This window comes from Mesorhizobium sp. WSM4976 (assembly GCF_029625685.1).
Classification (GTDB): Bacteria; Pseudomonadota; Alphaproteobacteria; order Rhizobiales; family Rhizobiaceae; genus Mesorhizobium.
The window spans coordinates 58109-115375 of the sequence record NZ_JARTVT010000023.1 but is presented as its reverse complement, the minus strand read 5'-3'; the positions used below and the strand labels follow the sequence as shown (position 1 = coordinate 115375).

Below are 57267 nucleotides of genomic sequence, written 5' to 3'. Positions count from 1 at the left end.
GACCGCGCGCGCCATCCATGCGCTGTCGTCGCGCAAGACTGGTCCGTTCGTCACGCTGAGCGCGGCCACCATCACGCCCGAGCGCATGGAGATCGAGCTGTTCGGCACCGAATCGAACGGTACGGAACGCAAGGTCGGCGCGCTGGAGGAGGCGCATCGCGGCATCCTTTATATCGACGAAGTCGCCGACATGCCGCGCGAAACGCAAAACAAGATCCTGCGCGTGTTGGTCGAGCAGCAATTCGAGCGGGTAGGCGGCACCAAGCGCGTCAAGGTCGATGTCCGCATCATCTCGTCCACCTCGCAAAACCTCGAGGCGATGATCGCAGACGGTCGCTTCCGCGAGGACCTCTATCACCGACTGGCGGTGGTTCCGGTCATTGTGCCGGGGCTGGCCGAGCGGCGCGAGGACATTCCCTATCTCGTAGACAATTTCATGAAGCAGATCGCGCGCCAGGCCGGCATCAAGCCGCGCCGCATCGGCGACGACGCGCTGGCCGTGCTGCAGGCGCATAACTGGCCGGGCAACGTTCGCCAGCTGCGCAACAATGTCGAACGGCTGATGATTCTGGCGCGCGGCGAAGAGGCCGATGCGCCGATCACCGCCGACCTTCTGCCCTCCGAGATCGGCGACGTGATGCCACGCACACCCAACCAGTCGGACCAGCACATCATGGCGCTGCCGTTGCGCGAGGCACGCGAGCAGTTCGAGAAGGACTATCTGATCGCCCAGATCAACCGCTTCGGCGGCAACATCTCGAAGACGGCCGAGTTCATCGGCATGGAAAGGTCGGCCCTGCATCGCAAGCTGAAGTCGCTGGGGGTGTAGGACCGGCGTGGCTCAGCCGATTGTCTGTTACGACAGCGGCGGAATCGCCTAAGAAGTCCGGACGTTTTTCCCTGAGGATGCCCATGCCGCGCATTGCCTATGTCAACGGGCGCTATGTCGTCCACGCCCAAGCCAGCGTGCACATTGAGGATCGCGGCTACCAGTTCGCCGACGGCGTCTATGAGGTCTGCGAGGTGGCCCGTGGCCATATCGTCGACATGCAGCGCCACCTTGCGCGGCTCAAGCGCTCGCTGAAGGAACTGTCGATCGCCTGGCCGGTCTCGGAAGGCGTCCTGCCGATGCTGCTGCGCGAGGTGGTCAACCGCAATGGCGTGGTCAACGGCCTCGTCTATGTGCAGGTGACACGCGGCGTCGCCAGCCGTGACTTCGTTTTTCCGCCGACGGGGACGAAATCTTCCCTGGTCATAACCGCCAGGAAAGCCGATCCGGCGGCAAATGCGAAGCGGGTGGAGACCGGCATCAAGGTCATCACCGTGCCCGAGAATCGCTGGGACCGGGTCGACATCAAGAGCACGGGCCTTTTGCCCAATGTGCTTGCCAAACAGAAGGCCAAGGAAGCCGGCGCCCAGGAAGCCTGGTTCGTCGACGCGGATGGCAATGTCAAGGAAGGTGGTTCGTCCAACGCCTGGATCGTCACCCGGGACGGCGTTCTGGTGACCCGGCCGGCCGAGCACGGCATCCTGCGTGGCATCACCCGCACCACGCTCTTCGACGTCGCCGCCAAGCTCGGCCTCAAGATCGAGGAGCGCGGTTTTTCGGTCACTGAGGCCAAGGCGGCCAGGGAGGCGTTCATCAGTTCGGCGACCACAATCGCCATGCCGGTAATCGAAATCGACGGCGCGCCGATAGCAAACGGCCACCCTGGTTCTATGACACTTTCGTTGCGGCAGGCTTTTTTTGACGTTGCGGAAAAAAGTCCAGCCTGATAACCGCAAAGGTGGAATGAACCTCAACTATCTCGTTCTGCTTGTCGTTTAAACGGCAAGAGGGGGTTTGCGCGCTTGACAGGTGCCGCGTAATTTGGCGCACTGGCCCGCAGACCGAAGGGGATCGGCGAAAGACAAAAACAATGGCGGAACGATCGCAAAACCTTCAGGACCTGTTCCTGAATTCAGTTCGCAAGAGCAAAAATCCACTTACTATCTTCCTCATCAACGGCGTGAAGCTGACCGGCGTCGTCACTTCGTTCGACAATTTTTGTGTGTTGTTGCGGCGTGACGGGCACTCCCAGCTCGTCTACAAGCACGCCATTTCCACGATCATGCCGAGCCAGCCGGTTCAGATGTTCGATGGCGAGGAAAGCCAGGGCGTCTGATTGGCACGTGATAAGGACGCGGACCGCAGCGTTCGCGGAAAACAAGGACATCAACTCGGGCCGGAAGCCAAGGATCCGACTCGGGCTGTAGTCATTGTGCCGGTGCTTACCCGCCAGCCGCGCGGCGACGAGGAAACCAGCCGTCCACGTCTGACCCGCTCGGCGGATGCCCGCCATGACGAGGCGGTCGGGCTTGCCAGTGCCATCGATCTCAACCCGGTCCACACCGCGGTGGTGACGGTCGCCGATCCGCGGCCGGCGACGCTGCTCGGCAGCGGCAAGGTGGCCGAGTTCGCCGACATCGTGAAGGAGCGCAAGGCGGAGTTGGTCATTGTCGACCATCCGCTGACGCCGGTGCAGCAGCGCAACCTCGAAAAAGAACTGAATGCCAAGGTGCTCGACCGCACCGGGCTCATTCTTGAGATCTTCGGCGAGCGGGCGCGCACCAAGGAAGGCACGCTGCAGGTCGAGCTTGCGCATCTCAATTACCAGAAGGGCCGACTGGTGCGCAGTTGGACCCACCTGGAGCGGCAGCGCGGCGGCGCCGGCTTCCTCGGCGGTCCCGGCGAAACCCAGATCGAATCCGACCGCCGCATCCTGCAGGACAAGATCACCAAGCTGAAGCACGAGCTTGAAACGGTGCGGCGCACGCGCGACCTCCACCGGGCCAAGCGCAAGAAGGTGCCTTTCCCGGTCGTGGCAATCGTCGGCTACACCAATGCCGGCAAGTCGACGCTGTTCAACCGGCTGACCGGGGCAGGGGTGCTGGCAGAGGACATGCTGTTCGCGACGCTCGATCCCACCTTGCGGCGCGTGCGGCTGCCGCACGGCACGCCGATCATCCTGTCGGATACGGTCGGCTTCATCTCCGACCTGCCAACTCATCTTGTGGCCGCCTTTCGGGCGACGCTGGAAGAGGTGGTCGAGGCCGATCTGGTGCTGCATCTGCGCGACATCTCCGATCCGGACACGGCGGCCCAGGCTGAGGATGTCGAACGCATCCTTGCCGATCTCGGCGTCGACGCCGCCGACACCAACCGCGTGATCGAGGTCTGGAACAAGATCGACCTGCTCGACGAAGGCAATCGCGAGCGGCTGCTTGCGGAGGGCGCGAGCGGCAAGTCTCCACCGATCGCGATTTCGGCAGTGACCGGCGAGGGGCTCGACACGCTGAAGGCGCTCATCGAGACGCGCGTGTCGGGCGAACTGGAAACGATGACGGTGACGTTGAGCCCGGCCCAGCTCGGCCAGGTCGACTGGCTCTACCGCAACGGCGACATCGTTTCGCGCACCGACAATGAGGACGGCAGCGTCACCCTCTCGCTCACGGCCACGCACAGCGCCCGGCAGGAGATCGAAAGCCGCCTGCATCGCAAGAACGGCGGCTAACCGGCTGATTACTTGGCGCCCTTGGCCTGCTGCCAGAGTGCTTCCATCTCTTCGAGCGTCGCCTTCTCCAGCGAACTGTCCGAAGCCGCCAAGGCCTGCTCGACATAGTGGAAGCGCGAGCGGAACTTTTCATTGGTGCCGCTGAGTGCTGCTTCCGAGTCGAGCTTGAGGTGGCGGCCGAGATTGACGAGGGCAAACAGCATGTCGCCGAACTCGTCCTTGATCGGTCCGGTATCGCCCCCGGCAAGCGCCTCGCGCAATTCACCGATCTCCTCCTCGATTTTGTCGAGGATGGGGGCTGCCTCGCTCCAGTCGAAGCCGACGCGCGCGGCTTTCTCCTGCAGCTTCAGCGCGCGCGTCAGGGCAGGGAGCGCGACCGGCACGCTGTCGAGATAGCCTTTGCCGTGATCTTCCGGATCGAGCCCACGCGCGACGCGGGCACTGCGCTTTTCAGCCTTCTCCTCAGCTTTGATCTTTTCCCACATGCCCTTGGCCATGCCGGCGCTGCGCGCCTTCTCGTCGCCGAAGACGTGCGGATGGCGGCGGATCATCTTGGTGGTGATGGCCTCGACGACATCGCCGAAAGCGAACTCGCCGATTTCCTCGGCCATCTGCGCATGGTAGACGACCTGCAAAAGCAGGTCGCCCAGCTCCTCGCGCAAATCGTCGAAATCGCCACGCGCGATCGCGTCAGCCACTTCATAGGCCTCCTCGATCGTGTAGGGCGCGATGGTCGAAAAGTTCTGCTCGACATCCCACGGACAGCCGGTCTTGGGCACGCGCAGCGCCGCCATGATCTCGATCAGCCGGGAAATGTCTTTCGAGGGTTTCATAGCCTCAAGCCTAGCGCTCAGCCCACAATCCGGCCATCTCAGCGGCTCGCCGGCGTGACTTGTCCACAGCTGTCGCAGGCCTTCAGTCGAGCACCGAGACGATCGCCTTGGCAAGACTGTCCAATCCGTCTTCAGGCAGACCGGCAACGTTGATGCGGCTGTCACCGACCATGTAGACGGCGTGCTCGGTGCGCAGGCGTTCGACCTGCGCCTCGGTCAGCCCGAGGCGGGAAAACATGCCGCGATGGCTGGCGACGAAATCGAAGCGGTCGGAGTTGGACTGCCGGCGCAATGCTTCGGCGAAGGCGACGCGGAGCCTCAGCATGCGCAGCCGCATCTCCTCGAGTTCCGTCTCCCAGTCCTTTCTGAGGTTGGCATCCTCCAGCACCATCCGCACGGCGGCCGCGCCATGATCCGGTGGCATCGAATAGAGCGCGCGCGCGGCTGCCAGCATCTGGCTCATCGCCACCTCGGCCTGGGCGCCGTCCTTGGCCATGATCATCGCGGCGCCCACGCGGTCGCGGTAGACGGCAAAGTTCTTCGAGCAGCTTGAAGCGACGACCATCTCCGGCACCTTGCCGGCCAGCAGACGCAGACCGGCGGCGTCGGCGTCGAGGCCCTCGCCAAACCCCTGATAGGCGATGTCGACGAAAGGCAGCAGGCCGCGCTCCAGGAGAACGTCCGAGACCTTCGCCCATTGATCGAGATCGAGATTGGCGCCGGTCGGGTTGTGGCAGCAGCCATGCAGCAGCACGACGTCGCCGCTACTGGCCGCCCTGAGCGTTGCCAGCATCTCGTCGAAGCGCACAGCGCCCGAAGCAGCGTCGAAATAGGGATAATCGCGAACTTGCAGACCGGCGGCACGCATCACCGGCAGATGGTTCGGCCAGGTCGGATCGGACAGCCAGACCGTCGCGCCGGGCCGCGTGCGCTGCAGAAGCTCGGCCACCAGCCTGAGCGCGCCGGATCCCCCCGGGGCCTGAGCTGCGCGGATGCGCGAATGGTCGGCCTTCTCGCCAAAGGCGAGCTTTATCATGGCGGCATTGAAGCCGGTGTCGCCGGCAAGGCCGAGATAGGTCTTGGTGTCCTGGCTGGCCAGCAGCCGCTTCTCTGCCTCGCGCACGGCGCGCATCACCGGCGTCTTGCCGTCGATGTCCTTGTAGACGCCGACGCCGAGGTCGACTTTGCCCGGACGTGGATCGTTGCGATAGAGGCCGATCAGGGCAAGGATCTTGTCGGCGGGCGCGGGCTGCAGTGGCGGCGGATTGATACGCAAATCGATCCCGCCACGCCAGCGGTTTCCTCAGCGCCCCGGCGATGCATAAAGAAAATGCCGGGCAAGGGATTAAATTCCCTACATGCTCCGTAAACAGGGCATGAAACGGTCGATGGCACGCTTCGATACCGTCGGGCAGCTGGGGTCGCTGCGGCGTTACGCGCGCTCGCTGACGCGCGACGGCACTGATGCTGAGGATCTCGTTCATGACGCGCTGGTGCGCGCCTATGAGCGGCGCGCGACCTTTCGCTCGGACGGCAATTTGCGCGCCTGGCTGCTGGCGATCGTGCACAACATGTTCATCGACCGCATGCGCTCGCGCCGTTCCGAGGCAGCGCGCATCGAACAGGCCGGCATTGTCGCCGACCAGAGCGTGCCTGCCTCGCAGGATCATTCCGTGCGCCTGTCGCAGGTCCGGGAGGCGTTTCTTTCGCTCCCCGAGGAACAGCGCTCGGCGCTCCATCTCGTCGCCATCGAGGGGCTTTCCTATCAGCAGGCCGCCGAGGTCATCGGCGTGCCGCTCGGCACGCTGATGTCGCGCATCGGCCGTGCGCGCGCCGCGCTGCGCGAGATGGAGGAGCGCGCGCCGCAGAAAGCCAGGCCCCATCTCAGGATCGTGGGAGACGATCAATGACCGTTATTGTCGACCCCGTAACCGACGCCGATCTCGACGCCTATGTCGACGATCAACTGGATGTCGCCCGCCGCATCGAGGTCGAGGCGCACCTCGCCGCGCGCCCGGAAGCGGCGGCGCGTGTGATGTCGGACCTGAGGACGCGCGACGAACTGCGCGTCGCGCTTGCCGGACCCGTCGGCACGGCGCGTCCGGCCACGACCGAAGCAGCGCGGCGGCTGGAAAGGGCGCTTGCCAGGGGGCGTATGCTTGCCGTGCTGCAGCGCGCCGCAGCCGCGGCCGTGCTGGTCGCCGCGGGCTGGCTGGCCAACGGCATTTTCGGACCGATCGCGGTGACCAAGGTGGTCGCCTCGACACAGCCGCCGGCCTATGTCGAGGACGCGGTCAGGGCGCACCGGACGACCTTGACGCGCGAGACGATGTCGTCACAGCGGGAAGCGCCCGGCTATGATGCCGACGAGATCCGCGCCGCCACCGCAATCGTCATGCCGTCGCTGCCCGACGACTGGAAGATCCGCGACGTCCAGGTCTATCCATCGCAATTCGGGCCGAGCGTTGAGATGGCGGTCCAGACCAGAGACCTCGGCCTCGTCTCGTTGTTCGCGATCAGACCGGGCACGTTCGACGTCGTGAAGCCGACGGTCGCGCCCGCAGACGACATCTCAACCGCCTATTTCCAGATCGGCGAGGTCGCCTATGCGGTGGTCGGGCGCGGCGACGCCGGCAGCCTCGACCGTGCCGCCGAAAAACTAGCCAGAACCCTCTACTGAGAACCAAGGAGAACCTGATGAACAGCCCCAATTTGGGATACCGAATGGGCACGGGCGTCCAGGCCGGAGCCGTCTATGACGAGGGCCTGCGCAAGCACATGCTGCGCGTCTACAACTATATGGGCCTCGGCCTCGTCGTCACCGGCCTCGTCGCCTTCTTCGTGGCCTCAACGCCGGCGCTCTACGTGCCAATCTTCTCCAGCCCGCTGAAATGGGTGGTGATGCTGGCGCCGCTCGCCTTCGTCATGCTCTTCTCGTTCAAGATGCAGACCATGTCGGCCGCGAGCGCGCAGACGATGTTCTGGGCCTTCTGCGCCGTCATGGGCCTGTCGCTCGCCTCGGTGTTCCTGGTCTTCACCTCGACGAGCATCGCGCGCACCTTCTTCATCGCCGCAACGATGTTCGGCGCCACCAGCCTTTACGGCTACACGACCAGGCGCGACCTGACGCAGTTCTCGTCCTTCCTGATCATGGGCCTGATCGGCGTGGTGATCGCCAGCCTGGTCAATCTGTTCCTCGGCTCGACCGCGCTGCAATTCGCCATCTCGGTGATCGGCATCGCCGTCTTCGTCGGCCTCACTGCCTGGGATACGCAGACCATCAAGGAGCAGTATGCGGAGAATTTCGATGCCGAATCGCAGCAGAAGCTCGCCGTCTTCGGCGCCTTCTCGCTCTATCTGAACTTCATCAACATCTTCCAGCTGCTGCTGAATTTCACCGGCGAGCGCGAATAGTCCGGGCCGTGGCAGGCAACACTGCTGACCTCGGCGTGGCCGGAGGGAAACCTCCGGCCATTTTTGTCGACTGCGCCCAAAGCGTCCACGACCAAGGTGGGATCTGCCTGCCGTGCTTGAGTTCACGCGCGCCCTTTTGCTAGCCTGCCGGTCAAACCAGCCAGCCAAGAGGACACAATGGAACAGGTGACGCTCCACGCTGACGGGATCTCGGCGACCATCGTCGGGCAGGGAGCCGAGCTGGTCTCGCTGCGCGATGGCGACGGCACCGAGCTTCTGTGGCAGGCGGGCGCCGCCTGGCGGCGCCATTCGCCGGTCCTGTTCCCGACCGTCGGCCGGCTGAAGGGCGATCAGCTGCGCCATCGCGGCCAAACTTATCCGATGACGCAGCATGGCTTTGCCCGCGACCGGCGCTTTGCCTGGGAGGAGCAGAGACCCACCTCCTGCAAATTGGTCCTGTCGGATGACGCCGAAACCCGGACGCACTACCCCTTCGCCTTTCGCCTCGCCATCGGCTACGAGCTGAAGCCGCGGCAGCTCGGCGTGACCTTCGAGATCACCAACACCGGCGACGAGTTGCTGCCGGCCTCGATCGGCGCGCATCCGGCGTTCAACTGGCCGCTGCTGCCGGAACTGGCCAAGGAAGCCTATCGGCTGACCTTCGCCAAGGATGAAGCTGCGCCGATCCGCCGGCTGAAGGATGGCCTGCTGCTGCCGGACCCGCTACCGACGCCCATCGAGGGAAAGACGCTGCCGCTGTCCGAAAGATTGTTCGTCGACGACGCCGTCATCCTCGACAAGCCGGCCAGCACCAGCGTGCGCTACACCGCCGGCCGCGGCCCGGCGATCGAGATGTCGTGGCAAGGCTTCAACGAGCTGGGCATCTGGTCCAAGCCGGGCGGCGCGCCGTTCCTGTGCATCGAGCCCTGGCACGGTATTGCCAGTCCCGCCGATTTCGATGGCGAGTTCGCCGACAAGCCTGGTGTCATGCTGATTGAGCCGGGCGCCCGGCGCGTCCTGAGCTACCGGATCGGCCTCAGCCGGGACGCCTGAACCGTGGCGTACGCCATCAAGGCCGAGATCGAGGACCCGCAGGCGGAAACCTTGGTCTTCGCCGCCCAGAAAACCATGTATGGCGGCAAGCACATCGCTGAAGGCGATATCGTATTCCTGTTCGCCAGTGAGAATGAAGGCGGGCAGGGGCTGTTCGCGCGTGGCATCGTGACCTCTTCGAAGGCCATCCCGAGACGTCCCGATCTCGAACGGCAGACACCGCGTGTCAGCATCACCATCCGGCGCACGGCCTTGGCGACGAAGCGTCTGAGCCGCGATGAGCTCAAGCGCTTCAAGGATTGGAACGACGGCCGGCCCGAGACCGAGCTCAACTTCAAATTCTACCGCCAGGCGACGAACAAGATCGTCGGCATCTCGGACGGGGCGGCCGCGTTTCTCGAAGAGTTCTTCCAGCACCCGTGACCGCTGAAAGACCGCAAAAAGGAAAGCCCGGCGCGGGGTCGGGCCAATCCAAACCGGGACTATCGATTGGTCAGTTGCCGAACTTGTAGCTCAACCTCGCCATGACGACGTCGGCCCTGGCCTTGACCTTGTACGTCTCCGGATTGTTTCCGAGCGAACCGTTGTCGAACACGTTAGGTCCGGTGCTGATCTTGGAGCCGAGATCGATATGCGTGTAGTCGACGCCCAGGCTTAGCTTGTCGGTGAGGGCATAATCGATGCCTGCGCCTATGGCATAGCCGTTGTGCCAGTCGTTCTGCTCGTAAGTGACGAGAGCGTCACTGTCGCGCGCCTTGAAGCCGACCTCGCCGCCGGCATAGCCGCCCTTGGCATAGATCAGAACGCGATCAAAGGCATAGCCGATCCGGCCTACCACTGTTGCATAATGCTGGATTCGACCGGTCTCGGTATCGCTGTCCGGGAAATACGGGCTGACGATCGTCTTTCTTATTCCCGTCGCAGTCCACGAGGCTTCGCCGCCCAGCACGAATTGGTTCCACTGATACTGAGCGCCGACATGTACACCACCGGCTATGTTGGTATCGCTGAAATCGAAACCCTCGGTTCCAGCAGGAACCAGATCTGTAAAGAAGCCGCCACTCGGCTGCTGTACATCCGTCGCCTTGATGTGGCCATTGGCGACTCCGATATGCGCGCCGGCATAGAAGCCGCTCCAATCATAGGCCGAGCCGGCGATCGGGCGAGCCATATCTGCGGCCGAAGCGGCGGTCGCGCTGAGCCCAGCCAGCGCGGCAGTTGCAATAAGTCTCTTCACTGAATTCCTCCGATCCACCCAAATCCCATCGGAGCTCCAACATAAACGAATATTTTGAAATAAGGTGTGATGATTTAGCCGCACTATCAATAAATCAACAAGGTGCACGAAGGCGGCAAGAAAAACAGTAATCGCTAATATAATCCCGATAATGAAGTCCCTGACAAACGGAAATAGACGGCTGCCGAGCTTCTACATTTGCCGGACTACAGCGCCTATCGCGTTGACGACAAGTCGGGCGGCGACCAGGGCAGACAGGCCGTCAATGTCGGCGGGAGGATAGAACTCGACAAGGTCGAATCCAGCGAGCCTGGCCCGCCTGCCAAGCCCGGCAATCAGGTCGATCGTTTGTGTGTAGCTGAGGCCGCCAGGCGTGCGCGCAGCCACGCCCGGCATGGTGCCAGGATCGAGCCCGTCGCAGTCCAGAGTGACGACGACCTGTGCGCCTTCGGGAATATGCCGCAGAGCGATCTCCACGCCTTGAGCGTGGACCTCGCGCGCGGTGACGAAGCGGCTGCCATAGCCCCGCGCCGCTTCGATTTCGGCGGGACGCGCGCTGCCGACGCTGCGCAGGCCGACCTGCACCATGCCTGCCACATGCGGCATCTCGCTTGCTCGCCGCATCGGGCTCGAATAGCCGTAGCGTTCGCCGTGCACCTCGTCACGCCAGTCGATATGGGCGTCGATCTGCAGGATCCAGATTGGTCCGCGGTCGGCAAAGCCGGCAAGGAATGGAACGATGACGGAATCGTCACCGCCAAGCATGATCGGTACGGCCGGGAGGGACAGAACTTCGCGCGTCCTTGCCTCGATCCGGGCCCGGTTGCCGGCATTGTCATGCATGATGGTCATGATGTCGCCGGTATAGGTGCAGCAGCACGGTCCGCCATTGAACAACGGACCACCGAGATCGAAATCCCAATGCTCGACCAGCGGGGCATCGCCCTGGCTGACGGTGCGGATGGCGTTGGCGGCCTCGGCATAGCCGCTGCTGTCCTTGCCACGATAGGTGCTTCCATGACCTGCTCCGAAGATCACGGCCCGCGGCATGCGCCCGTCGGAGAGGTGACTGGGGAAGCCGAGAAAGGTAGGCAAGGCGGTCATTTCCGGATGCTTTCATTGTTGCGGCCAGCTTTGGGATTGCGGCACAGCGCCACCCGAACGTAAGTCGCATAAGATATATTATGGAACTTAGGCGCTGGGCGCCGACCCGAGAATTGCAGCGGATTTCGCCATTGGCGACAAACTCTGTGGACTGGGCAGCACTCGCGACTTCGCGAATTCAGGCTACCAGCCAAAGCCATGAATGGCGAGATGCGGCACCAACTGAGCAGCTGTCGCTATCGTTCTGACTCGTAAGGAATTTCGATGATCATGCCGTCATAGGCCGGCACCACGTGCTCCGGCGTCTCGGCCATCACCACGGCGTAGTCCAGCGGCACGTGCATATGCGTCAGCACGGCCTTGTTCGGAGCCAGTTTCTCGATCCAGCCCAGAGCCTGACCGAGCGACAGATGGCTGGGATGGGTCTTGTACTGCAGCGCGTCGAGCACCAGCATGTCGAGGCTCAGCAACCGCTCGGCAGTGGCGGGCGGGAAGTCGCTGATATCCGGGCAGTAGGCAAGCCCGCCGATGCGGAAGCCCAGCGAAATGATGTCGCCATGGATCTGCGGCAGCGGCTCAAAGGTGAGGGCGCCCCCCTCGCCTTCGATCACCACCGGTCTCGCATGGTCGACGATATGGGGCTTGACGATCGGCGGATACGAGCTGCCGGCCGGCGTCTCGAAGCAATAGCCGAAGGCTTGACGCAGCCGCTCCATCGTCGGTTCGTCGGCGTAGATGTCGATCCTGTGCCGCTGGTCGTGCACAAAGCCACGCAGATCGTCGATGCCATGGATATGATCGGCGTGCGGATGGGTATAGACGACGGCATCGATACGCCTGACCGAAGCCAACAGCATCTGCTGGCGAAAATCCGGTCCCGTGTCGATGACGACAGTGGTGCGCGCGCCGTTGGCGGCAATCCGCTCGACCAGGGCTGCCGTGCGCATGCGCAGGTTTTTCGGATTCGCGGGATCGCAATTGCCCCAATCGCCGGTGATGCGCGGCGTGCCGGGCGATGAGCCGCAGCCAAGGATGGTGACGCGCAGCCGGTCGCTCATGTCCGCGCCATGTCCGGGCGCGGCATCTTGGTGAACAGCCTGAAGAAATTGCTGGTGGTGATATCGGCGATCTCGGTTTCGCTGACACCAATGGTCTCGGCAAGAACCTTTGCCGTGTTCGTGACATAAGCTGGTTCGTTGCGTTTTCCCCGATGCGGGATCGGCGCGAGGTAGGGCGCGTCGGTCTCGACCAGCAGCCGATCACGCGGAACATCGGCCGCGATGGCCCGCAATTCGGGGGAATTCTTGAAGGTCAGGATGCCGGAGAAGGAAACGTAGCCGCCCAGCGCCACGCCGATTTCGGCCAGCCTGCGTCCGGACGAAAAACAGTGCAGAATGAAGGGGAAGGCGCCCTTCCCTGTCTCGTCTTCGAGGATCGACGCCATGTCGTCGTCGGCACTGCGCGCATGGATGACCAGCGGCAGGCCCGTCCGGCGCGCTGCCGCAATATGGGTGCGAAAACCTTGCGCCTGCGCATCGCGCGGCGCCTTGTCATAATGATAATCAAGCCCGGCTTCGCCGATCGCCACCACCTTTGGATGCTCGGCAAGCCGCACCAGCTCGTCGGCGGTGACGTCGATCTCTTCCGCCGCATTGTGCGGATGGGTGCCGACCGAGCAATAGACTTCGTTGAAAGTTTCAGCGATTTCAATGATCTGCTGGAAACGCCTCACGCGCGTCGAGATCGTGACCATGCGGCCGACTCCGGCGGCCAGTGCGCGGTCGACGATGGCCGCCCGCTCCTCGGCGAAGTCCGGAAAGTCGAGATGGCAGTGGCTGTCGACCAGCATCAGGCGTTCTGCTCGACATAGCGCGGGAATACGCCCTCCGGCGCCGGCAAGGCGGTGCCGGGCGCCAGCGCGTAATCGGCGTGGACGTGCTCGAAAGCACGCTTGTCCGCAGGCACGCCCAGCAGGTCGAGCAGCTTGGCCGCCGATCCCGGAATGAAGGGCTGGCAAAGGAGTGCCACGCGTCGCACCAGTTCGGCCGTTGTCCACAAGACCGTTTCCATCCGCTCCGGATTGGTCTTCTTCAGCGCCCACGGCTCCTGGGAGGCGAAATAGCGGTCCGCTTCCGCCACCACGCTGAAGATCGCCGCCAGGGCCAGATGGATGCCCTGCTCCGCCATCGCCCGGCGCGAAACGGCCAGCGCCTCGATCGCTTGGTCGAGGATCGCCGTATCGGCCTCCGCCAGCTCGTCGCGCCTCGGCACCGCGCCGCCGCAATTCTTCGCGATCATTGACAGCGACCGCTGCGCCAGATTGCCGAGGCCGTTGGCGAGGTCGGCATTGGTGCGGTTGACGATCGCCTCATGGCTATAATTTCCGTCCTGGCCGAACGGCACCTCGCGCAGGAAGAAATAGCGCACTTGGTCGACGCCGTAGTGGTCCACCATCGTGAACGGGTCGACGACGTTGCCGACCGACTTCGACATCTTCTCGCCGCGGTTGAACAGGAACCCATGGCCGAAGACGCGCTTCGGAAGCGGAATCCCCGCCGACATCAGGAAGGCCGGCCAATAGACCGCGTGGAAACGCACGATGTCCTTGCCGATGATGTGCGCGTCGGCTGGCCAGAAGCGCCATTTCTCATCCTTTTCATTGGGATAGCCGACGCCGGTGATGTAGTTGGTCAAGGCGTCGACCCACACATACATCACATGCTTCTCGTCGCCCGGCACCGGCACGCCCCAGTCGAATGTGGTGCGCGAGACCGACAGATCCTTCAACCCGGATTTGACGAAGCTCATCACCTCGTTGCGGCGCTCGGCCGGGCCGATGAAATCTGGCTGGCTTTCATAAAGCGCGATCAGTCTGCCCTGGTAGGCCGACAGCCGGAAGAAATAGCTTTCCTCCTCGACCCATTCGACAGGCGTCCCCTGCGGTCCGTAGCGCACATTGTCGGCGCGGACCTCGGTCTCCTCCTCGCCGTAATAGGCCTCGTCGCGCACCGAATACCAGCCGGCATAACCGCCCTTATAGATATCGCCATTGGCGGCCATCGCCTTCCAGATCGCCTGTGAGGAGGCGTAGTGCCGTTCCTCGGTGGTGCGGATGAAATCATCGTTGGAAGCGTTCAGCGCGTTCGCCATGCGCTTGAATTCGGCCGAATTGCGGTCGGCGAGCTCGCGCGCCGTGATGCCTTCCTTGCGCGCCGTCTGCAGCATCTTGATGCCGTGCTCGTCAGTGCCGGTCAGGAAGAACACGTCCTTGCCGTCGAGCCGCTGGAAGCGGGCAAGCGCGTCGGTGGCGATCAGCTCATAGGCATGGCCAATATGCGGCTTGCCGTTCGGATAGGAGATCGCGGTCGTGATGTAGAATGTGTCGCGTGACATGAATGAACCGTCATGAATATCTGAATGTGAGTTGTGGCGGTGGATAACGCATCGGAACGTCGATTGCCATCCCGAGGCCAATGCATGCCGCCCGAAAGTGGGCCAACGGCATGCATCGAACGAGCCGTCACATTCGCATCGCAGAATTCAGGCGGTCGATCATGGTCAGGGCGTGCTGCTTCTTGTCGAGATTGTAGGTCTCGGCCTCAGATATCGTGTTCAGCGCCTCCTGCCAAGCCTCGGACAGGGTCTTGGCCCTGGCAAGGTCGCCGGACAACGCCGCTTCGCTTGAGGCCTCCGAAAGCATATCGAGCGCGCGGCGGTTGAAGATGTCGAACTGGATCGCCTGGTCGCGTCCCGCCACGGCCTCGGCAAGGCGGTGCGCGCCGGCGATGTCGGGCTTCCTGGCGGCCACCAGCGTATCGAGCGCGCCGGCGATCTCCAGCCCGCCATATTGGGTGAGCAGGATGGCGTTGCGTGCGCTGCCCCCTGCCCGCTCGGCGAGCGCTGCGCGTGCGGCCGGATCATCCGGCGGCGGCGGCTCGACATTTTCCAGCACCGCCATCAGCTCGTCGGCCGCGAGCGGCGCCAGCCGCACCATCTGGCAGCGCGAGCGGATCGTCGGCAGCAGGCCGCCCGGCGCGTGCACGATCAGAATGAACAAGGTGCGCGCCGGCGGCTCCTCGAGATTCTTGAGCAAGGCATTGGCGGCGTTGGTGTTCATGTCGTCGGCCGGATCGACGATGACGACGCGGTAGCTGCCGTCATGGGAGGTCATCGACAGGAAGCGGCTGACCCTGCGGATTTCGTCCACGGTCAGCACCGTCTTGAAGCTCTTGGTCTTGTCGTTGGCCGGGCGCGTAAGATGCAGCACGCCCGGATGCGCGCCGGTGGCGATCTGGCGAAACAGCGAGGAAGCCGGATCGGGAACCGCAAGCGTGTCGGGCGCAATCCTGAAATCCGGATATTTCAGAAGATGGTGCGCCAGATGGAACGCCAGTGTCGCCTTGCCGATGCCGAGCGGCCCGACGAAAATCAGCGCATGCGGCAGCTTACCCGATCGGTAGGCGCCGGCGAGCATCCCCGCTGCCGGCGCGTGGCCGATCAGCCGCGGCGTTTCAGCCGGCTCAGGCACGCCGTCCAGGGTGTCGTGCTGCTCCGGGGCGATGCGTTCGAAGATCATGCCGGCGCCGTCTCGATCCTTTGCGCCGGCATCCTCTCTTCCAGCGCCGAGAAGACGGCCGCGGTGACGACATTTTCCACCGTGTCGGGATCGGCCGCCGCGTCGATGACGATGCAGCGCTCCGGCTCCGCCGCGGCGATGGCCAGGAAAGCCTCGCGCCGCCGCCGGTGGATGGCCAAGGTCTCCTTCTCGAAACGATCGGCGGCGGCGCCGGCGCTCCGCCGTGCCGTAGCCCGTTTCAAGCCTTCAACGGGATCGATATCGAAGATCAGCGTCATGTCCGGCATCATGCCGTTGATGGCAACCGCCTCCAGCGCCTGCATGAAATCCGCATCCAGACCACCCGTGACGCCCTGGTAGACGCGTGAGGAATCAATGAAGCGGTCGCACAACACGATCGAGCCGCGCTCGACCGCCGGCCGGATGACCTGCTCGACATGATCGGAGCGGGCTGCGGCGAACAGGATCGCCTCCATCTTCGGACCGAACGGCTCGGCCGCGCCGGACAGAAGCACGTGCCTTATCGCCTCGGCGCCTGCCGAGCCGCCCGGCTCGCGGGTGACCAGAACCTCGTATTTCTTGGCACGCATGCGCCGCGCCAGCCGCTCGATCTGCGTCGACTTGCCTGCTCCTTCGCCGCCTTCGAAGGTGATGAAAAATCCGCTCGCCAATCGAGACTGCCTTTGCTCGTGCTGGCCGCTGTCATAGCCCCCGTCCGACAAAAGGTCCACGAACTTGCCCCATCACAAATGTTTCTGACGCAGCCAGCCAACGGCGAGTTCCTTGACGGCATCCAGCGCCCGCTGCGGCAGCGTGCCCACCTTCACCGACTCGGCGGCATAGAGTGGCGTCTGCTGGCTGAGCGTATCGCCTATCCAAACGCGCAGCTCACCGACCGGTTGCCCTTGCTCGACCGGCGCCGATACCGGACCCTGGTAGACGATCCTGGCGGTCAGCTTGTCGCGGTTGGCTATCGGCAGAAAGATGTCCACGGGGCCTTTGGCTTTCAAGGCCAGGCCGGATTTGACGCCGCCGAAGACCTGCGCTTCCCCGACCACCTCGTCCTTGGCGAAGATCTCGGTCTTCTGGAAGGACCGCGAGCCCCAGTCGAGCAGCTTGCGCGCTTCCTCGGAGCGTTCGCGGTCATTCGCCAGCCCGGTGAGCGCGGCGATCACGCGGATGCCGTTGTGGCTGACGGTGCCGACCAGGCCGAAGCCCGCCTGTTCGCTGGCGCCGGCGACGAAGCCGTCGGCTTCGATGCCCATGGCGATCAGCGGATTGCGGTTCCTCTGCGCGATCTTGTTCCAGGTGAAGTCCGGCTGGCCGTAATAGTGGAAGAACTCGGGATAGTCGCGCCACAGATGCAGCGCCAGCATCGTCAGCTCGCGCACCGTCGTCTGCTGGCCGTCGGCCGGCAGGCCTGTCGAATTGACGAAGGTCGATTTCGACAGGCCGAGCTGGCGGGCGCGATCCGTCATCTGCGCGGCGAAATTCGCCTCCGAGCCGGCCATGCCCTCGGCAAGCACGATGCAGCCATCATTGGCGGCCTGAACGGTGACGCCCTGGATCAGGTCCTCGACGCGGACCTGCGATTTGAGCTTGGCGAACATGGTCGAGGTTCCCGACGGCGCGCCGCCGGTGCGCCAGGCGTTTTCACTGACGACGAACGTGTCGTCGAGCGTGATGCGCTTCGACTTGATGGCGTTGAAGACCATCTCCATCGTCATCAGCTTGGCCATCGAGGCCGGCGGGATCGGCTTGTCGGGGTCCTTGGCGAAAAGCACCGTGCCGGTGTCCGCATCGATCATGAACGCCTGCGTCGCCTTGGTCTCGAACAGCTGCGCGCCCGCCGGGGCGGCGCAAAGCAGCGCCAGCACCAATCCCAGAAGGCTGGCGAAAGGCGGAAGAATGCGCAATTGCATGAAATCTCGACCCAATCTGAGCAAAACCGGAGCGTCGCCCGGAATTGCGCAAAGACTACCCCTCGGCCAAGCTAGCAGGGTTTTTTCGACCGGACCAACGTGCAGTACGAAATTGGTCAGTTACGCACAACCAGCGCGTCCGGCGCGCCATGCGACCAGGCTGCCTGGAGCAGGTCGTCAATGCTGCCGTGCCCATCCGGATAGACATTGACCGCGTACCAGTCATTGCCGTCAAGCTCGGTGCGCTGGATCTCGGTCCGGCCGAACGGCTCGAGCGCGGCGGCCACACGCTTGGCCTCGGCGGCTTCGTCAAAGGAACCGGCGGCGACGTAGTCGGATACAGGCGCCTGTTCCTGGCGGTTCGATTTCTTCCACGATTGCAGGATATCGGCCGGCGACATGCCGCTGGCATCAAGGGCGGCGAAGACATCGGCGCGTTTCACCCGCTCATCCGCATAGGACAGCGAAGCCATGGCGAAGGGCGAATTCGGCGGGAGGCGGAGATCCGGCCGCTCCGGCACGATCGGTCCGAAATCGGGCAGCACGACATCGCTGGCGCCTTGCACCGAGAACGCTGCCGGCTGCACGGTCGGCTGTTCCGAGAGGCCCGGCTGCGCGGCAAACGCCTGCCCCGAATTGGTCAACTGTCCGGGGAACGGCACAGCGGCCGGCGGCGCGCCCACCGACAAGCTCGGCGACGGACCGTTCATGGCCACCATCACGCCGGTCGGCAAACCGTCCGAGGGATCCGGCCGGTTCTTGCCGGGGTGGTAGGACGCCACCAGATATTGATCGTCGTCGCCATCGAGCGGCGCGCGGCCGACATATTCGACTTTAACCCGGGCCGTGCCGACCTTGTCATAGTCGAGCATCTGCGCGGCACGTTCTGAGACGTCGATGATGCGGCCTTCATGATAGGGACCGCGGTCGTTGACGCGAACGATCACCGAACTGCCGGTATCCAGATTGGTGACGCGGGCGTAGCTCGGCAGCGGCATCGTCGGATGCGCCGCGGTCAGATGCGTCATGTCGTAGACCTCACCGTTGGCGGTCAAACGCCCGTGAAAGGCGTCACCATACCAGGAGGCCAGCCCGACCTTGGTGAAACCCTTCCTGTCTTCCTTCGGATAATACCATTTCCCGCGAACCTGATAGGGCTTCCCTAGCTGATCGCGGCCGCCACCACGGCGCATGAACTGAACGCGCGGGCTTGCCTTCACGCCATATTCGGATTCGGCGAAATATTCCTTGGGACGGGCCTTCTTGTAGACCATCCCCTTCGGCTCGGGTTGCGAGGCGCAGGCAGCCAGCAGCAGGCCCGAAAGGGCGCACAGGGCGAAAGCAGAAGCGCGACGAAGACGCGGGCGCGTCGGAGTCTGCATGTTTTCGATTGTCCCCTACCGTGCTGCCACCCGACGGAGCCAAGCGTCCGCCGATGCCAGCAACACCTTGATCCCCAATCCCTTTTGCACAGGAATTGCTTATCACGATGTTAATCGATTATGGCCACAACAGGGCGAGATTGTGGCACGCGTCCACACTTCAGATCACTCCGCGCCTTTCGGCCACGACATAGTCTATCAGGCTGCGGACCTTGCGCGGCAATACCCGCCCTTCAAGCCAAACCATCGAAACGGGCGAGGCCGGGTTGGAATAGCCGGGCAGCACCTGGACGAGTCCCATGGATCTCATGTCCGCGCCGATCACGAACCGCGGACAAAACGAGATGCCGAGACCAGCCCGCGCCAGATCCAGCGCCACTTGCGCGGAGTTCACCATGAAGCGGGCATGAACGGGGAATTCCTCGGTCCGCCCGCCATGTTCCAGCGGCCAGTGCATGGCATCGCGGCGGTTTGTGTCCACGATGCAGTCGTGCCGCAACAGATCCCTGGGGCTTTCGGGAGTTCCTCGGCGAGCGATATAGTCCGTCGAAGCGAGCATGATGCTCGAGATCGTGCCGAGCTTGCGGGTCACCAGCGACCTTTGGTTCGACTCGCCGATGCGGAAGGCCACATCCACCCCGCGAGCGGCAAGGTCGATATAGGCATCGTCCAGTTGCAGGTCGATCACCAGATCGGGATGGTTCATCGCAAAGCCACGCAGGAGTGCCTGCACATGCGTCTGACCGAATGTCACCGGCGCCGATACCCGCAGGCTCCCCGAAAGCCCTTTTCCCTCCTCGGAAAAGCTCGCAAGCAGGTCGTCGATGTCATCGAGCAGCGCCGGTGCCCGCCGCAGCAGATCCTCGCCCTCGGGCGTGATGCCGACGCGCCGGGTCGTGCGCTGCAGAACCCTCACGCCAAGCCGCTCCTCCAGCGCGGCCACATATTTCGACGTCAGCCTGTTGGATATGCCCAGGCGTTCGGCCGCCTGGCTGAACGAACCGGCCCGCGCGGTCGCCACGAAGGCCCGCAAACAATCGAGAAAGTCCATACCACCTCGCCACAGTGAGAACATTCTGTTCTCACTTATTCATAACATACGTCATTTTATTCTCAAATCTCCGATGACATATTGCTGCAGACAGGCGCTGAAGGGCGCCGCCAGACATTGAAGGAGATGGAGATGAGTCTTCCCGCGTCGATGCAGGATCTGGAGAGTCGGCTGAAAGCGTCGGACCGGATGCCGGTGGTGTTCCTCGGCCACGGCTCGCCGATGAACGCGATCGAGGACAATGCCTATTCCCGTTCCTGGAGCGATTTGGGCAAGGCGTTGCCACGGCCGCAGGCGATCCTGGTGGTGTCGGCTCACTGGATGACGCGCGGCACGACGCTGGTCGACGTCTCGGCCCTGCCTCGCACGATTCACGATTTCTACGGCTTCCCGCCAGAACTCCAGTCCGCGCAATACCCGGCCCACGGAGCGCCGGAACTCGCGCGAGAAGTGGTCAGCCTGCTCGCCAGCCATCATGCGGAGGCCGACGACACCTGGGGCCTGGACCACGGCGCCTGGTCGGTGCTGACGAAACTCTATCCCGATGCCAATGTGCCGGTGTTCCAGCTCTCGATCGACATGTCGAAGGATCTGGACTGGCATCTGCAGATCGGCAAGGAGCTGACCGAGCTGCGCGGCAAGGGCGTGCTGATCCTCGGCTCGGGCAACGTGGTGCACAACCTGCGCGCCATGCGCTGGGGTGGCGAGCCCTATGACTGGGCGGTCGAGTTCGACAGCTTCTTTGCCGACCGGCTGGCGGCGCGCGACTTCGCGGCGCTGGCCGACCGGCAGCTGATGGGCAGTCTGTTCGCCATGGCCCAGCCGACGCCCGACCACTACCTCCCGGCCCTCACGGCCGCCGGCGTGACCGACGAAAAGGACCAACTGACCTTCATGAACGACTCCATCGACATCGCCTCGGTGTCAATGCGCAGCTTCATTTTCCACTGACCGCCTGCGCGCCGAAAGGAATCCGAATGCTTATCGATGGAAAATGGACCGAGGACTGGCAACCCGTCCAGGCGACCGACGCCAAGGGCGGCTTCGTGCGCCAGGCCTCGACCTTCCGCAACTGGATCACGCCGGACGGCAGCGCGGGTCCGAGCGGAACGAACGGGTTCAAGGCCGAACCCGGGCGTTACCACCTTTATGTCGCCCTGATCTGCCCCTGGGCTTCGCGCACGCTCATCGCGCGCAAGCTGAAGGGGCTCGAGGACGTCGTGTCACTGTCGATCGTGGAGCCAGAGCTCGGCACGCAGGGGTGGCGTTTTTCCTCGCCGGACCCGGTGAACGGAGCAACATGGCTGCATGAGATCTACACCAGCGCCGATCCGCATGTGTCGGGCCGGGCCACGGTGCCGGTGCTGTGGGACAAGCAGCGCGGCGCCATCGTCAACAATGAATCCGCCGAGATACTGCGCATGTTCAACTCGGGTTTCGGCAGTCTGGCCTCGGGCCCCGATCTCTACCCCGAGCCGCTGAGGGCGGGAATCGATACGCTGAACGCCCTGATCTACCGGCGGCTGAACAACGGCGTCTATCGCGCGGGCTTCGCCACGACACAGGTTGCCTATGAGGAAGCCTTTCGCGACGTATTCGCGCAACTTGACGAACTCGATGCGCGGCTGGCGATGGGCGGACCGTGGCTGATGGGAAAAGCCTTCACCGAGTCGGACATCCGGCTGTTCGTGACGCTGGTCCGCTTCGATGCCGCCTATCATGGCTTGTTTAAAACCAATCTTCGCCGCATCGCGGATTACCCCGCGCTGTCGGCCTATCTCGCTCGCATGCTTGACGTGCCGGGGGTGCGCGGGGCGGTCAGCATCGACCACATCAAGCGTGGCTACTATTCCATCAAGCGGCTGAACCCGACCGGCATCGTGCCCGTTGGACCCGACCTGCCGGGGCTCGATCCAGTGGCCGGCCGCCTGAAAGAGGCAGCGTGATGGCCGTCTCCCTGGTCATATTGCTGCATGGCGTCGGCAGCCGGGGCGCCGATATGACGCCGCTGGCGGACTACCTCGCGCCGTGTCTGCCCGATGCCGCCTTCGAAGCGCCCGACGGCCCCGACCCTTTCGATCAGGGCGGCCCGGGACGGCAGTGGTTCTCGATCTCGGGCGTCACGGAGGCCAACCGGGCCGGGCGCATCGCCGCCGCGCGGCCGGCTTTCGACGCCGCCGTGTCCGCGCTGATCGAACGACACGGCCTGAGCGGCCACGCCGAGCGCGTGGCGCTGCTGGGCTTCTCGCAAGGCGCCATCATGGCGCTCGATGCGATCGCCTCCGGTAGTTGGAGATTTGGCGCCGTGATCAGCTTCTCCGGCCGACTCGCGAGGCTGGCCCCGCTTGCCCCTTCGCCCCGAACAAAGGTTCTGCTGCTGCATGGTGCCGCCGATCCGGTGATCCCGCCGACCGAGGCGCAGAGCGCGCACAAACGTCTTTCCGCCGCGGGCGCCGACATTTCCTTGAGTCTGCTGCCGGGCCTTGGCCATTCGATCAGTCGCGAGGGGCTCGACCTAGCGGCCGCCCATCTGGCGGCATGAGCCTGAGGGCTGCGATTGGCCGCCAACTGGGTACCGCCGCCAAGATTTGCGAATCCGTAGTCGCCAGAGGAGCTTAGCCAGCGTCTTTGCCGTCGCCTTCCTTCCAGGGTGTCCAGCCCTTGCCGGGCCGCTTGGTCAAATCACTGTCGCGCATGCTGGATGATGCATAAGTCGTGACTTATCGGCAATCCCATTCCCTGCAGCCCGCCGAGCTTTTCTAACTTCGACAAAAACCAGAAACCTCCCTTTACCTTATCTAAATTAGCAATAACTCATTCTTGCGTGATCGGCAGTCGGGGCTTGTGCAAAATGCAATTGATAGCGAGTTTTCTGCGTGACGATTCCGGAGCAACGGCCATCGAGTATGGTTTGATTGCAGCGCTTATCGCCTTGGGAATCATGGTTGGGGCAACCTCACTGGGCGGCGCGCTAAATGCCGAGTTTGTGTCGATTGCCTCCGCTGTTAACAGCGCCAGTTCGCCGTGAGGGCGCGTTAAGGCTGCGGGCAAGGCATGAGTCGCTTCGCGATCTGGGTTGCCGTGGGAGTGGTGATCCTAGTGATCCTTTATCTGCTCCAATGGCACGGCATGATCAGATTCTAGGATGCTCTGCTCATCCTCTTGAAGTGTCGGGCCGCTCATGGGCAAGGCGTCCAGCCGTTCCGCTGCTCCGGCGTCACCGCAGCCCGATCTATCTTAAGAGCGGCAATGGGAGCAAGAGACCACCATTCTTGCCGTTCACGACAACAGGCAAGGAAGTTCCGGCCGATGCTTCTGAGGCTTAGAATCGGGGGGTCAGCGTCGCTTGCTGGCAATGCCGTGATCGGCGCCGATATCGCACTATAAAAGGAGATCGGGGGCGTCTGGCGGAGGGAGTGGGATTCGAACCCACGGTGAACTTGCGCCCACGCCGGTTTTCAAGACCGGTGCCTTAAACCGCTCGGCCATCCCTCCGCTATGGTTTTTCGACCACTTAGGATACTCGCGACCGGCCATTTGGGGGCAGTTGGCACCGACCGGTTCGCGCTTAATTCCTGTAGTGCGGCAGTCAGTGCCGCGTCAACCACCGCGGCCGCACCTTCCTGTTGACCAGGCAGCAAGTGTGCGTAGATGTTCAGCGTGACTGACGGGTTAGCATGGGCGGCGCGGGCTGCAGCGACGATTGCAAACCCAAGTGACATGGTAAAGCAGCGGTTATTTGATTTCTCGGACAAAATATGCTGCCTCTCGCGCCCATGAAGAAGCTCTGCCTGATGGTTCTGGCGTCGCTGACGCCGGTCTTGCCGGCCAAGGCGATGGACAATGCGTTGCGCGCCGGCCTGATGAAACTCGATCCTGAAACCCGCCTCGAGCAGCGGTGCGACGCCGAAGTGCTCGACCGGATCAGCCACGACGACCATAACTACAAAGCCGACCGCGTCGTGGCCTACGCCTTCGCCACGCCGCAGATGAGCGCGGACGCCATCAGGAGCTCTGGCGCCGCTTTCCGCAGCAAGGGCCAATGGTACCGGCTGAAGTTCAAATGCCAGACTGCGCCGGACCATATGCAGGTGCTGCAGTTCCGCTACAAGATCGGCGACGAAATCCCGGAATCCGACTGGGCCAAATATAATCTCTACGACTAGTTTCCGCCCGCCCGCCTGACTGGCGAACACACGAACTTCGTTGAGGGTTTGCACCGGCCGCGCCGTTTTCCGGCGTTGTCCAAACCTGCGTCTTGACGCCAGTGGACCATGCCTTTAGGGCCGTCTGGGTATTGGGCGACCCGCATTTCAGGCAAGGGATTTCTCTCTATGGAAATATTCACTGCCGCAGGTCTTTCAGCTCTCCTCCAAGTCGTCGCAATCGATCTCGCCCTTGCCGGCGACAACGCGATTGTGATCGGTCTCGCGGCCGCCGGCCTTCCGGCCGATCAGCGCAAGCGCGCCATCCTTGTCGGCATCGCGGCAGCCACTGTCCTGCGCATAATCTTTGCCCTCATCACGCAGCGGTTGCTGAGCATCGGCCCGATGCTGCTCATCGCCGGCGGGCTTCTGCTTCTGTGGGTATGCTGGAAGATGTGGCGCGAACTGCGCGTCAGCCACGAGGATGAGCGTGACGCTACGGAGGCGCTATCCAACGGCGACTACAAGGACGGCAAGGTTGCCGGTACGGCGCCCCGCAAGACTTTCTCGCAGGCTGCCTGGCAGATCGTGATTGCCGACGTCTCGATGTCGCTCGACAATGTGCTCGCCGTCGCGGGCGCCGCCATGAAGCATCCGACGGTGCTGATCATCGGGCTGGCCCTATCGATCGCTCTAATGGGTTTTGCCGCATCCTTTGTCGCGCGCCTGCTGCATAGGTACCGCTGGATCGCCTATATCGGTCTGCTGATCATCCTCTACGTCGCGGTGAACATGCTATTGGGAGGCGCCGTGCGGCAGTTCCCCGACCATTTTGCCTTCCTGGCGCCTTGGTTCGGATCGGACGGCCACTAGCACTCTTCAGAAGCGAATGTCTGACGCACTGCCCCTGTTCTGGTCGGCGGCAGTTTGCTTCTGTGCCGAAGCGTGCTATTGCGCCGCGCGAATGGCTTAAAGCCGCGCCGTAGATCGACCTTCAGAGCCTGAGGCTCAATCATCGATCTCGCCATCACCTCTTGGAAAACAAAGTTTATGTCCGCCCCACGCGTCAGTTTCGTCAGTCTTGGATGCCCGAAGGCGCTCGTCGATTCCGAGCGCATCATCACGCGGCTCCGCGCCGAAGGCTATGAGATCGCGCGCAAGCATGACGGCGCCGACCTCGTCGTCGTCAACACTTGCGGCTTCCTCGATTCCGCCCGCGACGAGTCGCTCAGCGCCATTGGTTCCGCGCTTTCCGAAAACGGCCGCGTCATCGTCACCGGCTGCCTCGGCGCCGAGCCGGAGGTCATCCGCGAGAAGCATCCCAATGTGCTGGCGATCACCGGTCCGCAGGCCTATGAGAGCGTGATGGCCGCGGTGCATGAGGCCGCCCCTCCAAGCCACGATCCCTATGTCGACCTTTTGCCGCCGCAGGGCGTGAAGCTAACGCCTCGCCATTTCGCCTATCTGAAGATCTCCGAGGGCTGCAACAACCGCTGCACCTTCTGCATCATACCGGCGCTTCGCGGCGATCTCGTCTCGCGCCCCGCTGGCGACGTGCTGCGCGAAGCCGAGAAGCTCGCCAAGGCAGGCGTCAAGGAGATCCTCGTCATCTCGCAGGACACCAGCGCCTACGGCGTCGACATCAAGTACCAGACGTCAACGTTCGGCGATCGCGAGGTGCGGGCGAAGTTCCTCGACCTTGCCGAGGAGCTCGGCAAGCTCGGCATCTGGATACGCATGCATTATGTGTACCCCTACCCGCATGTCGCCGACGTCATTCCGCTGATGGCTGAAGGAAAGATCCTGCCCTATCTTGACATCCCGTTCCAGCATGCCTCGCCGCAGGTGCTGAAGAACATGCGGCGCCCCGCGCATGGCGAAAAGACGCTGGAGCGCATCCGCGGCTGGCGCGAAGTCTGCCCCGACCTTGCCATCCGCTCGACCTTCATCGTCGGGTTCCCCGGCGAGACGGAGGACGATTTCCAGATGCTGCTCGACTGGCTCGACGAAGCCAAGATCGACCGCGCCGGCTGCTTCAAATACGAGCCGGTCAAGGGCGCGCGCTCCAACGACCTCGGACTGGAGCAGGTGCCGCAGGAGATCAAGGAAGCGCGCTGGCACCGTTTCATGCAGCGCCAGCAGAAGATTTCCGCCGCGCAGCTGGCCAAAAAAGTCGGAAAGCGCCTGCCGGTGCTGATCGACGAGGCGCACGGCACGTCGGCCAAGGGCCGCACCAAATACGACGCGCCGGAGATCGACGGCTCCGTGCACATCCAGTCGCGCCGCCCGCTGCGCGCCGGCGACATCGTCACCGTCAAGATTGACCGCGCGGACGCTTACGATCTTTATGGATCGGCCGTCTGATCGTCTCTAAGGCGAAGGCACACCGAATGAGAAAGGGCGCCGCGCGGCGCCCTTTCCATTTTGACATTGGCAGCTTGCAGCTTACTGCGGCAGCTTGTCGTCGACGCCCTTGACATAGAAATTCATGCCGAGCAGCGTGCCGTCATCGGCAACCTCGCCGTCCTTCAGCCAAGGGGAGCCATCCTGCTTGGAGACCGGCCCGGTGAAGGGATTCCAGCCGCCGGCGATCTTCTTGGTGGTCGCTTCCGCCATCGCCTTGACGTCGTCCGGCATGTTGGTGAAGGGCGCGAGCTTGACGGCGCCGTCCTTGATGCCGAGCCACACATTATCCGGCTTCCAGGTGCCGTCGAGCGCGGCCTGAACGCGGCTGATATAGTAGGGACCCCACTCGTCGGTGAGCGCGGTCAGTTGCGCGTTCGGCGCGAACTTGATCATGTCGGACGACTGGCCGAAGCCGTGCAGCTTGCGCTCCTCGGCGACCTGTAGCGCGGCGGTCGAATCGGTGTGCTGGACGATGATGTCCGCGCCCTGGTCGAACAGGGCCTTGGCGGCATCGGCTTCCTTGCCCGGGTCGAACCAGGAGTTCACCCACACGATCTTCACCTTGAAATCGGGATTGACCGACTGGGCGCCGAGCATGAAGGAGTTGATGCCCATCACCACTTCAGGGATCGGGAAGGACACGATGTATCCGGCAAGGCCCTTCTTCGATTCCTTGGCCGCGATCTGGCCAAGCACGTAACGGCCTTCATAGAAACGGGCGTTATAGATGCCGAGATTCTTGCCGGTCTTGAAGCCGGTGGCATGCTCGAACATCACTTTGGGGAACTTCTTGGCGACCTTCACCTCTGCGTCCATGAAGCCGAAGGACGTGCCGAAGATGATCTTGCAATTCTCGCGCGCCAGGCGCTCGAAGGCGCGGTCGGCGTCCGGACCTTCCGAAACGTTTTCGAGATAGGCGGTTTCGACCTTGTCGCCGAGCGCCTTCTCGACCTCGAGCCGGCCCTGGTCGTGCTGATAGGAATAGCCGAAGTCTCCGATCGGGCCTGTGTAGACCCAGCAGGCCTTCAGCTTGCCCGCCGCCTCGGCGGTCGCCGCAACCGACAGGGCCGCGGCAGTTGCCATCAATGCAATAAGCAGTTTCTTCATTGTGTTACCTCTCTGAGTTAAGCCTTGGAGCTTCCCGTCTTTTTCTTGTCGTCAACGATCCGGAACGAATGGCTGCCCCAACGAAGCCGGCGTGTTCATCATCGTCAGCCGCTTGTTGCGCGAGATTAGAACGAGAACCACGATGGTTGCCAGATAGGGCAGCGAAGAAAGAAACTGTGAAGGCACTGGAATACCAAAAGCCTGTGCATGAAGCTGGCCGATCCACACCGCGCCGAAGATATAGGCGCCGGCCAGCACCCGCCACGGGCGCCAGGAAGCGAACACCACCAGCGCCAGCGCGATCCAGCCCCGCCCCGCGCTCATGTTCTCCACCCATTGCGGGGTATAGACCAGCGACAGGTGCCCACCGGCCAGGCCAGCGCAGGCGCCGCCGAAGATCACGGCGAGATAGCGGTAGCGAATCACCTTGATGCCCAGCGCATGCGCCGACGTGTGGCTGTCGCCGATCGAGCGAAGCGTTAGGCCAGTGCGCGTCCTGAACAGGAACCACATCACTGCCGCGGTCAGTGCGATCGAGATGTAGAAGACCGGATCCTGGCCGAAGATCAACTTCCCGACGACCGGTATCGAGCTGATCCCGGGAATATCGAGATTGGGCAGCCTCACGCCCGGCTGGCCGACGAAGCTGGTACCGATCATGCCGGAGAGGCCGAGGCCGAGCAGCGTCAGCGACAGGCCGGTCGCCACCTGGTTGGTGGCGAGCGACAGCGTCATCACGGCGAACAGCAGCGAGAACAGCGCGCCGACGATGATTGCGGCGAGCAGGCCGATCCAGGGCGACCCGGTGAGATAGCCGGCGCCAAAGCCGCCGACGGCGCCCATGATCATCATGCCCTCGACGCCGAGATTGAGCACGCCCGAGCGCTCGACGACCAGTTCGCCGATCGCCGCGATCAGCAGCGGCGTCGCCGCGGTCGCGATGGTCAAAAGGATGTTGACGGTGATGTCCATCAGCGGGCCTCCTCGAGCTTGGGCGCTGCATCGAGCTTCGCGGCGTCCGGCTTCATCAGTGCCATGCCGATCAGGCGAATGCGGTAGTGGATGAGCGTGTCGCAGCCGAGCACGAAGAACAGAAGCATGCCCTGGAACACGCGCGCCACCTTGTCGGAGATGCCGAGCGCGCTCTGCACGGCCTCGCCGCCGAGATAGGTCAGCGCCAGCACCAGGCCAGCGGCCACGATGCCAAGCGGATTGAGCCTGCCGAGGAAGGCGACGATGATGGCGGTGAAGCCGTAGCCGGGCGAGATCACCGGCTGCAACTGGCCGATGGCGCCGGAGACTTCCGAGATGCCCGCCAGACCGGCCAGCGCGCCGGAGAGAAGGAAGCTAAAGAACACCATCCGGTTGAAGCCGAAGCCTGCGAAGCGCCCAGCCCTTGGGCTTGAGCCCAGCACCCGCACCTCGAAGCCTTTCAGCATGCGGCTCATCATCAGCCAGATCGCTACCGCGGCGACCAGGGCGAAGACGAAGCCCCAATTGGCGCGGCCGGCATCGGGCATGAGCTGGGGCAAGGTTGCCGAGTCGCTGAACTGGATGGTCTGCGGAAAGCCATGGCCCTGCGGATCGCGCCACGGGCCGCGCACCAGCCAGTCGAGGAAAAGCTGCGCGACATAGACCAGCATCAGGCTGGTCAGGATCTCGTTCGTGCTGAAGCGCGTCTTCAAGAAAGCCGGGATCGATGCATAAAAAGCGCCGCCAACCATGCCGAGCAGGAGCATCAGCGGGATCACCAGCGGGCCTTCGAATTGCGGGAACAGCACCGGGATGATGGAGCCGAAGATCGCTCCGAAGATGAACTGGCCTTCGGCGCCGATGTTCCAGATATTGGCCTTGTAGCAGACCGACAGGCCAACCGCGATCAGGATGAGAGGCGCCGCCTTGATGGCCAGCTCGTGCAACTGCCAGACTTCGCTGACCGGCTGGATGAAATAGATGTTGAATGCATCCAGCGGATTGACGCCGAGCAAGGCGAACATGATGCCGCCGGCAATGATCGTCAGCGCAAAGGCAATGAAGGGCGACAGCACCGAAAACAGCGCCGAGCGCTGCGGACGTTTGACCAGTTCGATGCGCATCATGCCATCTCCAGGCTGTGTTCGGCGTGGCCGGGCTCGGCGCCACCCATCAAGAGGCCGATCTTCTCGAAAGTCGCCTCGGCGATCGGCAGCGGCGCCGACAATTCCCCGTTGTGCATGACCGCGATCGCATCCGACAGCTCGAACAATTCGTCGAGATCCTGGCTGATGACGAGGACGGCGGAGCCGCTGCGGGCAAGCTCGATCAGGGCTTGGCGAATGCGAGCGGCCGCACCTGCGTCCACGCCCCAGGTAGGCTGGTTGACGATCATGACGCTCGGCTTGCGGTCGAGTTCGCGTCCGACGATGAATTTCTGCAGATTGCCGCCCGAGAGCGCGGCCGCCTCCGGATCTGGCGCGCTCTTGCGCACGTCCATGGCGGTGATGATGCGCTGGGCGGCGTTATAGACGGCGCTGTTCTTGACCATGCCGCCGGAACCGACGAACGACTTGCCGTCCGTGGCGTGACGCGAAAGCAGGAGGTTCTCCGAAAGCTTCATGCGCGGGGCTGCGCCGTGTCCCAGGCGCTCTTCCGGCACAAAGGCAGCGCCCATCAGTCGCCGGCCGGTGATGGAGAGCGCGCCGGCGTCCTTGCCGCGGATACGCACCGAACCCGCATCCTGCTGCGGCACTTCGCCGGAGACGGATTCGAAGAACTCGCCCTGGCCGTTACCGGCCACGCCGGCGATGCCGATCACTTCGCCGGCGCGCACGGTGAGATTGATGTTCTTCAGCGGGATGGCAAAGGGCGTCGCCGGCTTGCGCGTCAGCCCACGGATTTCCAGCAACGCCGGCGCAGTCTCGATGCCTTCGGCCGGCGCGCGCTCCACGGCTTTTACCTCGCTGCCGACCATCATGCGGGCAAGCGATGCGGCCGTCTCCTGGCGCGGGTTGCAGTGGCCGACCACCTTGCCGTGACGCAGGACGGTGGCACTGTCGCAGATGCGTTTGACCTCTTCCAGCCGGTGCGAAATATAGAGGATCGATTTGCCTTCCGCGCGCAGCCGCTCCAGCGTTTCGAACAGTTTGTCGGCCTCCTGCGGCGTCAGCACTGAGGTCGGCTCGTCGAGGATGATGAGCTGCGGTGTCTGCAAGAGGCAGCGGATGATCTCGATGCGCTGGCGTTCGCCGACGGAAAGGTCGCCGACCAGGGAGTCCGGATCGAGCGGCAGCCCATAGCTGAAGGACAGCGCCCTCGCCTTCGCGGCGATGGTGCTGATCGGCGAACCGTCATTGAGCGAAAGCGCGATGTTTTCGGCCGCCGTCAGCGCCTCGAACAGCGAGAAATGCTGGAACACCATGCCGATGCCGAGCTTCTTCGCCACGCCCGGGCTGGTGATCTTGACCGCCTTGCCGTCCCAGAAGATTTCGCCCGAGTTCGGCTCCAGCGATCCGAACAGCATCTTGACCAGCGTTGACTTGCCGGCGCCGTTCTCGCCGAGCAGCGCGTGGATCTCGCCCCTCGCGATATTGAGATCGATGTGGTCGCACGCCGTCAGCGTGCCGAAAATCTTGGTAAGGCCACGAACCTCAAGCAGGTTTGACCTGTCATGATTTGCACTCACGGTGCCTCCCATCCGGCTTCCCGGATATGTTCTGTGTTCCCGAAAGCATGGTATGCGCGGCCGGCTCCCATCGGAAAGCAGCACCCAACTTGAAAGAGCTTCAAGAATTTCAGCGGAAACTCAAGGGCTAAGATAGACCTCTTGAGAACAGTGGCAAATCCGCAGCGCTTTTCAGGCAAGCCGTGCCTCCGGGCACGGCAAGTCGCTGAAAAACAGGGCAGTTGGCTTAAGGAATGAGGACGGTCGTTCCCGTAGTCTTGCGGGCTTCGAGATCAGCTTGCGCCTTTCCTGCGTCCTTCAGCGCGTAACGCTGGTTGATCTTGATCTCGACGGCGCCGCTCTCGACCACGTCGAAAAGCGCTTCGGCCGACTTCACCAGATCCTCGCGCCTGGCGTTGTAGACGAACAGCGTCGGCCGGGTGGCGTAGAGCGAGCCCTTCTGCGCGAGCAACGACATCGAGAAAGGCGGGATCGGCCCGGACGACTGCCCGAAGCTGACGAACATGCCAAGCGGCCGCAGGCAATCGAGCGATGCCGGAAACGTGTCGGCGCCAACGGAATCGTAGACGACGTCGCATTTCTGCCCGCCGGTGAGCGCCGCGACACCGGCTACGAAATCCTGCTCCTTGTAGTTGATGACATGATCGAAGCCATGCGCCCGCGCGAGTTCGATCTTGTCGACGGAGCTCGCGGTGCCGATTACGGTTGCGCCGAGATGCTTTGCCCATTGGCCGAGGATGAGGCCGACGCCGCCGGCTGCCGCATGGTAGAGGATCGTGTCGCCAGCCTTGACGGGAAAGGTCCGACGCAAGAGGTATTCGGCCGTCATGCCTTTCAGCATCATAGCCGCCGCCTGCTCGTCACCGATGCCGTCCGGCACTTTGACAACACGGTCGGCGGCGATCACCCGTTGCTCGGCATAGGCTCCGACATTGACCGCATAAGCGACGCGATCGCCTGGCTTCAGCCAGTCGACGCCGGCGCCGAGGGCCAGGACGACGCCCGCCGCCTCCCCGCCGGGAATCAAAGGAAAACCGCCGGGTGGCGGGTAAAGCCCGGAGCGGTAGTAGACGTCGATGAAGTTGAGGCCGATCGCGGTGTGCCGGATCAATATCTGGCCCTCTCCCGGCTGGCCGGCATCGGCATCCTCGAACGTGAGGACCTCGGGGCCGCCATGGGCGTGAATGCGGATTGCCTTGGACATCGCTCAATTCCCTGAAGAAGTACATACACAATGTGGAACGCGGTTCCGAAAAGGCGAACCGGTTTCGGAAGGTCACGCGCCGATGGATCTTTCAGCTCAGGATGATCATTCGATCGCAAAAATCCTGATCCAGGATCAGAGCTTCCTGGCGCCCAGATTCGGGAACATCTGCATGATGCCCCCGATGCAGGCGAGATAGAGGCCGGTGATGGTGATGCCGATCTTGGTGAAATCGCTCACCTGTTCGCTGAGAACGCCGATCCTGTCATAGAAGGCTGCAAGGGCTGCCTGCGCCAGCGCCAACGCGCCGAAGGCGCACCACAGAAGCGTCATGCCGAGATTGATCGGCCGCAACCTCACGACGCGCACCGGGTGGATGAAGTTGATCGGCAGGAAGGTCAAGACGCCTGCCACCACAACCACGGCGAAAGACACCCATTGCCCTGGGGCGATGACGAAGAGAGTGAACACCACCATGTTCCACACGACCGGAAAACCCTTGAAGAAGTTCTCCTTCGTCTTCATGCCGGTGTCGGCATAGTAGATGGCGCTGGAGACAACGATGATGGCCGCCGACAGGAAGGACAGGTTCTCGCCCATGAAGCCGCGCTGATAAAGCGCAAAAGCCGGAATGAGCACGTAAGTGACGTAGTCGATGATGTTGTCGAGGAGTTCGCCCGACCACGTTGGCAGGATTTCCTTGACCTCGAGCTTCCTGGCGATCGGGCCGTCGATGCCGTCAACGAACAGCGCCAGCCCCAGCCACCAGAACATCGCCGTCCAGCGTTCCTCGCTCGCCGCCACCAGCGACAGGAAGGCCAGGAACGATCCCGACGCAGTCAGCAGATGAACGGAGAACGCGCGCGCCTGCGGCCACGTCACCTTCTTCTTCGGCAACGGGATCCGTTGCGCGATCTTCCTCGCCGCTTTCCTGGCCGTTGTGTTCTTGCTCACGGTCCCCGCCAGTCCAGCTTGCAGATCTCGGCTGATCGGCCGGCAAAATTCCAGTTGCGGCCGAAGGCGCGCATCTTGCTCTTCTCGGACTTCGCCACGATGATTTCCGGCGCGATCCAATATTCGGAATTGGTGATCACCGTATCCTTCTCGCGGTCCTTGCCCGTGATCGGCGTCACCGCGCCGTCGATGATCTTCGGTATCTGGAAGACGCGCGTCCTGTCACGCGTCTCATAGGTGATCGGCACCTGCTCGACGCCGAGGAATTTCCCGACAAGGATCGACAGCAGCGACGTGGTGCCGCCGGCCTTGCCGGTGAAGATTTTGGTCAGTGCCTTCACCGCATAGACCGACGCCCGCTTGTCGATGAACAGGCCGGCGGTCCAGTTGCCGCGGCTCATATAGCCGGGAATTTCCATGATCAGGCCGAGATTGAGACCCGAAAGATCGGTCTCGCCGAAATGGCCGGCATCGATGCGGAAGCCGGCCCAGGTCTGGCAGTAGCCTTCCGTCGGCGGGTGGCTGCCGAGCGACAGCACGCAAGGGCAGAAAACCGTGCAATTGCAGGAGAGTACCAGCTCCCCTTTCATCGCCCAGCTTTGGTCGGTCATAGAATTCTCCCCTTACGCCGAAACTAATAGCAGGGCAGCCGCCCACACAAGCAGTATCGCACCGGCAACCCGGCTGGCCATCCTGCCGGTGGTCTGTTTTTCGATCAGGGTGAACAGTCCGATCAGCGCCATCCAGAAGATGTTCATCGCGCCGACGGCGAACATCACCAGCATCAGCGCCCAGCAGCAGCCAAGGCACCAGACGCCCTGCTCCAATCCTAGGTGGAAGATGCGGCCCGGTTTCGCGCTCCAATTGGCGAAAAGGATCGAGAACGGGTTGCGGCATTTTTCAAGGCACGCCTGTTTGAGACCGCTGAATTGATAAAGGCCTGCAACAAGCAGCGCCGCGGCGCCGGCAAGGCCCACGGCCGGATCCAGCATGCGGCCGGAACCGGCAAAAGCGTAGACCGCGAGCGTCAGCGCGGCAAAAGCCGCGGACGCGCCAAGCCATGTGGTGAGGTATCCGGTAACGAGCACCAGTGGATGAACAACCGGCTCGCCCTTGATCCTCGCCGTGTCGGCGATTTCGCAATAGGTGCGGATCAGCGGCGCGGCGGAAGGCAGCATCGTGGCCACCGCCATCAGGAACCACATCAGCACAAGCGCCGACGCCTGCAGGCCAGCCGGGCCGGCAAGCGGCACGGGCGCAAGGCAGAGAGCGAAGAACCGGTCGAGAAAATCCGGCAAAGGCAGGACTGGGAGACTTTTGAGAAGCATATCGCCGGGCCTGCCGGCTGGGCTGCCTTCGGCGCCACGGATCGCCATCGCGCCGAGAAGCAGCCATGCAAGGACGATGGCGACGCCCACCGTGAGCGTGACCGCAAAGAGCGGACTCCGCGCCACGCCGGCCGTCGCGCGGCCGGCGCGGTCGAGATGGTTGAAACCCTGCTGCTCCCCGCTCATGGCAATCGAATGGGCTGAATCGCCGCGTTGATCAAGCCGGCTGATCTGACCTATATCCTGGATAAAGGCCCGACGGGTCGCCTTCCAACGTGGAAGCTTGGCGTGGATCACAACGATAAAGCCCGCATCCTGGTTGCCGGCAGCGGTCCGGCCGGCCTTATAGCGGCGCTCGGCTTTGCCCAGGCAGGCTTTGAGGTGACGCTGGTCGGTCCCGAGGCCAACACCACCGACCGCCGTACCACGGCCCTCATGAACCCAGCCCTGAAGGTTCTTGAACGGCTGGGCGTCCTTGCCGAGCTCAAGCCCCAGGCCGCGGCGCTCAAGGTGATGCGTATCGTCGACGCCACAAGGCGGCTGATCCGCAGCCCGACCGTGACCTTCCGCGCCAGCGAGATCGGCGAAGAACAGTTCGGCCTCAATCTGCCGAACAACGCCCTTATTCCGGTCCTCGCCAAGGCGGCTTCAGCGCATGACCGCATTCATTGGCTGAAATCCACGGTCGAATCCTGGAGCCTCGACGCCGACCATGCCCGTGCAAGGCTGGCCGACGGCGGCGAAGTCTCCGCGTCGCTCGCGGTCGCCGCCGACGGGCGCCTGTCTCCGGCGCGGGAAGCCGCCGGCATTCGCGCTTTTGCGCGCCCTTATCCGCAATCTGCGCTTATCCTCAATTTCGGCCACCGCAGCGACCACGGCTTCGTCTCGACCGAGTTCCATACCGAAACGGGGCCGTTCACCCAGGTGCCGCTGCCCGGCAGGCGATCGAGCCTTGTCTGGGTGGTAAAGCCGGAGACGGCGCAGGAGCTTGCCGCGCTCGACGATGCAACTCTGTCGGAGCGTATCGAGCAGCAGATGCAATCGGTGCTTGGTCGGGTCTCGGTCGAGCCGGGTCGCCAAATCTATCCTTTGTCGGCGGCTTCGCCCGCCCGGTTCGCGCAGAATCGTGTCGCGCTCGTCGGCGAGGCGGCGCATGTGTTCCCGCCAATCGGCGCTCAAGGGCTCAACCTGGGCATCAGGGACATCGACGACCTGATAGGAATCGCCAGCGAAAACCGCGACGATCCGGGTGCAAGCAGGAGTCTTGCCGCCTATGACACCAGGCGCCGGCCCGACATATGGGCGCGCAGCGGTGCGGTGAACCTGCTCAACATGTCGCTGTTGTCCGACATGCTGCCCGCACAGCTGGCGCGCAGCGCCGGCCTCAATGCGCTCGGCAGCTTCGCGCCGCTGCGGGCCTTCTTTATGCGCGAGGGGTTGCGGCCGGGCAGCGGCTTTCGCGCCATTGCCGGCGGCCTAAGGAAAGAGGTCGAGCATTAGAAGCCGATCGCCGCGTCTTTCCACGCCGTCCGCGAAACTTTACGCATCGCCCATCCGTGGCTTGCAACATGGAGTGCGGCCATTGAATTACGGCAGCTGCTACGCCAAATAGGCCCAAGCCGAAAGTCGGGGTCGATTTCTGGCCGCGTGACGTGTAAATTCAAGGTCTTAGGCGCCTTGTGCGCAGCCACGAAAGGCGCCTTGGAACCTGAGTGGTGAATGCGATGAAAACGGCCAAGTTCTCGATCGGGCAAGTGGTTCGCCACAGGCTGTTTCCGTTCCGCGGCGTGATCTTCGACGTCGATCCCGAATTCGCCAACACCGAGGAGTGGTACGAAGCCATTCCCGCCGACGTGCGGCCGCGCAAGGACCAGCCTTTCTACCATCTTCTGGCGGAAAACTCGGAGACCGAATACATCGCCTATGTTTCCGAGCAGAACCTGCTCGAGGACCGGTCGGGCGAGCCGGTGCGGCACCCCCAAATCGGCGAGATGTTCGAAAAGCTGCCTGACGGCCGCTACGAGCCTAAGCGCCAGTCGAAGCATTGAATGCAGCGGCCTTGAAGCAACAAAAAAGCGGGGCAAATGCCCCGCTTTTTTGTGTCCGAGAATGCGCTTGCGCGATCAGTTCGCGGTCTTGGCCTTGTCCTGCTCGTCCTTGAGCTTCTTGGCGAAATCCTGGTTGTTCTTGGCGACGAAGTCCTGCAGCTTCTTCTGCCGGTCCTCAATGTCCGATTGCTGCAGCGGCGGGCCGTCATAGGCGCCGCTGAAACCGCTGAGCGCGATCTTGATCGGGTTCGGCTGGTTCTGGAAGTTGATCGAGGTGAGCGTGATGCCCTGCCCCTTCTTGAAGGAAGCGACGAGCTGGTCGCTTAGCGGCACTTCCGCCACGCAGCGATCCGGGAAGCAGATCACATAGTCGAGCTTCTGCGCCTTGCCGGAATCGATCTGCAGCGCGATGCCCGGAGGAACGAGACGACCGGTCGGGACCGTGACCTGGAAGACCTTGCGGTTCACCTTGCCCTTGAGCTCGATCAGGCTGACGCCCGTGACGAGCTGGCCGTTGCCGGCGGTGACGATGTTCTGCACGTTGCAGATATCGACGTCTTCCTGCTTGGTGCAGGCCTTGAACCAGCCCTGCGGGATCTGCGGCTGCTGTTGAGCCGAGGCGGTGAAAAGCCCGGCGCCCAGAACGCCGACCACGCCTGCGGCCAGCACCGAAAGGCGGTACGCGTTGATCGTCATATGGTGCACTTTCCTCTCAAATGATCCCGGGGACCGGCTTCTTCGTGCCGTGCGGTCCAGCTACCTGTTGCCCAAATGAGGCAACAGGATGACTTCGGAGCGCGTGTTACACTGCCAGCGACGTCGAATCCAGCCCGGTTTCTGCGATTTCTTCGTGGTTTCGTGTCCCCCCGAGCGAGCATCGATCCGCGATGTAGCAGGAGAACCCGCTTCCCGTCAGCGCGCCGATTCAATCGGGTGGCGAAATGCACTAGGGTGCATGGCGAATCACAAAGCTGCCCGGCAGGGAGACGGTCATGGACCGCGTTCTGGTTCGGCTGATTGCCGCGACCTCGTTTCTGGCTCTTGCACTCCTTCCGGCGCGGTCGGAGCCGAAGCACGGCATAGCCATGCAGGGCGAGCCGGCGCTGCCGCCCGACTACCAGCATTTCGACTACGTCAACCCGGATGCGCCGAAAGGGGGGAGCGTCACCTATTGCGTGGTCGGCTCTTTCGACAACCTCAACCCCTTCATCCTGAAAAGCCTGCGCACCACGGCGCGCGGGATGATTGATACCGTTTACGGCAACCTCGTCTTCGAGCCGCTGATGCAGCGCAACTACAACGAGCCTTTCAGCCTCTATGGTCTGCTTGCCGACAGCGCCGACATGGATCCGGATCGCAAGTCGATCGAGTTCCATCTCAATCCCAACGCGAAATGGTCGGACGGCCAGCCGGTAACGCCGGAGGACGTGCTGTTCACCTACGACGTTTTCAAGGACAAGAGTCGCCCACCCTATAGCGACCGCATGAGCATGATCGCCAAGCTGGAGAAGACCGGCGAGCACAGCGTGAAATTCACCTTCAACGACAAGGCCAACCGCGAATTCCCGCTGATCGTCGCGCTGACGCCGATCGTCCCCAAGCACGCCTTCGACAAGGACACGTTCGACAAGACCACGTTGAAACCGCTGATCGGCAGCGGACCCTACACCGTGGACAAGGTGCTGCCCGGGCAGCGCATCGTCTTCAAGCGCAATCCGGACTACTGGGGCAAGGACGTTCCGTCCAAGCGCGGCTTCGATAATTTCGACCAGGTCACCATCGAGTATTTTCTCAACGCAAATGCCAAGACGGAGGCATTCAAGAAAGGCATCTGCGCCCTCGATGACGAGACCGATCCGGTCAAGCGTGAGCGCGACATCGACTTTCCAGCCTTCCGAAGGGGCGATGTGAAGGAAGAGTATTTCGACACCGGTATTCCCCCGGTGGTGACCGGTTTCCTGTTCAACACCAGGCTGCCGAAATTCGCCAATCCGGTCGTGCGCCGCGCGCTCGGCATGCTTTACGACTTCGAATGGGCAAACAAGAACCTCTTCGGCGGCAAGTTCAACCGCACCATGAGCTATTGGCAGAACTCCGACCTGTCCGCGCTCGGTCACCCGGCAGACGATCGCGAAAAGGCCCTGCTTGCCCCCTACCCCGGCCGTGTGCCGCCGGACGTGATCGACGGCACCTGGCGGCCGCCCGTGACGGATGGCTCGGGCCAAGATCGCAAGGTGCTCAAGGCGGCCTTCGAATTGTTGAAGAGCGCCGGATTTCGCGTGCAAGACGGCAAGATGCTCGACCCGCAGGGAAATCCTTTTGGCTTCGAGATCCTGACCTCATCGCAGGATGAAGAGCGGCTGGCGGCGATCTACCAGCGCACGCTGGAGAAGATCGGCATCGACGTCGGCATCCGCGCGCTCGACGGCGACCAGATCCAGTCGCGCAAGCAGCGTTACGACTTCGAGGTGCTGATCGGCACCAGCGGCTTCAGCAACTCCCTGTCGCCCGGCAGCGAGCAACTCGGCCGCTGGGGATCGGTCGCAGCTAAAACAGAAGGGTCGTTCAATCTCGCCGGCGTCGCCGATCCCGCGATCGACGCCGCGATCGACGCGATGCTGAACGCTCGTACCAAGGAAGATTATGTCGCTGCCGTCCGTGTGCTCGACCGGCTTCTGATATCAGGCAACTATATCGTGCCGATGCAATACAACACGCAGCAATGGCTCGCTTACTGGAGTTATCTGGAACATCCGCAAAAGACCCCCATATTCGGCTATCAGTTGCCGACCTGGTGGCGAAAGCCCAACTGACGCAAGCCCAGCCCCAATCAAGACCAAACAGGAGACGAGCATGAGCGCCGAGAACTCCATCACTGTCGATGTTGTGTCCGATGTCGTCTGCCCCTGGTGCTTCATCGGCCAGAAGCGGCTGGACAAAGCCATTGCTGCCGCAGGCGACGTCGACGTGCGTGTCAGTTGGCGACCATTCCAGCTCGATCCGACCATCCCGCCTGGAGGCATGGATCGCCGCAAGTACATGCTCGGCAAGTTCGGCAGCGAGGAACGCGTTCAACAGATTCACGCGCGCATCGAGCCGCTCGGCGACGCCGAGGGAATCCGCTTCGCATTCGGCGCCATCAAGGTCGCCGCCAACACGCTGGACGCGCATCGCGTCATCCGCTGGGCCGGCGCCGCGGGCGAAGATGTGCAGAACCGGCTGGTGCGCCGCCTCTTCCAGCTGAACTTCGAGGAAGGCGCCAATATTGGCGACCATGCCGTGCTGGCGAAGGCTGCCGGCGAGGCCGGCATGGATGCATCGGTGGTCGAGACGCTGCTGCCGACCGACGCGGACGTCGAGGCCGTCCGCAACGAGATCGCCACCGCCTCGCGCATGGGCATCACCGGCGTGCCCTGCTTCCTGCTTGAAGGCAAGTATGCCGTCATGGGCGCGCAGGATGCCGACACGCTTGCCGACGCCATCCGCCAGGTCGCCCAGGCCAAGGCGCGCGGCGAGTTGGAAACCGTCGCGGGCTGAGTGTTCCTTGGGCGCATGGCCGGACGGAACCGCTTCCTGCACTTTCCTCGAATTACTTCTGCTTGGCGGGTCGGCTCGGCAAACACGATCTGGTGAATCGCCCTGAGGACGGCGCTCAGCTAGACTGTCGCGGGTTCAGCTGATTTGAGGGGCACCGAATGGCGGTCAGGCATCGCGCATTGTCGCTGTTGTGTTTGCCTCTCGCCCTTGGGCTTCCGCTGACATTGCAGCGCGTATCCGCCGAGGAAGCCGTCATGTCGGCGACTTTCGAGGGCAAGCCCTGGACGGCGTCCTTCACCCTGGCCCAGACGATGCGGCTGGGCGGCAAGCCGATGCTGAACCTGTCGGGGACCGAGCAAGGCTCGCCGACCACGACCTTCAATTCTATGCTCGAACTGAAGGATCTAAACAACCTTCCGGGCTATCCACTCAAGACGGGCTCCCCCGCCGGCAGCGCCAACTTCAATATCCTCGATTCCGGCGCGACGGTGGGCCATGTTCGTTTCAGCGGCGGCGAGATCGTCATCGACAAATACGACGCCGCCAGCAAGACCATTTCCGGTCATTTCAGCGCCTTCGGAAAAGGCGAATCGGGCAAGCCCGAAGAACTCGTGGACGGTAGATTTTCGGGCATTCCGGTCACCGCGCAGTAGCTATTTCGGCTGATCGGCGCCTCTTTTTCGTTCACAAACCCGTGTTTTTTGCTTCCCTAAGGGAAGCTTTCCGTCTGTTGGCTCAATTGCCTTTAACACGCTGGAATAAAAGCCGAAATCAGCGCGATGAATGATCTCTCGGCATTGGCTTTCTGTTGCCCGCGCGCCACGCCGGGTAACCCTGTTCATGTTCCTCGGCAGAAAATTAATGGAAAATGATCAATTGGTGTTACCCTGTGTAACAAAACTAAGAAAGGTTTGGGCGGGATCGTGACTGGGGTCGGTAGACCGCAACGTACAATACCGGAGCAAACATCCAGCGAGGCAAAGACCTCGCCCCTGACGCCGGTATCGTCGATGCGCACATTCTGGGGGCTGATGCGAGCCTACTGGTTTTCCGACCGGTGGAAGGAAGCCTGGACACTCACCCTCGTCATCGCACTGCTGACGGCGCTGTCCAGCAAGGCTGGCGTCTGGTTTGCCGTCGCATTGGGCGAGCTAGGCAATTCGATCGCCTTCCTGCACGATGCCGCCAACCCTCACCCGCTGCAGACGATCCTGGCCAATGCCGGCATATTGGTGCTGCTGGTTGTGCTGAAGGACGCCGGTTTCACTGGTGTGCGCAATCTCGTTTCAACGACGTTGCATCGCAAATGGCGGGGCTGGCTGAACAACCAGTTCAACCATGCCCTCCTCGACGGCAACCATACCCATTTCCATGCGCAGCACGGCTCGGTCGCCGGCGGCATCGTCGCTCCCGACAACATCGACCAGCGCATCCAGGAATCGATCAAGGACATGACCGGCGGCGCCATCGGTCTCGCCATGGGCGTCCTCGGTGTGGCGACCTCGCTTTATTTCATCGGCGAAAACCTGATCGGATCCTCGGTCGAGGTTAAGGGCCTGGAATTCCTGGGCAGTTACGGTACAGCGGTGCTGGCTTTCCTCGCCGTCGCCACCTACGTGCCGCTGAACACCTGGATCGCCGTCAAGCTCGGACGACTGCTCGAGCGGCTCAATGTGCGCATGCAGCAGGCCGAAGGCAGCTACCGCAGCGAGCTGACGACCTTCCTGCGCCGCAGCTTCCACGTCGCCGCCTCGCATGGCGAAGGCGTGCAAAAGTCGATGCATGACAGGCTCTATGTCGATATCGATAAGACGTGGGGACGGCTCAATATCGTCAACACCAGCTACACGTCGTTCGAGCTGATCTACAATTTCGTCGGCGCCCGCATCATTGCCTACGCGCCGGGTCTGGTATCGTTCATCCATAACCGCCTCGACTACAAAGGCTACATCACTGGCTCCGAAATGGTTGCCCAGTTGATAAGCCAGTGTTCCTGGTTCATCCATGTGATGCCGGCGATCGCGACACTCAGGGCCAACAGCCAGCGCGTGACCGAACTCGCCAATGCGATCGAGAACGTGCAGAGCCCAAGGGAGTTCTATCAGCAGACCGGCCGCTCCGACTTCAGCTACGGCAGTCAGAACCCGGTCTTCGGCCTGACCATCCAGAAACTGGAACTGGCGCACCAGGGCGAGGACGCCACACCTTTCCTCAGCGCTGCGAATCTCCGTTTCCGCCGCGGCGAATGGACCTTCCTCAAGGGCGAGTCCGGCTGCGGCAAGACTTCGCTGATCAAGGCGATCAATGGTCTTTGGCCCTATGGCCGCGGGACCGTCGTCTTCCCTGAAGGCGTGACGAGCTTCTACGCCGCCCAGGAGGTCAAGCTGCAGCAGGTCTCGCTGAAGCAGCTCGTCTGCCTGCCGGGTTCAGAGAACGACCATGGCGACACGCAGGTAGCGGCGGCTTTGCACAAGGCTGGCCTTGGCGACTTCATCGAACATCTCGCCGACGAAAGCCGCGAGGGCAAGATCTGGGACCAAGTGCTTTCGGGCGGCCAGAAGCAGAAACTGGTGGTCGCGCGCATCATCCTGCGACAGCCGGGACTTCTGTTCCTCGACGAGGCGACCGGAGCGCTCGACCCCGAAGGCAAGATCGCTTTCCACCAGGCGATCAAGGACAATTGTGCGGACGTCACCGTCATCAGTGTCATGCACGAAGCGGTGGCGCCGCGCTCGCTTGCCGGCGAGGAATTCTATCACAGTGTGGTTTCGATCGCCGACGGCGTCGCCACGAAGAAGCCGCTTGCACCCAGCCTGCCGCGCGAGCTCACCACCATTCTCGCGCAGCCGCGTCCGGTCGAGGACAAGTGGCTGCGCTTCCGTCGGCTGAAGCAGAAGTAGAAGTCATGCCAATCCTTTGAGCGGTGGCCATGACCGAACTTGGGCAGCCTTCGATCACAGTCTCGCGATCCGGTCTCCCCGCCTCTATTTTCACGGCCCTTTGCGATTGACTCGGCAAAAACCGCTCCTATGTTGCGCCCGCTCGCAGAATTCCAAGTCGAGCCCGGCGAGCAGAAAGGTCAACCCGCCATGCCTGGCGACAGTCACAGTCGAACGCAACCGCCGTCCGCCCTGACGTGACCTGACGGCTCACGTCCTGCCGGACGGCAAGGAGTGAGCCATGAACGAATTCGCACCCGTACTGGACGACGAAGCCGTCGCCATCGCCCGTGTTCTTGCCAACGATCACGTCGCGGACGTCGTCGAAGCCCTCAACCACGAGCCCCGCGCGACAGCCATCGAGCTGCTTTGCGCCGTGCCGTTCGAGCGCCTGGTCGAGATCTTCGACCAGCCGGAACTCGAAGCAGCACCTGAGCTCGTGGAAGCCCTGCCGCGCCCCAAGGCGAGCAAGCTGTTGACCGCCATGTCGGTCGACCGCGCGGCCGATATTCTGCGCGAGCTGGATGAGCCGGCCCGTTCTGAGCTGCTCGGCGCGCTCGCGCCGGCGTTGCGCGCGACACTTCTGTCCATCCTGGGATATCCGGAAGGCAGCGCAGCCTCGATCATGACCACGGAATTCGTCAGCGTGCCTTCGGACTGGACCGTCGGCCGCACGCTCGACTACATCCGCAAGGTCGAGCGCACGCGCGAAACAATTTACGCCATCTACATAGTCGATCCGGAGACGCAGCTCCTGCTGCGTTCGACCGGGTTGCGCCGGTTGATCACGGGCAATCCGGAGGATTCAATCCTGTCGGTTGCGCCTGATCGTATGCCGGTGACGGTGACGCCGCTCACCGATCGCGAGAACCTGGCGCAGACCATCTCCAAATACGACCTGCTCGCCTTGCCGGTGGTGGACCACGGCAGGATTCTCGGCATCGTCACCGTCGACGACATCATCGACACGATGATCGAGGAGACGACCGAGGACGTGCATCGTTTCGGCGGCATGGAGGCGTTGGACGAGCCCTATATGAAGATGGGCTTTCTCGCCATGATCCAGAAGCGCGCCGGCTGGCTCTGCGCGCTGTTCCTCAGCGAGATGCTGACGGCCAACGCCATGCAGAGCTACGAGGGCGAGCTGGAAAAGGCGATCGTGCTGACGCTGTTCATTCCGCTTATCATGAGCTCCGGCGGCAATTCCGGTTCGCAGGCGACGTCGCTCGTCATTCGCGCGCTGGCGCTGCGCGAGATCGGCCTGCGCGACTGGTGGCGGGTGGCGCTGCGCGAGCTGCCGACAGGCGTGGTGCTCGGTTCGATCCTCGGCCTCGTCGGCATCTCCCGCATCGCGCTGTGGCAGTATTTCGGCTTCTATAACTACGGTCCGCACTGGATGCTGATCGCGGCGACCGTGGGCGCGGCCCTGATCGGTATCGTCACCTTCGGTTCGCTGTCGGGATCTATGCTGCCCTTCGCGCTGAAGCGCATCGGCTTCGACCCGGCAAGCGCCTCGGCGCCATTCGTCGCCACGTTGGTCGACGTCACCGGGCTGGTGATCTACTTCTCGGTAGCGCTGGTGATCCTGCGCGGCACGCTGCTTTAAAGCCATGCTGGCGGCCGCCGGCATCGCCGACGGCTGCCGCCCACGCGGCGATCAGACGCGTTCGCCGTTCTTCACGCGGTAGGTCGGCTTGTACATGGTGACTAGTTCCTCGGCCGCGGTCGGATGCACGGCCATGGTCCGGTCGAAATCGTCCTTGGTCAGCCCCGCCTTCAGCGGGATGCCCAGAAGCTGCGCCATCTCGCCGGCATCCGGCCCGAGGATATGGGCGCCGAGCACCTTCCTTGTCGATCCGTCGACCACCAGCTTCATCAGCATCTTCTCGTCGCGGCCGGACAGCGTGTGTCGCATCGGACGAAATGAGGCGCGATAGATCTCCACTTCGGAGAAGCGCTTGATCGCGTCGTCTTCCGACAGGCCCACGGTGCCTATCTCCGGCTGCGAGAACACCGCCGTCGGAATGGTATCGTGGTCCGGCGCCGTCGGATTGTCCTTGAAGGCGGTCTCGATGAAGCACATCGCTTCGTGGATCGCGACCGGCGTCAGTTGCACGCGGTGGGTGACGTCGCCGATCGCCCAGATGTTGTCTACGTTGGTGCGCGAATATTTGTCTACGACGATCGCGCCCGTCTTGCTGAGTTCGACGCCGACGCCTTCCAGGCCCATATTCTCGGTATTGGGAATACGCCCGATCGCCAGCATCACCTGTTCGACCGTCAGGGTCTGGCCGGAGGACAGCAGCACGTCGAGCTTCCCGTCCGGGGTCTTGCGGACCCATTCCGAAACCGCTGGGCAGACGATCTTGATGCCCTTCTTCTCCATGGTCTCATGCAGCGAGCGGCGCAGATCCATGTCGAAGCGGCTGAGGATTTCCTGGCCGCGATAGACCAGCGTGGTGTCGACGCCCAGGCCATGGAAGATGTTGGCGAATTCGACGGCGATGTAGCCGCCGCCCTCGATCATGATCGCCTTTGGCAGTTCCTTGAGATCGAAGGCCTCATTGGAGAAGATGCAGTACTCATGGCCCGAAAGCGCCGGGTGCGGCGCCGGCCTGCCGCCGGTGGCGATGAGGATCTGGTCGGCGCTGACGGTGCGGTCTTCGGCTTGCAGATATATGCTGTGCGGGTCGACCAGCACAGCCCGCGAGTGGAAGGTATCCCCGCCGGAACCCTCGACATTCCGCTTGTAGATCGATTCGAGCCGCGCGATCTCCTTGTCCTTATTGGCGACCAGCGTCTGCCAGTCGAAGCTCGCCTCGGGCACCGTCCAGCCATAGCCGGCTGCATCGGCGAAATGTTCGGGAAATTGCGAGGCATAGACGTAGAGCTTCTTCGGTACGCAGCCGCGGATGACGCAGGTGCCGCCGAAGCGATATTCCTCCGCGACGGCGACACGTTTGCCGAGGGTCGCCGCCACTCGGGCCGCCCTGACCCCACCGGAGCCGCCGCCGATGACGAACAGATCATAGTCATAACCGGCCATCGTAGCGGGCTCCTGCGGATGAGAAAGACGGGTCACAGGTAGGCTGCAAAACAGCAAAAGAAAAGCCCGGGCAAAGCCGGGCTTTGTGGTCCAGCGGCCGACGGCCTATTGAACGGATCAGTTCTGCGAATCGTCCGCCGGAGCCGAATTGTCGGCAGGAGCCGAATTGTCAGCCGGAGCGGAATTGTCGGCGGGCGCGGAGGCATCCGGAGCAGGCGCTGCCGGCGCCGCGGCCTTGGCGGCGGCTGCAAGCGTCTCGCCGACCTGCTGCGCGAGATCGCGAGCGACACCGTTTTGCCAGATATCGGCGGCCTTCACGAGATCACGCGTCACCGCTGGGCCGCTGTCCAGCAGCTTCTTGCCGGCATCGGAACTGTAGAAGGCGGCGATATCGTTGAGGTCCTTCTCGGAGAACACCTTCGCATAGGCAAGCGCTGCTTCCTTTTCGAGGTCGGCGCGCCGCGATGCCATGCCGAGCGCCTTCTCGGTCACGGTCTTGCCGATCAGCTCCTGCATGTCGGGATTCTTCTGGATGAGCTGCGACTCCAGCGCGGCAGCCGCCTGCGGCAGGATGTTGTCGAACGAGTCCGTGGCATGGATCGCGGCGACGGCCGCACGCGCGGCCTTCAGGTGCGATTCGCTGACGTCCTGCGCAAACACCGGCGAGGACAGCGCGAGGACGGCCGAGGCCGCCAGAAGCATCGAAAAGCGGCGAACTCGTTTATGCAACATCATAGTCGATAGAACTCCCTGGTTTTCGGGCGGCATGGACGGTTTCGATGCCGTCGCCGCCGGCGATGATGGCCGTTGACGCCAGCCCGATGAATAGACCGTGCTCGACAACGCCTGGAATGGCGAAGAGAGCATTCGAAAGCGCTCTTGTATCCGGAATGCGGCCAAAAGATGCATCGAGGATAAAGTGGCCGCCGTCTGTAACAAATGGCTGGCTTCCCGTCATCCTCAATGTAACCGGGCCGGAAAGGCCGAGCTTCGCCGCTGCGGCTCCAACCGCGATCTCGGTGGCGCGCAGGCCGAATATGTTGACCTCGATCGGCAGCGGGAACCGGCCGAGGGTCCCGACCATCTTGGACTTGTCGGCAATCACGATCATTCGCCCGGATGCAGCCGCGACGATCTTCTCCCGCAGCAGCGCGCCGCCGCCGCCCTTGATCAAGGTCAGATCCGGATCGATCTCGTCGGCGCCATCGACAGTGAGATCGAGCTCCGGCGTGTCTTCCAGCGTCGAGAGCCGCACACCAAGCTCGCGGCAAAGTGCTGCGGTGCGCTCCGAGGTCGGCACGCCGATGACCTTCAGGCCGGTGGCAACCTTTGCGGCCAGCAGCCGCACGAACTCTTCCGCCGTGGTGCCGGTGCCGATGCCGAGCCGCATGCCGTCGCCGACATGGGCGAGCGCTGCCCGCGCGGCTTCGACCTTCAACTGCCTTGCATCCATGGGGAGCCCTGATTTCACCGGTTTCGCGGGCCTCCTAGCATTTTTGCCTGTCCCGTCAAAGGCTACCTCGTCAAAGGCTCTGTGGACCGATCGAGGCTCCTTGCTTGAACCGTGGCCAGCCTGTATCCGCTGAAGCAAAGAGAAATTCGCAGGACTGCCCATGACCCGCCCGATCATTGTCTTCGACCTCGACGGTACGTTGGTCGACACGGCGCCGGACTTGCTCGACAGCCTCAACCACAGCCTTGCGGCAAGCGATCTGGCCGCTGTCGACGAAGCCGGCTTCAGGCGCTTCGTCGGCCATGGCGGCCGCGTCATGATCGAGCGCGCGCATGCCGCGCAGAACAAGGCTCTGGTGGCCGAAGAGCACGACCGGCTGCTGAAGCTCTTCCTCGACCACTACACGCTGAACATCCCCGGCAAGTCACGTCCCTACCCCGGCGTCATCGGGGCGCTCGACCATTTTCAGGCCGCCGGCTACCTGATGGCGGTCTGCACCAACAAATATGAAGCCAATTCCGTAGCGCTGATCGGCGCGCTTGGCATGTCGGACTATTTTGGCGCGATCTGCGGCCAGGATACGTTTGCCTTCCGCAAGCCGGACCCGCGTCATCTCACCGAGACGATCCGGTTGGCCGGTGGCGATCCGAACAAGGCCTTGATGGTCGGCGATTCGCGGACCGACATCGACACCGCCAAGGCGGCCGGCATTCCCGTGGTCGCGGTCGATTTCGGCTACACCGACCGCCACGTGCGCGAATTCGAACCGACCCTGGTGATCTCGCATTTCGACACGCTGACACCGGACCTGGCGGAGCGCCTAATCGCGGCGGCGCGCTGAGCCGGCGCCAAATCGCGCCGACAGAAAATCAGAGAAATCAAACCGCGGAATAACCTCGGCACATCGCCTTGACTTCACGCGCTCGCCTACCTTATATCGCGGCTCGCTTCGGCTTTCGGGCCACAGGCGGGCGATTAGCTCAGCGGGAGAGCACACCCTTCACACGGGTGGGGTCGCAGGTTCAATCCCTGCATCGCCCACCATCTAACCTCTCGAAATGGTTAGATGATTTAGCTTCCAGGCAATCCTCGAGAACTGCCGTCGTGAGGCGCGTTGGCCGTCCACCTTGCGGCCGGACACCAATGTCGCAAGCGCCTAAATCAGCCCTCGTCTTACATTCATGCGCGTCACGGCGGTCACCAGAACGGCGCCGGTCATGAAATAGAGCGTGGCGATGACGTGGCCCTGGTGGAAGTGCAGCCCGGCAAACAGCAGGGCCATGACCACCGCAAGGAAGGCGATGACGCGAGAGAAGGCATCGGGCATGGGGCGACCTTGTGCAATGTGTTGAGTGGCCGCCCTCATTCAGCCGCTCGCTCCATAGAGCGGTTTTCGATTTTTCGCAATCGGTGCGGTGGCGTATCTGTGACTACCTTCACATACGTCAGGCAGGGTTTGCGCGCAGATATCGTAACGGGGGCGCCAACGGCTTGGCTGACTTGCAGATCCCGAAGATCGCCCCCGCAATCGATGCGGTTCCGCAGGAAGGGATTTTCATCACCTAGCCATTTTCAGATTTGCTGTCTGCGCGCTGGGTACCTCCCACCCAAGCGCGCGGACGGCGTTCTAGAAGGATCGGTCCGTAACCGCCAGTGCGCCCGGTCTCCTTACAGTTTGCCGGCTTATCCGGTTTCGACGTCTCGGGCATGACATTGAAACTTCTGTCAGCCACCCGCCGATTTCGGAGAGCCCCCGTAGAAGGAGACGACGCTTTGATCGAGCACGCACTTGTCCTACAATTTCCGTCTAACCAGAGGCGGAATCGTATCATGGCTACAAATGGGGCGGACGACAGCAACCTGCCGCGCCTGGCGCGCATCGATCCGCGCCAGTTCGACCTGTTGTTCGGCGGTTGCAAGCTGGAGCGCTACGCCGCTGGCCAGCACTTGTTCGTCCAGGAGGATGCGTCCGACCGCATCTATGGTGTGATGAGCGGCACGGTCGAGATTTCGATCTATTCGCCGGGCGGGCAGAAGCTGGTGGCCAATATCGAGCTGTCGCGCAGCCTTGTCGGCGAGATCGGGGCACTGGACGGACGCCCGCGCACGGCCACCGCCAGCTGTCTCACGGCATGCGAGTTGGTTTCGTTGAGCCGGACACAACTCTTTGACCGCATTGAGAAAAACCCGTCTCTTGCACGAGCGATGATCGAATTGCTGTGCACGCGGCTGCGCTGGGTCAGCGGCGAGTTGGGCGACCAGGCCTTTTTCGGCATCGAGGCCCGGCTGGCGAAGCGGCTGGTTTTCCTGAGCGGCGTCATGGCAGACTCCGCCGGATGGATTCCGATTTCGCAATCCGAGCTCGGCGAATTCCTCGGCGCGACGCGCGAATCCGTCAACAAGACGCTCAACGACTGGCGCAATCGGCAGATGATCGCCATCAGGCGCGGCGGGCTGCGCATCACCAACGCCGCCGCGCTGAACCAGATCGCCGAATCGCAAGACGACGACTGAGCAGCTCTGCGACTTCGTCGCAGCCTCCTCGGCGACCTCGCACCGCCGTCCGTCGGGTTTGCCCAAGCAGCAAACAGCTTCAGCGCCCCTGATCAGAGCCGCGAGATCAGGTAGCGCAGCGCCGAGCGGCTCGGCATGAAGAAATAGCCGCCGCCTTTCGTGGTGACGAACTGCGGCACGTCCTTGAGCACGGTGACCTTTTCCCAGGACGGAATTGAGAACCGGCCGCCGCCGCCCCTTGCCCCGATCGTCGGATCCGTCTCCCCGACAAGCCCCTGGAACGAATTCGACGAGACCCAGGTCTGCTGGATGAACTCGTATTGGCGCTCGATATCGGCGTTGAGACACATGAAGAGCAGTCCCTTCTCTGTCTTTCCGCCCTTCTCCTTTTTCTCGTAGGTGCGGCCGACGCGCAGGATGCGATGGCGCTTGCCGATCCTGATCTGCGTCTCGCGGTCCTCGCCGAGCGAATCGCGCGGGTTGGAACGGCGTATGTGGGAGCCGAGCGGACAGGCGTGACCCTGCGGATCCTCGGCGCCGAGCGCGAAATCATTGTCGATGCCGCGGCCCGGCCGGCCGGTCGGATTGCGCACCAGCGAGCTGCCGTCCTGCCAGCGGCCGAGCATCTTTGCCGCCACCCAGTGCGGCGTGATGGCCGCGTCGCCGGTCTCGCCGGCAGCCTGTGTCGCGGCCCGTCTGCAATAATCGTCGAACAATTCGACATGCTGCTCGAACTGGCGCATGACGAGGAACGTGCCGTTGCGACCGAAATCGCGCGGCGGAGGCGGCTGTCCGGGTATCTGGCGGTTGCGCCGCACCTGCGACAGGATGCCGTCGCGGTCCAGTGCTGCCTCGACCGACGGCGACGACGGGTAGAAGCCATGCTCATCGCGGTAACCGAACAGGAATTCACCCGGCGCGAGCAGATGCATGGGCGCAGCGCCCTTGGCGGCACGCGCCGTACCCCGAACGATCGGTTGCGAGATGCCGTCGACGAAGCCGAAATGCTCGACCGCCCGCTTGCCCTCGCGCTTCACCTTCAGCGGCAGCTCGGCGGTCACCGACATCCCGGCGCCTGCCGTCTGTCGCTTCATGGCCGTGATCTCGGCCTTCAGTGATGCTGGCGTCTCGGCATAGCAGACGATGACGACATCGACGGGCTTGGCGGATGACCCCCACTGCCATTTGTCGGGCGCGTCAGGGCCGGTGTCGTTGAGGATGCGGCTGCGCTCGGGCGTGCCCATGCCTTCCCGGAAGGCGACCGGGAACGTGTCCAATGGTTCGTCGTCGACGCCGCCTTCGAGCCCCAGCCGGCGGAGTCCGTTGGGGCCGAACGCCACGGTCATGGCGCGCCGCGAGGGTGCCCCGTCGCCGAAGCTGGTTTTGCCGATGACGAAGTCGAGCCACGCCCTGCGCTTCGCCGCCGGCAGACCGTCCGGCACCTGGATCGCAAGCATATGCGCGTCGCCGAGCGCGCCGAACGGCCCAAAGAAGATGGACTGGATTTCGCCGGATTCCAGTTCCTCGAGGGGCGAGGACGCAGGCTCCGGCAGGCTCCTCGCATCCGCCGGCCGCGCTTGCGGACGCGGCAGGGAACCGAAAAGGCTCAGCCAGTCGCGCGCCTCGTTGCCGGCAGCCGAGGCGATGCCGCGCCTGATCCTGGAATTGATGCGGATACGCGTGGTGTTGAGGTGCGGATAGGCGCTGTACCAGAACAGCGTCGGGACCTGCTGGCGCCGCGCCCAGCGCTTGAAGCGATCGCCGTCGCGCGCGCCGTCCAGGAACAGCCAGCGCGTGCGCGGATATCCGTCGGTGTTGCTCCACACACCGGTCAAGCCAGCCGAGGCCTTGGCGATGAAGTCCTCAAGATAGCTTTCCCAACTGCCTCCGTAATTGGAGAAGAACATCAGCCTGTTGGTGCCGGGCAACAGGACCCAGCGGGCGAAATGAATGGTGTTGATGGTGGCGAGGAAGCCTGGCCTGAACACCTTCTGCGCAGATATCGAGATCAGGTAGAACGAGAGCCTTAGCGCCAGCCGCCGCAAGATGCCCGCCTTCATTGTCGAGATCGCCGTCAGATTGTTCTGAGCGGTGCGGTCCTCATGGGCGAGGATCTTTTCGAGCGCGCCTATCTCGACAGGGGTGCTCGCCGGCTGGTCCTTGTCCTCGAGCCGCCGCAACGCCAGGAAGCAAAGCCCGACGAACAGGGCGAGAATGGCCAGCAGACCGAGAACTGAAAGCAGAAGCGAGGTTCCCGCAATCGCGATGTTGGTGAAGGTAACCCCATGCGGGTTTCCGAACACGAGCACATAAGTCATGCGCCAGAAGGCCAGAACGACGATCGCGACGGTGGCGAACATCGCCGGCGTCAGCAGCGTCGTCGTCAGGGCGCGCGACCAGTGGCCGGGCGGTCTTTCCAGCAGGCTTTCGGCGGGCTCGAACGCCCAGCCGAATTGCCCGAGGCACCGGACATGGCGGCGCGCCTCGGCAAGCACATCCATCGCATTGCCGGCGCCCGCGCGCGGCTTTTCCACGATCTCACGCACGCTGTCGGCAAGCTTGGCCTCGGCCAGGATCCGGCGCACGGAATGTCCCGGCGTGCCGGAGAAAACCAGCCCGGCGGCGCTGCCGAAAGACGGCGATATCTCGATGTGCTTCCTCTTCAGGAAGTCTTCCAGCGAACCCCCATCCGGGAGGCCGCAGACATCCCTGAAGATCGGCCGTAGTCGGTGACCGATCGCGTGCGCTATGGCGGCAATGACATCGCTGGTGCTGCCGTCGCCGGAGATTTCCAACACCAGCGCGCCGGTCTCGACCCCCGATTTTTCATCCGTGCCCGTCGGAGCGACGGCCAGGCTGGTGAAATGAATGGTGCCGACCTTGTCGAGCGCGGCGCTGATCTCGCCGATCGCCGGATTGCCGAGATCAGCGACCTTGTCCCGCACCGCATCAAGCGGCATCGGTCGGGTGATCGGGCAGACCACGGTCACCATCGACTGCTCAGCGGTGCGGCAAAGCGGCGAGCGCTCGAAATCGACCTTGAGGCTTGCCGGATAGGCTCCGACATTGACCATCTTGCCGGCCCTGCCCCGCGCGCGGGCCAGCTTCGGCTTGCTGAACAGGGCGCGGATGCATTCACCGATCTGGATGCGGGCGATTTCAGCGCCGATGCACAAATGGATGCCGTAACCGAACACCATGTAGTCTCGATGCGGGCGCGACGTATCGAACTCGTTCGGCCGCTGCACGATCTCCGGATCGAACATCGCCGAAAGCGTCGCCGGCATAACGACCGTTCCGGCTTTGACCACGCGCTCGCGACGGGTGCCCCTGCCGATAACCGCATCACGCCTGGTGTAACGCCACGGCCCGATCCAGATCGGCTTGAAGCGCATGGCTTCCATGATCGCCCGGTCGAGCTTGTCGGTATCGCCGGCGCCGAGAGCTTCATCCACGGCGTGCCGAGCGTCGGTTCGCGACAGGATCACATCCAGGCAATTGCTGCCGGCGAGCACATTGGTCGGCACGAAGCCGGCGACCATGCCGAGCATAATGGAATGAATGTCGGGCAACGACAGCCGCCCTTGGTCCATCAGCGCGACCAAGCGGGCCAGCGGCCTGTCATCCTTGCCTGTCCTTTCCCTGACCGCGGCGATCGAGCGGTCGATAACCTTGATTAAGCGATCGCCGCCGACCACCGCAAGCTGACGTGTGGCGGGGTTTGCCGTCGGGTCGGAGAAGAACAACGCGCTGAGCGCGATCGACCAATCGGCGAATTCGGTCTCATCGTCGATCTGAAGGCCGAAATAGTCACGGCAAATGCGCACCGGCACAACCTTCATCAAGCCTGCAACGGCATCGAAGCCGGGGCTGGCGCGGGTCATGATGTCGCGCGAATGGCGTTCGGCGATCGGCCTTACGGCGGCTTCGACCTCCGCCGGTGGGAACGCGCTCAGCACGGCCGATTTCATCTGCCGGTACGCGGCGCCGTCCTGCATGCCGAGAATGAAATTCGAGCCCCTGGCCAGCTCGGCCATTTCCGGCCCGTAAGGCGTCTCGAACTCGTCGCCGCGCTCCAATATGTCGCGCACATCCGCGCCCTTGGTGACGAGCAGGAAATTGCCGAAGCCGAGATTCGGCCAGAAGCGGCGCAGCAGCGCCAGCACCCAGCGCGGATCGCCGAGAAGAAGGCCGGCGATGCGCGAGGCAATGCCGCCCTTGGAACGCAGCCGATAGATGTCGAACGGCGGCATCTCGGCGACGGGACGCTGGCTCTTCTGGGCGGCCCGGACAGCGGCGAAGTACTTCAGTGTGATCATGCGCGTTCAAGCCCCCCGGCTGTCCACGTCAACGCGATGCCGGCATCGTCTGGCCTAGGTTTGCATCGGTCCTGCGTATGTGAATTCGTTCACAGTCATCTGTTGTCGGCCGGGCAATCATGCGACTGACTTGGCCTGATCGAAATTGGCGATCAGGAAATTGTTCTTGGCCGGGTCAACGAACGGTATCCAGCGTATCCTCTGCTCAGAAAAATCCGGATGCCGGGTCATGAAAATCGCAAGCTCGCGCTCTGCCTCGTCATGCCTGCCGCTTCTCATCAGGGCGCCTATCTTCAGGAACCTGGCATAGAAGTAACTTGGCGACAGGTTGAGCGAGCGTTCGGCGGTGGCGATCGCGGCCGGCCAGTCCTCGACGAAGCAATAAGCGGCGGCGAGTTCGCCCAGATTGTGGAAGCGATAGAGGTCGAAGGGGCTCAACCGCTCTGTGTCGAGGAAGAACGGGATCGCGCCGGTTGCATCGCCTAGCAACAGGTGCGCGCTGCCCATGGCCGAGCGGGCGAAGGCGAAGCTCGGATTAATGTGGATCGCCTCGGCAAGGTGCTCTGCCGCCAATGCCGGCAGGCCGCGCATGATGTCGGCCGCGCCGAGATAGGCATGCGGGCGCGCGTCGAGGCTGTCCATCAGCAGCGCCTTGCGCGCAAGCGTCTCGACCTTCTCCAGATCGTCGCTGTCGCCGAAACGCAGCCATGCGCGCCAGAAATACCACCAGGCGAGCTCGTTGAGCACGGCGCTCGAGTTCGGGTCGTCCCGATAGGCTCTGTCGAAGAATTCGAGCGCGATGTCGGTGTCGCGGCGGGTACGCCTGTTCATATGCCAGCGGCCGCGCCTCACCAATTGCCAGGTTTCGAGGCTCTCCCACGGCACCTGGAAGGTGCGCGCCTGCTCGGCGCGATCGACCTCCTTGTCGAGGATGGAAACGATCTCGCTGCCGATCTGGTCGCGCAGGCTGAAGATATCTACAAGGTCGCGGTCGAAGCGTTGCGACCAGACCAGTCGCCCGTTCGAGGTGTCTGTGAGCGACGTGTTGAGACGGATGTGCCTGTCGTGGCGCGCCAACGTGCCGCTGACTATGTAGCGCGCGCCAAGCGCATTGCCGATGAGCCTTGTGCCCAAGCTGTCGTCGCGAAACTGGAAGCTGGATCCCTTGGCGATGACCGAAAGCCATCGCGTGTTGGAAAGGCCGTATATGATGTCCTCGGCGATGCCGTCGGCCATGTAGCCGACATCGGGTTCGCTTCCGTTGCCCTGGAACGGCAGCACGGCGATTGCAGGCGGGCCTTTGGCGATCGGCCTGTAGTGGCCGGGCGCGGCGGGGATGGAAGCGAAGGAGGCCGCCGCCCCAGGGCCGTTGCCGCCGCGGCCGGCGATCAATACCCGCACCGGCAGGGCGATGTTCTTCAGGCTGAACTCGCCGAGATCGGTAAAGACTGCCGCTGTCTTGTCCTTCACATGGTGCCAGGTCGTGGCCGAGATGGCGACGCCGTCGTGGGGCGCGAACTCCTGGAGCCGGGCTGCGATGTTCACGTCGTCGCCGTAGAGACGACCCTCCCGGACGATGACGTCGCCGGTGTTGATCCCCGCGCGAAACGGCATGCGCATGTCCTCGGCAACCGAGGCATTCAGCGCTGCGATCCGCGCCTGGAAGTCGAAGGCGGCCCGCAATGCCTCGATCGGATTGCCGAATTCGGCCATGATGCTGTCGCCGGCATCGCCAAATGTGCGGCCGCCAAAGGCGCCGCAACTGCCGGCGATGATGTCCCGCCTCTCCTCGAAGGCGGCGACGGCCAACTCGTCGTCGATGCCCATCAGCCTCGAGAACCCTACGGCGTCGATTGAGATGATTGTCGCAAGCTGACGGGTGTAATTCCGTTCAGCCATGGTCGAGCCCCCAGTCCCCGCTTGCAGTCCGAAACGGGCGACCTGCGCTCAAAAGAAACGCGTCGCCATCTGCCGACGGACATCCCCGGCAGGTCCCGCGCGCCGTTGCCACCCTGTTATGACCAGAATTCTATCAGGGTCTTGCCGAAAGCTCTACCAAGAACAGCTAATATGGCGAACGCCCTGTCCGGCGCATGGTTAGTCATTCGTTATATCGGAAGTTACATCCGCATCGTGCCGTCACGCATTGAAATCGAACGATTATTTGTCGTCACACAATGCCGAGTTTGACTGCTGTCAGCCGAAGATCGGTCACATGGAGCCAGACGCTTCACAATGCGTTATTTCCACGCTACGGAACCAACCTGGCCGCGTGCTGGTTTCTGACGGCACCCAGGCCCGTACGAAACCTGGCCACATACGCGATTTGAGGGCTCCTATGCGCACTATTGTTTTAGCAACCGGTTTCGCGGCCTTCCTTGCCGGCGGATCGGCCCTTGCGGCGGACGACAAGCCACTGCCGCCGCAAAATGCCAAGAAACTCTCGGAGATCATCGCCAAGGTCGAGCACCGCACCGACT

General features: G+C 63.0%; 53 protein-coding genes and 2 tRNA genes (2 of these 55 only partly in view). 27 read left to right on the top strand and 28 right to left on the bottom strand.

Going from position 1 to position 57267, the window contains the following annotated elements; genetic code table 11:
- The 4 genes from P9272_RS25805 to hflX form a co-directional block, all read left to right on the top strand.
- On the top strand, nt 1-829 hold the 3' portion of the coding sequence (locus P9272_RS25805) for a sigma-54 dependent transcriptional regulator (protein WP_128260109.1). It extends 533 nt beyond the left edge of the window; only the last 829 of its 1362 coding nucleotides appear in the window; the start codon falls outside the window, past its left edge; the stop codon is at nt 827-829.
- Nucleotides 830-912: 83 nt separating this feature from the next.
- Nucleotides 913-1776 carry a D-amino-acid transaminase gene (locus P9272_RS25800; RefSeq protein WP_128260110.1) on the top strand — a complete coding sequence of 288 codons (864 nt, stop codon included), beginning with the start codon at nt 913-915 and terminating at the stop codon, nt 1774-1776.
- Between the two features lie 143 nt (nt 1777-1919).
- A complete protein-coding gene (hfq, locus tag P9272_RS25795) occupies nt 1920-2165 on the top strand; it encodes an RNA chaperone Hfq (RefSeq protein ID WP_128260111.1) in 246 nt (81 codons plus the stop codon).
- Complete coding sequence (gene hflX / locus P9272_RS25790; RefSeq protein ID WP_128260112.1) at nt 2166-3554, top strand: GTPase HflX; 1389 nt, start codon at nt 2166-2168, stop codon at nt 3552-3554.
- 8 nt (nt 3555-3562) lie between these two features.
- Here hflX and mazG read toward each other — a convergent pair whose 3' ends face one another.
- Nucleotides 3563-4387, bottom strand: coding sequence for a nucleoside triphosphate pyrophosphohydrolase (gene mazG / locus P9272_RS25785; protein ID WP_278162728.1), 825 nt, complete (start codon nt 4385-4387; stop codon nt 3563-3565).
- Nucleotides 4388-4469: 82 nt separating this feature from the next.
- On the bottom strand, nt 4470-5657 hold the full coding sequence (locus P9272_RS25780) for an amino acid aminotransferase (protein ID WP_278162739.1): 1188 nt from the start codon (nt 5655-5657) through the stop codon (nt 4470-4472).
- Between the two features lie 118 nt (nt 5658-5775).
- On the opposite strand from P9272_RS25780, the gene P9272_RS25775 reads away from it, so the two are divergent.
- The 5 genes from P9272_RS25775 to P9272_RS25755 all read left to right on the top strand — a co-directional run bounded on the left by P9272_RS25775 (nt 5776) and on the right by P9272_RS25755 (nt 9277).
- The gene (locus tag P9272_RS25775) at nt 5776-6297 is read left to right on the top strand and encodes a sigma-70 family RNA polymerase sigma factor (RefSeq protein WP_278162727.1); all 522 of its coding nucleotides are present in this window, start codon (nt 5776-5778) and stop codon (nt 6295-6297) included.
- Nucleotides 6294-7067, top strand: coding sequence for an anti-sigma factor (locus tag P9272_RS25770; RefSeq protein WP_128260116.1), 774 nt, complete (start codon nt 6294-6296; stop codon nt 7065-7067). Before P9272_RS25775 ends, P9272_RS25770 begins: the two co-directional genes overlap by 4 nt.
- A 17-nt stretch (nt 7068-7084) precedes the next feature.
- A complete protein-coding gene (locus P9272_RS25765) occupies nt 7085-7801 on the top strand; it encodes a Bax inhibitor-1/YccA family protein (protein WP_127306914.1) in 717 nt (238 codons plus the stop codon).
- Between the two features lie 177 nt (nt 7802-7978).
- Complete coding sequence (locus P9272_RS25760; protein ID WP_278162726.1) at nt 7979-8854, top strand: aldose 1-epimerase family protein; 876 nt, start codon at nt 7979-7981, stop codon at nt 8852-8854.
- A gap of 3 nt (nt 8855-8857) precedes the next feature.
- On the top strand, nt 8858-9277 hold the full coding sequence (locus P9272_RS25755) for a hypothetical protein (protein WP_278162724.1): 420 nt from the start codon (nt 8858-8860) through the stop codon (nt 9275-9277).
- A 70-nt stretch (nt 9278-9347) separates the two neighbouring features.
- Here the strand turns inward: P9272_RS25755 and P9272_RS25750 are convergent, their stop codons facing one another.
- The 10 genes from P9272_RS25750 to P9272_RS25705 form a co-directional block, all read right to left on the bottom strand.
- Nucleotides 9348-10091 carry an outer membrane beta-barrel protein gene (locus P9272_RS25750; RefSeq protein WP_278162723.1) on the bottom strand — a complete coding sequence of 248 codons (744 nt, stop codon included), beginning with the start codon at nt 10089-10091 and terminating at the stop codon, nt 9348-9350.
- Between the two features lie 192 nt (nt 10092-10283).
- Nucleotides 10284-11195 carry an agmatinase gene (locus P9272_RS25745; RefSeq protein ID WP_278162722.1) on the bottom strand — a complete coding sequence of 304 codons (912 nt, stop codon included), beginning with the start codon at nt 11193-11195 and terminating at the stop codon, nt 10284-10286.
- 236 nt (nt 11196-11431) lie between these two features.
- Entirely contained in the window at nt 11432-12253 is an 822-nt protein-coding gene (locus P9272_RS25740; protein WP_128260120.1) for an MBL fold metallo-hydrolase, read from the bottom strand.
- The gene (locus tag P9272_RS25735; RefSeq protein WP_278162721.1) at nt 12250-13044 is read right to left on the bottom strand and encodes a TatD family hydrolase; all 795 of its coding nucleotides are present in this window, start codon (nt 13042-13044) and stop codon (nt 12250-12252) included. The genes P9272_RS25740 and P9272_RS25735 overlap by 4 nt, the downstream gene beginning before the upstream one ends.
- On the bottom strand, nt 13044-14588 hold the full coding sequence (metG, locus tag P9272_RS25730; RefSeq protein ID WP_278162720.1) for a methionine--tRNA ligase: 1545 nt from the start codon (nt 14586-14588) through the stop codon (nt 13044-13046). The genes P9272_RS25735 and metG overlap by 1 nt, the downstream gene beginning before the upstream one ends.
- Nucleotides 14589-14715: 127 nt before the next feature.
- On the bottom strand, nt 14716-15771 hold the full coding sequence (locus tag P9272_RS25725; RefSeq protein WP_278162719.1) for a DNA polymerase III subunit delta': 1056 nt from the start codon (nt 15769-15771) through the stop codon (nt 14716-14718).
- Complete coding sequence (gene tmk, locus P9272_RS25720; protein ID WP_278162718.1) at nt 15768-16442, bottom strand: dTMP kinase; 675 nt, start codon at nt 16440-16442, stop codon at nt 15768-15770. The genes P9272_RS25725 and tmk overlap by 4 nt, the downstream gene beginning before the upstream one ends.
- Before the next feature lie 72 nt (nt 16443-16514).
- Nucleotides 16515-17693, bottom strand: coding sequence for a D-alanyl-D-alanine carboxypeptidase family protein (locus P9272_RS25715; RefSeq protein ID WP_278162717.1), 1179 nt, complete (start codon nt 17691-17693; stop codon nt 16515-16517).
- A 116-nt stretch (nt 17694-17809) separates the two neighbouring features.
- Nucleotides 17810-19075, bottom strand: coding sequence for a septal ring lytic transglycosylase RlpA family protein (locus P9272_RS25710; RefSeq protein ID WP_128260125.1), 1266 nt, complete (start codon nt 19073-19075; stop codon nt 17810-17812).
- 160 nt (nt 19076-19235) lie between these two features.
- Nucleotides 19236-20126, bottom strand: coding sequence for a LysR family transcriptional regulator (locus P9272_RS25705; protein WP_278162716.1), 891 nt, complete (start codon nt 20124-20126; stop codon nt 19236-19238).
- 126 nt (nt 20127-20252) lie between these two features.
- Between P9272_RS25705 and ygiD the strand changes: the two genes are divergently transcribed.
- The 4 genes from ygiD to P9272_RS25685 all read left to right on the top strand — a co-directional run bounded on the left by ygiD (nt 20253) and on the right by P9272_RS25685 (nt 23154).
- Complete coding sequence (ygiD, locus tag P9272_RS25700) at nt 20253-21077, top strand: 4,5-DOPA dioxygenase extradiol (protein ID WP_278162738.1); 825 nt, start codon at nt 20253-20255, stop codon at nt 21075-21077.
- 26 nt (nt 21078-21103) lie between these two features.
- The gene (locus P9272_RS25695; protein ID WP_278162715.1) at nt 21104-22072 is read left to right on the top strand and encodes a glutathione S-transferase family protein; all 969 of its coding nucleotides are present in this window, start codon (nt 21104-21106) and stop codon (nt 22070-22072) included.
- Complete coding sequence (locus tag P9272_RS25690) at nt 22072-22668, top strand: dienelactone hydrolase family protein (RefSeq protein ID WP_278162714.1); 597 nt, start codon at nt 22072-22074, stop codon at nt 22666-22668. Before P9272_RS25695 ends, P9272_RS25690 begins: the two co-directional genes overlap by 1 nt.
- Nucleotides 22669-22977: 309 nt before the next feature.
- Nucleotides 22978-23154, top strand: a complete 177-nt coding sequence (locus tag P9272_RS25685; RefSeq protein ID WP_278162713.1) for a Flp family type IVb pilin — start codon at nt 22978-22980, stop codon at nt 23152-23154.
- Nucleotides 23155-23531: 377 nt separating this feature from the next.
- Here the strand turns inward: P9272_RS25685 and P9272_RS25680 are convergent.
- Nucleotides 23532-23621, bottom strand: a tRNA-Ser gene (locus P9272_RS25680).
- 263 nt (nt 23622-23884) lie between these two features.
- Between P9272_RS25680 and P9272_RS25675 the strand changes: the two genes are divergently transcribed.
- From P9272_RS25675 to rimO, 3 genes are all read left to right on the top strand, one after another.
- Nucleotides 23885-24292: a DUF930 domain-containing protein gene (locus P9272_RS25675; RefSeq protein ID WP_278162712.1), complete on the top strand. Its 408-nt coding sequence runs from the start codon at nt 23885-23887 to the stop codon at nt 24290-24292.
- Between the two features lie 168 nt (nt 24293-24460).
- Nucleotides 24461-25144 carry a TerC family protein gene (locus tag P9272_RS25670; RefSeq protein ID WP_128260131.1) on the top strand — a complete coding sequence of 228 codons (684 nt, stop codon included), beginning with the start codon at nt 24461-24463 and terminating at the stop codon, nt 25142-25144.
- A gap of 177 nt (nt 25145-25321) precedes the next feature.
- The gene (gene rimO, locus P9272_RS25665; protein ID WP_278162710.1) at nt 25322-26635 is read left to right on the top strand and encodes a 30S ribosomal protein S12 methylthiotransferase RimO; all 1314 of its coding nucleotides are present in this window, start codon (nt 25322-25324) and stop codon (nt 26633-26635) included.
- Nucleotides 26636-26716: 81 nt separating this feature from the next.
- On the opposite strand, the gene P9272_RS25660 is transcribed toward rimO, so the two are convergent.
- The 8 genes from P9272_RS25660 to P9272_RS25625 all read right to left on the bottom strand — a co-directional run bounded on the left by P9272_RS25660 (nt 26717) and on the right by P9272_RS25625 (nt 35117).
- Complete coding sequence (locus tag P9272_RS25660) at nt 26717-27784, bottom strand: BMP family ABC transporter substrate-binding protein (protein WP_128260133.1); 1068 nt, start codon at nt 27782-27784, stop codon at nt 26717-26719.
- A 51-nt stretch (nt 27785-27835) separates the two neighbouring features.
- On the bottom strand, nt 27836-28756 hold the full coding sequence (locus P9272_RS25655) for an ABC transporter permease (protein WP_040994779.1): 921 nt from the start codon (nt 28754-28756) through the stop codon (nt 27836-27838).
- Nucleotides 28756-29883: an ABC transporter permease gene (locus tag P9272_RS25650; protein ID WP_128260135.1), complete on the bottom strand. Its 1128-nt coding sequence runs from the start codon at nt 29881-29883 to the stop codon at nt 28756-28758. Before P9272_RS25650 ends, P9272_RS25655 begins: the two co-directional genes overlap by 1 nt.
- Nucleotides 29880-31457 (bottom strand): ABC transporter ATP-binding protein, encoded by a 1578-nt coding sequence (locus P9272_RS25645; RefSeq protein WP_278162709.1) that lies wholly within the window; start codon nt 31455-31457, stop codon nt 29880-29882. The genes P9272_RS25650 and P9272_RS25645 overlap by 4 nt, the downstream gene beginning before the upstream one ends.
- A gap of 214 nt (nt 31458-31671) precedes the next feature.
- Complete coding sequence (locus P9272_RS25640) at nt 31672-32649, bottom strand: quinone oxidoreductase (protein WP_278162708.1); 978 nt, start codon at nt 32647-32649, stop codon at nt 31672-31674.
- A 135-nt stretch (nt 32650-32784) separates the two neighbouring features.
- Complete coding sequence (gene pcsA / locus P9272_RS25635) at nt 32785-33603, bottom strand: phosphatidylcholine synthase (protein WP_278162706.1); 819 nt, start codon at nt 33601-33603, stop codon at nt 32785-32787.
- Entirely contained in the window at nt 33600-34214 is a 615-nt protein-coding gene (locus P9272_RS25630; protein ID WP_278162705.1) for a DUF1326 domain-containing protein, read from the bottom strand. Before P9272_RS25630 ends, pcsA begins: the two co-directional genes overlap by 4 nt.
- A 12-nt stretch (nt 34215-34226) precedes the next feature.
- Nucleotides 34227-35117 (bottom strand): DUF2182 domain-containing protein, encoded by an 891-nt coding sequence (locus tag P9272_RS25625; RefSeq protein ID WP_278162704.1) that lies wholly within the window; start codon nt 35115-35117, stop codon nt 34227-34229.
- A 102-nt stretch (nt 35118-35219) separates the two neighbouring features.
- On the opposite strand from P9272_RS25625, the gene P9272_RS25620 reads away from it, so the two are divergent.
- Entirely contained in the window at nt 35220-36431 is a 1212-nt protein-coding gene (locus P9272_RS25620; protein WP_278162703.1) for a UbiH/UbiF family hydroxylase, read from the top strand.
- Nucleotides 36432-36655: 224 nt separating this feature from the next.
- Nucleotides 36656-36979, top strand: a complete 324-nt coding sequence (gene hspQ, locus P9272_RS25615) for a heat shock protein HspQ (protein WP_278162702.1) — start codon at nt 36656-36658, stop codon at nt 36977-36979.
- Between the two features lie 75 nt (nt 36980-37054).
- Here hspQ and P9272_RS25610 read toward each other — a convergent pair whose 3' ends face one another.
- Complete coding sequence (locus tag P9272_RS25610; protein WP_128260143.1) at nt 37055-37675, bottom strand: invasion associated locus B family protein; 621 nt, start codon at nt 37673-37675, stop codon at nt 37055-37057.
- A 296-nt stretch (nt 37676-37971) separates the two neighbouring features.
- On the opposite strand from P9272_RS25610, the gene P9272_RS25605 reads away from it, so the two are divergent.
- The 5 genes from P9272_RS25605 to mgtE all read left to right on the top strand — a co-directional run bounded on the left by P9272_RS25605 (nt 37972) and on the right by mgtE (nt 45061).
- Nucleotides 37972-39792 (top strand): extracellular solute-binding protein, encoded by a 1821-nt coding sequence (locus tag P9272_RS25605; RefSeq protein WP_278162700.1) that lies wholly within the window; start codon nt 37972-37974, stop codon nt 39790-39792.
- A gap of 40 nt (nt 39793-39832) precedes the next feature.
- On the top strand, nt 39833-40516 hold the full coding sequence (locus P9272_RS25600) for a DsbA family protein (RefSeq protein WP_278162699.1): 684 nt from the start codon (nt 39833-39835) through the stop codon (nt 40514-40516).
- A 254-nt stretch (nt 40517-40770) separates the two neighbouring features.
- On the top strand, nt 40771-41169 hold the full coding sequence (locus P9272_RS25595; protein WP_278162697.1) for a hypothetical protein: 399 nt from the start codon (nt 40771-40773) through the stop codon (nt 41167-41169).
- Between the two features lie 357 nt (nt 41170-41526).
- A complete protein-coding gene (locus P9272_RS25590) occupies nt 41527-43416 on the top strand; it encodes an ABC transporter ATP-binding protein/permease (protein ID WP_278162696.1) in 1890 nt (629 codons plus the stop codon).
- A 280-nt stretch (nt 43417-43696) separates the two neighbouring features.
- Nucleotides 43697-45061, top strand: a complete 1365-nt coding sequence (gene mgtE / locus P9272_RS25585) for a magnesium transporter (protein WP_278162695.1) — start codon at nt 43697-43699, stop codon at nt 45059-45061.
- Between the two features lie 51 nt (nt 45062-45112).
- Here mgtE and gor read toward each other — a convergent pair whose 3' ends face one another.
- From gor to rpiA, 3 genes are all read right to left on the bottom strand, one after another.
- Entirely contained in the window at nt 45113-46501 is a 1389-nt protein-coding gene (gor, locus tag P9272_RS25580; protein WP_278162694.1) for a glutathione-disulfide reductase, read from the bottom strand.
- A 117-nt stretch (nt 46502-46618) separates the two neighbouring features.
- Nucleotides 46619-47236, bottom strand: coding sequence for a DUF2059 domain-containing protein (locus tag P9272_RS25575; RefSeq protein ID WP_128260150.1), 618 nt, complete (start codon nt 47234-47236; stop codon nt 46619-46621).
- Nucleotides 47223-47954, bottom strand: coding sequence for a ribose-5-phosphate isomerase RpiA (rpiA, locus tag P9272_RS25570; protein ID WP_278162737.1), 732 nt, complete (start codon nt 47952-47954; stop codon nt 47223-47225). Before rpiA ends, P9272_RS25575 begins: the two co-directional genes overlap by 14 nt.
- A gap of 160 nt (nt 47955-48114) precedes the next feature.
- Between rpiA and P9272_RS25565 the strand changes: the two genes are divergently transcribed.
- Entirely contained in the window at nt 48115-48795 is a 681-nt protein-coding gene (locus P9272_RS25565; RefSeq protein WP_128260152.1) for a phosphoglycolate phosphatase, read from the top strand.
- 128 nt (nt 48796-48923) lie between these two features.
- Nucleotides 48924-48998: transfer RNA gene (locus P9272_RS25560), tRNA-Val, on the top strand.
- A 112-nt stretch (nt 48999-49110) separates the two neighbouring features.
- Here the strand turns inward: P9272_RS25560 and P9272_RS25555 are convergent.
- Nucleotides 49111-49281 carry a hypothetical protein gene (locus tag P9272_RS25555; protein WP_181592095.1) on the bottom strand — a complete coding sequence of 57 codons (171 nt, stop codon included), beginning with the start codon at nt 49279-49281 and terminating at the stop codon, nt 49111-49113.
- A gap of 503 nt (nt 49282-49784) precedes the next feature.
- Here P9272_RS25555 and P9272_RS25550 point away from each other — a divergent pair.
- Nucleotides 49785-50468 (top strand): Crp/Fnr family transcriptional regulator, encoded by a 684-nt coding sequence (locus P9272_RS25550; protein WP_128260180.1) that lies wholly within the window; start codon nt 49785-49787, stop codon nt 50466-50468.
- A 92-nt stretch (nt 50469-50560) separates the two neighbouring features.
- On the opposite strand, the gene P9272_RS25545 is transcribed toward P9272_RS25550, so the two are convergent.
- Together P9272_RS25545 and P9272_RS25540 are read right to left on the bottom strand one after the other, a co-directional pair.
- Entirely contained in the window at nt 50561-54787 is a 4227-nt protein-coding gene (locus P9272_RS25545) for a cytochrome P450 (protein WP_278162691.1), read from the bottom strand.
- A gap of 117 nt (nt 54788-54904) precedes the next feature.
- Nucleotides 54905-56686, bottom strand: coding sequence for an adenylate/guanylate cyclase domain-containing protein (locus tag P9272_RS25540; RefSeq protein WP_278162690.1), 1782 nt, complete (start codon nt 56684-56686; stop codon nt 54905-54907).
- 439 nt (nt 56687-57125) lie between these two features.
- Between P9272_RS25540 and P9272_RS25535 the strand changes: the two genes are divergently transcribed.
- Nucleotides 57126-57267: the 5' portion of a PepSY domain-containing protein gene (locus tag P9272_RS25535; RefSeq protein WP_128260156.1), read on the top strand. 116 nt of this gene lie beyond the right edge of the window; only the first 142 of its 258 coding nucleotides appear in the window; its start codon is at nt 57126-57128; its stop codon lies beyond the right edge, outside the window.

What these genes read in the sequence shown, in the direction of transcription:
- P9272_RS25625 (WP_278162704.1), bottom strand. Translation starts at nt 35,117, where the DNA reads ATGAGCGGGGAGCAGCAGGGTTTCAACCATCTCGACCGCGCCGGCCGC.
- P9272_RS25590 (WP_278162696.1), top strand. Translation starts at nt 41,527, where the DNA reads ATGCGCACATTCTGGGGGCTGATGCGAGCCTACTGGTTTTCCGACCGG.
- rpiA (WP_278162737.1), bottom strand. Translation starts at nt 47,954, where the DNA reads ATGGATGCAAGGCAGTTGAAGGTCGAAGCCGCGCGGGCAGCGCTCGCC.
- P9272_RS25745 (WP_278162722.1), bottom strand. Translation starts at nt 11,195, where the DNA reads ATGACCGCCTTGCCTACCTTTCTCGGCTTCCCCAGTCACCTCTCCGAC.
- mgtE (WP_278162695.1), top strand. Translation starts at nt 43,697, where the DNA reads ATGAACGAATTCGCACCCGTACTGGACGACGAAGCCGTCGCCATCGCC.
- P9272_RS25545 (WP_278162691.1), bottom strand. Translation starts at nt 54,787, where the DNA reads ATGATCACACTGAAGTACTTCGCCGCTGTCCGGGCCGCCCAGAAGAGC.
- P9272_RS25710 (WP_128260125.1), bottom strand. Translation starts at nt 19,075, where the DNA reads ATGCAGACTCCGACGCGCCCGCGTCTTCGTCGCGCTTCTGCTTTCGCC.
- ygiD (WP_278162738.1), top strand. Translation starts at nt 20,253, where the DNA reads ATGGAGATGAGTCTTCCCGCGTCGATGCAGGATCTGGAGAGTCGGCTG.
- P9272_RS25740 (WP_128260120.1), bottom strand. Translation starts at nt 12,253, where the DNA reads ATGAGCGACCGGCTGCGCGTCACCATCCTTGGCTGCGGCTCATCGCCC.
- gor (WP_278162694.1), bottom strand. Translation starts at nt 46,501, where the DNA reads ATGGCCGGTTATGACTATGATCTGTTCGTCATCGGCGGCGGCTCCGGT.
- P9272_RS25760 (WP_278162726.1), top strand. Translation starts at nt 7,979, where the DNA reads ATGGAACAGGTGACGCTCCACGCTGACGGGATCTCGGCGACCATCGTC.
- P9272_RS25555 (WP_181592095.1), bottom strand. Translation starts at nt 49,281, where the DNA reads ATGCCCGATGCCTTCTCTCGCGTCATCGCCTTCCTTGCGGTGGTCATG.
- P9272_RS25565 (WP_128260152.1), top strand. Translation starts at nt 48,115, where the DNA reads ATGACCCGCCCGATCATTGTCTTCGACCTCGACGGTACGTTGGTCGAC.
- metG (WP_278162720.1), bottom strand. Translation starts at nt 14,588, where the DNA reads ATGTCACGCGACACATTCTACATCACGACCGCGATCTCCTATCCGAAC.
- P9272_RS25800 (WP_128260110.1), top strand. Translation starts at nt 913, where the DNA reads ATGCCGCGCATTGCCTATGTCAACGGGCGCTATGTCGTCCACGCCCAA.
- P9272_RS25610 (WP_128260143.1), bottom strand. Translation starts at nt 37,675, where the DNA reads ATGACGATCAACGCGTACCGCCTTTCGGTGCTGGCCGCAGGCGTGGTC.
- mazG (WP_278162728.1), bottom strand. Translation starts at nt 4,387, where the DNA reads ATGAAACCCTCGAAAGACATTTCCCGGCTGATCGAGATCATGGCGGCG.
- P9272_RS25775 (WP_278162727.1), top strand. Translation starts at nt 5,776, where the DNA reads ATGGCACGCTTCGATACCGTCGGGCAGCTGGGGTCGCTGCGGCGTTAC.
- hspQ (WP_278162702.1), top strand. Translation starts at nt 36,656, where the DNA reads ATGAAAACGGCCAAGTTCTCGATCGGGCAAGTGGTTCGCCACAGGCTG.
- P9272_RS25735 (WP_278162721.1), bottom strand. Translation starts at nt 13,044, where the DNA reads ATGCTGGTCGACAGCCACTGCCATCTCGACTTTCCGGACTTCGCCGAG.
- P9272_RS25650 (WP_128260135.1), bottom strand. Translation starts at nt 29,883, where the DNA reads ATGATGCGCATCGAACTGGTCAAACGTCCGCAGCGCTCGGCGCTGTTT.
- P9272_RS25675 (WP_278162712.1), top strand. Translation starts at nt 23,885, where the DNA reads ATGCTGCCTCTCGCGCCCATGAAGAAGCTCTGCCTGATGGTTCTGGCG.
- P9272_RS25695 (WP_278162715.1), top strand. Translation starts at nt 21,104, where the DNA reads ATGCTTATCGATGGAAAATGGACCGAGGACTGGCAACCCGTCCAGGCG.
- P9272_RS25690 (WP_278162714.1), top strand. Translation starts at nt 22,072, where the DNA reads ATGGCCGTCTCCCTGGTCATATTGCTGCATGGCGTCGGCAGCCGGGGC.
- P9272_RS25630 (WP_278162705.1), bottom strand. Translation starts at nt 34,214, where the DNA reads ATGACCGACCAAAGCTGGGCGATGAAAGGGGAGCTGGTACTCTCCTGC.
- P9272_RS25705 (WP_278162716.1), bottom strand. Translation starts at nt 20,126, where the DNA reads ATGGACTTTCTCGATTGTTTGCGGGCCTTCGTGGCGACCGCGCGGGCC.
- P9272_RS25660 (WP_128260133.1), bottom strand. Translation starts at nt 27,784, where the DNA reads ATGAAGAAACTGCTTATTGCATTGATGGCAACTGCCGCGGCCCTGTCG.
- P9272_RS25765 (WP_127306914.1), top strand. Translation starts at nt 7,085, where the DNA reads ATGAACAGCCCCAATTTGGGATACCGAATGGGCACGGGCGTCCAGGCC.
- P9272_RS25655 (WP_040994779.1), bottom strand. Translation starts at nt 28,756, where the DNA reads ATGGACATCACCGTCAACATCCTTTTGACCATCGCGACCGCGGCGACG.
- P9272_RS25605 (WP_278162700.1), top strand. Translation starts at nt 37,972, where the DNA reads ATGGACCGCGTTCTGGTTCGGCTGATTGCCGCGACCTCGTTTCTGGCT.
- P9272_RS25540 (WP_278162690.1), bottom strand. Translation starts at nt 56,686, where the DNA reads ATGGCTGAACGGAATTACACCCGTCAGCTTGCGACAATCATCTCAATC.
- P9272_RS25770 (WP_128260116.1), top strand. Translation starts at nt 6,294, where the DNA reads ATGACCGTTATTGTCGACCCCGTAACCGACGCCGATCTCGACGCCTAT.
- P9272_RS25715 (WP_278162717.1), bottom strand. Translation starts at nt 17,693, where the DNA reads ATGCAATTGCGCATTCTTCCGCCTTTCGCCAGCCTTCTGGGATTGGTG.
- P9272_RS25575 (WP_128260150.1), bottom strand. Translation starts at nt 47,236, where the DNA reads ATGATGTTGCATAAACGAGTTCGCCGCTTTTCGATGCTTCTGGCGGCC.
- P9272_RS25595 (WP_278162697.1), top strand. Translation starts at nt 40,771, where the DNA reads ATGTCGGCGACTTTCGAGGGCAAGCCCTGGACGGCGTCCTTCACCCTG.
- P9272_RS25670 (WP_128260131.1), top strand. Translation starts at nt 24,461, where the DNA reads ATGGAAATATTCACTGCCGCAGGTCTTTCAGCTCTCCTCCAAGTCGTC.
- P9272_RS25640 (WP_278162708.1), bottom strand. Translation starts at nt 32,649, where the DNA reads ATGTCCAAGGCAATCCGCATTCACGCCCATGGCGGCCCCGAGGTCCTC.
- hfq (WP_128260111.1), top strand. Translation starts at nt 1,920, where the DNA reads ATGGCGGAACGATCGCAAAACCTTCAGGACCTGTTCCTGAATTCAGTT.
- P9272_RS25685 (WP_278162713.1), top strand. Translation starts at nt 22,978, where the DNA reads ATGCAATTGATAGCGAGTTTTCTGCGTGACGATTCCGGAGCAACGGCC.
- rimO (WP_278162710.1), top strand. Translation starts at nt 25,322, where the DNA reads ATGTCCGCCCCACGCGTCAGTTTCGTCAGTCTTGGATGCCCGAAGGCG.
- P9272_RS25600 (WP_278162699.1), top strand. Translation starts at nt 39,833, where the DNA reads ATGAGCGCCGAGAACTCCATCACTGTCGATGTTGTGTCCGATGTCGTC.
- P9272_RS25550 (WP_128260180.1), top strand. Translation starts at nt 49,785, where the DNA reads ATGGCTACAAATGGGGCGGACGACAGCAACCTGCCGCGCCTGGCGCGC.
- P9272_RS25725 (WP_278162719.1), bottom strand. Translation starts at nt 15,771, where the DNA reads ATGATCTTCGAACGCATCGCCCCGGAGCAGCACGACACCCTGGACGGC.
- P9272_RS25645 (WP_278162709.1), bottom strand. Translation starts at nt 31,457, where the DNA reads ATGGGAGGCACCGTGAGTGCAAATCATGACAGGTCAAACCTGCTTGAG.